This window comes from Mesorhizobium sp. M1A.F.Ca.IN.020.03.2.1 (assembly GCF_004023205.1).
Lineage (GTDB): Bacteria > Pseudomonadota > Alphaproteobacteria > Rhizobiales > Rhizobiaceae > Mesorhizobium.
Genome location: NZ_RZSV01000001.1, coordinates 57,672 through 111,940, shown reverse-complemented (window position 1 = coordinate 111,940; position 54,269 = coordinate 57,672). Strand labels below are relative to the sequence as shown.

Annotated in this window: 54 protein-coding genes and 3 pseudogenes (1 of these 57 only partly in view); 21 read left to right on the top strand and 36 right to left on the bottom strand. The window is 62.6% G+C overall.

Annotated elements, in window-relative coordinates; all coding sequences use genetic code 11:
- The 18 genes and pseudogenes from EOA79_RS00515 to EOA79_RS00430 all read right to left on the bottom strand — a co-directional run.
- Positions 1-261 (bottom strand): annotated as a pseudogene (locus EOA79_RS00515) (class I SAM-dependent methyltransferase); the annotation flags it as partial.
- Positions 262-311: 50 nt separating this feature from the next.
- Positions 312-1,304 carry a GNAT family N-acetyltransferase gene (locus EOA79_RS00510; RefSeq protein ID WP_095827602.1) on the bottom strand — a complete coding sequence of 331 codons (993 nt, stop codon included), beginning with the start codon at positions 1,302-1,304 and terminating at the stop codon, positions 312-314.
- Positions 1,301-2,365: a glycosyltransferase gene (locus EOA79_RS00505; RefSeq protein WP_128292678.1), complete on the bottom strand. Its 1,065-nt coding sequence runs from the start codon at positions 2,363-2,365 to the stop codon at positions 1,301-1,303. Before EOA79_RS00505 ends, EOA79_RS00510 begins: the two co-directional genes overlap by 4 nt.
- Before the next feature lie 22 nt (positions 2,366-2,387).
- Entirely contained in the window at positions 2,388-3,320 is a 933-nt protein-coding gene (locus EOA79_RS00500; protein ID WP_127245890.1) for a beta-xylosidase, read from the bottom strand.
- Positions 3,313-4,074, bottom strand: coding sequence for a TIGR04290 family methyltransferase (locus EOA79_RS00495; protein WP_095827600.1), 762 nt, complete (start codon positions 4,072-4,074; stop codon positions 3,313-3,315). The genes EOA79_RS00500 and EOA79_RS00495 overlap by 8 nt, the downstream gene beginning before the upstream one ends.
- 2 nt (positions 4,075-4,076) lie before the next feature.
- Complete coding sequence (locus EOA79_RS00490) at positions 4,077-4,880, bottom strand: sugar phosphate nucleotidyltransferase (protein WP_095827599.1); 804 nt, start codon at positions 4,878-4,880, stop codon at positions 4,077-4,079.
- Positions 4,880-5,980: a glycosyltransferase gene (locus EOA79_RS00485; protein WP_127335131.1), complete on the bottom strand. Its 1,101-nt coding sequence runs from the start codon at positions 5,978-5,980 to the stop codon at positions 4,880-4,882. Before EOA79_RS00485 ends, EOA79_RS00490 begins: the two co-directional genes overlap by 1 nt.
- A 13-nt stretch (positions 5,981-5,993) precedes the next feature.
- On the bottom strand, positions 5,994-6,587 hold the full coding sequence (locus tag EOA79_RS00480; RefSeq protein ID WP_067320596.1) for a histidine phosphatase family protein: 594 nt from the start codon (positions 6,585-6,587) through the stop codon (positions 5,994-5,996).
- Positions 6,584-7,687 (bottom strand): inositol-3-phosphate synthase, encoded by a 1,104-nt coding sequence (locus EOA79_RS00475; protein WP_095826275.1) that lies wholly within the window; start codon positions 7,685-7,687, stop codon positions 6,584-6,586. Before EOA79_RS00475 ends, EOA79_RS00480 begins: the two co-directional genes overlap by 4 nt.
- Before the next feature lie 189 nt (positions 7,688-7,876).
- Entirely contained in the window at positions 7,877-8,035 is a 159-nt protein-coding gene (locus EOA79_RS00470) for a DUF3309 domain-containing protein (protein WP_066991972.1), read from the bottom strand.
- Between the two features lie 452 nt (positions 8,036-8,487).
- Positions 8,488-9,444, bottom strand: a pseudogene (locus EOA79_RS00465) (UDP-glucuronic acid decarboxylase family protein); the annotation flags it as partial.
- A gap of 23 nt (positions 9,445-9,467) precedes the next feature.
- Complete coding sequence (locus EOA79_RS00460) at positions 9,468-10,577, bottom strand: glycosyltransferase (protein ID WP_095826276.1); 1,110 nt, start codon at positions 10,575-10,577, stop codon at positions 9,468-9,470.
- Positions 10,574-11,668 carry a glycosyltransferase gene (locus tag EOA79_RS00455; RefSeq protein ID WP_095826277.1) on the bottom strand — a complete coding sequence of 365 codons (1,095 nt, stop codon included), beginning with the start codon at positions 11,666-11,668 and terminating at the stop codon, positions 10,574-10,576. Before EOA79_RS00455 ends, EOA79_RS00460 begins: the two co-directional genes overlap by 4 nt.
- Positions 11,665-12,795, bottom strand: a complete 1,131-nt coding sequence (locus tag EOA79_RS00450) for a glycosyltransferase (protein WP_127323618.1) — start codon at positions 12,793-12,795, stop codon at positions 11,665-11,667. The genes EOA79_RS00455 and EOA79_RS00450 overlap by 4 nt, the downstream gene beginning before the upstream one ends.
- 2 nt (positions 12,796-12,797) lie before the next feature.
- Positions 12,798-13,898 carry a glycosyltransferase family 4 protein gene (locus EOA79_RS00445; protein ID WP_095826279.1) on the bottom strand — a complete coding sequence of 367 codons (1,101 nt, stop codon included), beginning with the start codon at positions 13,896-13,898 and terminating at the stop codon, positions 12,798-12,800.
- Positions 13,883-15,175 carry a TIGR04295 family B12-binding domain-containing radical SAM protein gene (locus EOA79_RS00440; RefSeq protein ID WP_095802770.1) on the bottom strand — a complete coding sequence of 431 codons (1,293 nt, stop codon included), beginning with the start codon at positions 15,173-15,175 and terminating at the stop codon, positions 13,883-13,885. The genes EOA79_RS00445 and EOA79_RS00440 overlap by 16 nt, the downstream gene beginning before the upstream one ends.
- The gene (locus EOA79_RS00435) at positions 15,172-16,245 is read right to left on the bottom strand and encodes an NAD-dependent epimerase/dehydratase family protein (protein ID WP_095826280.1); all 1,074 of its coding nucleotides are present in this window, start codon (positions 16,243-16,245) and stop codon (positions 15,172-15,174) included. The genes EOA79_RS00440 and EOA79_RS00435 overlap by 4 nt, the downstream gene beginning before the upstream one ends.
- Entirely contained in the window at positions 16,242-17,348 is a 1,107-nt protein-coding gene (locus tag EOA79_RS00430) for an SDR family NAD(P)-dependent oxidoreductase (protein WP_095826281.1), read from the bottom strand. The genes EOA79_RS00435 and EOA79_RS00430 overlap by 4 nt, the downstream gene beginning before the upstream one ends.
- Positions 17,349-17,560: 212 nt before the next feature.
- On the opposite strand from EOA79_RS00430, the gene EOA79_RS00425 reads away from it, so the two are divergent.
- Positions 17,561-17,833: a hypothetical protein gene (locus tag EOA79_RS00425; RefSeq protein ID WP_095779479.1), complete on the top strand. Its 273-nt coding sequence runs from the start codon at positions 17,561-17,563 to the stop codon at positions 17,831-17,833.
- A gap of 80 nt (positions 17,834-17,913) precedes the next feature.
- Here the strand turns inward: EOA79_RS00425 and EOA79_RS00420 are convergent, their stop codons facing one another.
- The 3 genes from EOA79_RS00420 to EOA79_RS00410 form a co-directional block, all read right to left on the bottom strand.
- Complete coding sequence (locus tag EOA79_RS00420) at positions 17,914-18,156, bottom strand: hypothetical protein (RefSeq protein WP_128292676.1); 243 nt, start codon at positions 18,154-18,156, stop codon at positions 17,914-17,916.
- 63 nt (positions 18,157-18,219) lie between these two features.
- Entirely contained in the window at positions 18,220-19,398 is a 1,179-nt protein-coding gene (locus tag EOA79_RS00415; RefSeq protein WP_127335129.1) for a zinc-dependent alcohol dehydrogenase, read from the bottom strand.
- A gap of 80 nt (positions 19,399-19,478) precedes the next feature.
- Positions 19,479-20,264, bottom strand: coding sequence for an SDR family NAD(P)-dependent oxidoreductase (locus EOA79_RS00410; protein ID WP_095826294.1), 786 nt, complete (start codon positions 20,262-20,264; stop codon positions 19,479-19,481).
- A 160-nt stretch (positions 20,265-20,424) separates the two neighbouring features.
- Between EOA79_RS00410 and EOA79_RS00405 the strand changes: the two genes are divergently transcribed.
- Positions 20,425-20,664 carry a hypothetical protein gene (locus EOA79_RS00405; RefSeq protein ID WP_095779478.1) on the top strand — a complete coding sequence of 80 codons (240 nt, stop codon included), beginning with the start codon at positions 20,425-20,427 and terminating at the stop codon, positions 20,662-20,664.
- A gap of 69 nt (positions 20,665-20,733) precedes the next feature.
- Here the strand turns inward: EOA79_RS00405 and EOA79_RS00400 are convergent, their stop codons facing one another.
- Positions 20,734-20,943: a hypothetical protein gene (locus EOA79_RS00400; RefSeq protein WP_066992002.1), complete on the bottom strand. Its 210-nt coding sequence runs from the start codon at positions 20,941-20,943 to the stop codon at positions 20,734-20,736.
- Positions 20,944-21,228: 285 nt separating this feature from the next.
- Here EOA79_RS00400 and EOA79_RS00395 point away from each other — a divergent pair, with 285 nt between their 5' ends.
- Positions 21,229-22,095, top strand: coding sequence for a Ku protein (locus EOA79_RS00395; protein WP_095826295.1), 867 nt, complete (start codon positions 21,229-21,231; stop codon positions 22,093-22,095).
- Positions 22,096-22,483: 388 nt separating this feature from the next.
- Here EOA79_RS00395 and EOA79_RS00390 read toward each other — a convergent pair whose 3' ends face one another.
- On the bottom strand, positions 22,484-22,759 hold the full coding sequence (locus EOA79_RS00390) for a hypothetical protein (RefSeq protein ID WP_245489826.1): 276 nt from the start codon (positions 22,757-22,759) through the stop codon (positions 22,484-22,486).
- Between the two features lie 524 nt (positions 22,760-23,283).
- Between EOA79_RS00390 and EOA79_RS00385 the strand changes: the two genes are divergently transcribed.
- From EOA79_RS00385 to EOA79_RS00375, 3 genes are all read left to right on the top strand, one after another.
- Complete coding sequence (locus tag EOA79_RS00385; RefSeq protein WP_095826283.1) at positions 23,284-23,487, top strand: hypothetical protein; 204 nt, start codon at positions 23,284-23,286, stop codon at positions 23,485-23,487.
- Positions 23,488-23,807: 320 nt separating this feature from the next.
- Positions 23,808-24,233: a hypothetical protein gene (locus EOA79_RS00380; RefSeq protein ID WP_067320635.1), complete on the top strand. Its 426-nt coding sequence runs from the start codon at positions 23,808-23,810 to the stop codon at positions 24,231-24,233.
- A gap of 549 nt (positions 24,234-24,782) precedes the next feature.
- Positions 24,783-25,097, top strand: coding sequence for a hypothetical protein (locus tag EOA79_RS00375; protein ID WP_095826296.1), 315 nt, complete (start codon positions 24,783-24,785; stop codon positions 25,095-25,097).
- Positions 25,098-25,168: 71 nt separating this feature from the next.
- On the opposite strand, the gene EOA79_RS00370 is transcribed toward EOA79_RS00375, so the two are convergent.
- Positions 25,169-27,160: a protein-L-isoaspartate(D-aspartate) O-methyltransferase gene (locus tag EOA79_RS00370; protein WP_095826297.1), complete on the bottom strand. Its 1,992-nt coding sequence runs from the start codon at positions 27,158-27,160 to the stop codon at positions 25,169-25,171.
- A gap of 223 nt (positions 27,161-27,383) precedes the next feature.
- Positions 27,384-27,560, bottom strand: a pseudogene (locus tag EOA79_RS00365) (thiamine pyrophosphate-binding protein); the annotation flags it as partial.
- A gap of 182 nt (positions 27,561-27,742) precedes the next feature.
- Here EOA79_RS00365 and EOA79_RS00360 point away from each other — a divergent pair.
- A complete protein-coding gene (locus tag EOA79_RS00360) occupies positions 27,743-28,006 on the top strand; it encodes a hypothetical protein (protein WP_095826298.1) in 264 nt (87 codons plus the stop codon).
- A gap of 66 nt (positions 28,007-28,072) precedes the next feature.
- On the opposite strand, the gene EOA79_RS00355 is transcribed toward EOA79_RS00360, so the two are convergent.
- Both EOA79_RS00355 and EOA79_RS00350 read right to left on the bottom strand, forming a co-directional pair.
- Positions 28,073-28,285, bottom strand: a complete 213-nt coding sequence (locus EOA79_RS00355) for a hypothetical protein (RefSeq protein WP_082953722.1) — start codon at positions 28,283-28,285, stop codon at positions 28,073-28,075.
- An 8-nt stretch (positions 28,286-28,293) separates the two neighbouring features.
- Positions 28,294-28,854: a hypothetical protein gene (locus EOA79_RS00350; RefSeq protein ID WP_127335127.1), complete on the bottom strand. Its 561-nt coding sequence runs from the start codon at positions 28,852-28,854 to the stop codon at positions 28,294-28,296.
- A 576-nt stretch (positions 28,855-29,430) separates the two neighbouring features.
- Here EOA79_RS00350 and EOA79_RS32550 point away from each other — a divergent pair.
- From EOA79_RS32550 to EOA79_RS00335, 5 genes are all read left to right on the top strand, one after another.
- On the top strand, positions 29,431-29,592 hold the full coding sequence (locus EOA79_RS32550; protein WP_082953723.1) for a hypothetical protein: 162 nt from the start codon (positions 29,431-29,433) through the stop codon (positions 29,590-29,592).
- A 181-nt stretch (positions 29,593-29,773) separates the two neighbouring features.
- A complete protein-coding gene (locus EOA79_RS00345) occupies positions 29,774-30,580 on the top strand; it encodes a nucleotidyltransferase (protein WP_067320790.1) in 807 nt (268 codons plus the stop codon).
- Positions 30,573-31,319: a metallophosphoesterase gene (locus EOA79_RS00340; protein WP_067320643.1), complete on the top strand. Its 747-nt coding sequence runs from the start codon at positions 30,573-30,575 to the stop codon at positions 31,317-31,319. The genes EOA79_RS00345 and EOA79_RS00340 overlap by 8 nt, the downstream gene beginning before the upstream one ends.
- Before the next feature lie 76 nt (positions 31,320-31,395).
- The gene (locus tag EOA79_RS32545; RefSeq protein ID WP_082953724.1) at positions 31,396-31,572 is read left to right on the top strand and encodes a hypothetical protein; all 177 of its coding nucleotides are present in this window, start codon (positions 31,396-31,398) and stop codon (positions 31,570-31,572) included.
- A gap of 5 nt (positions 31,573-31,577) precedes the next feature.
- Positions 31,578-32,402, top strand: coding sequence for a Ku protein (locus EOA79_RS00335; protein ID WP_127335126.1), 825 nt, complete (start codon positions 31,578-31,580; stop codon positions 32,400-32,402).
- Positions 32,403-32,418: 16 nt separating this feature from the next.
- Here EOA79_RS00335 and EOA79_RS00330 read toward each other — a convergent pair whose 3' ends face one another.
- Together EOA79_RS00330 and EOA79_RS00325 are read right to left on the bottom strand one after the other, a co-directional pair.
- Complete coding sequence (locus EOA79_RS00330) at positions 32,419-32,700, bottom strand: hypothetical protein (protein WP_066992031.1); 282 nt, start codon at positions 32,698-32,700, stop codon at positions 32,419-32,421.
- A gap of 131 nt (positions 32,701-32,831) precedes the next feature.
- Complete coding sequence (locus EOA79_RS00325; RefSeq protein WP_095826285.1) at positions 32,832-33,863, bottom strand: ATP-dependent DNA ligase; 1,032 nt, start codon at positions 33,861-33,863, stop codon at positions 32,832-32,834.
- A 159-nt stretch (positions 33,864-34,022) separates the two neighbouring features.
- Between EOA79_RS00325 and EOA79_RS00320 the strand changes: the two genes are divergently transcribed.
- Positions 34,023-34,631, top strand: a complete 609-nt coding sequence (locus tag EOA79_RS00320) for a cysteine hydrolase family protein (protein ID WP_066992037.1) — start codon at positions 34,023-34,025, stop codon at positions 34,629-34,631.
- Positions 34,632-35,552: 921 nt separating this feature from the next.
- On the top strand, positions 35,553-36,263 hold the full coding sequence (locus EOA79_RS00315; protein ID WP_245418714.1) for a response regulator transcription factor: 711 nt from the start codon (positions 35,553-35,555) through the stop codon (positions 36,261-36,263).
- A 147-nt stretch (positions 36,264-36,410) separates the two neighbouring features.
- Here EOA79_RS00315 and EOA79_RS00310 read toward each other — a convergent pair whose 3' ends face one another.
- Positions 36,411-37,493 carry a hypothetical protein gene (locus tag EOA79_RS00310; protein WP_127334734.1) on the bottom strand — a complete coding sequence of 361 codons (1,083 nt, stop codon included), beginning with the start codon at positions 37,491-37,493 and terminating at the stop codon, positions 36,411-36,413.
- A 549-nt stretch (positions 37,494-38,042) separates the two neighbouring features.
- Between EOA79_RS00310 and EOA79_RS00305 the strand changes: the two genes are divergently transcribed.
- Positions 38,043-38,630 (top strand): sugar transferase, encoded by a 588-nt coding sequence (locus EOA79_RS00305; RefSeq protein ID WP_208720894.1) that lies wholly within the window; start codon positions 38,043-38,045, stop codon positions 38,628-38,630.
- A gap of 83 nt (positions 38,631-38,713) precedes the next feature.
- Here the strand turns inward: EOA79_RS00305 and EOA79_RS00300 are convergent, their stop codons facing one another.
- Positions 38,714-38,962 (bottom strand): hypothetical protein, encoded by a 249-nt coding sequence (locus EOA79_RS00300; protein WP_066992046.1) that lies wholly within the window; start codon positions 38,960-38,962, stop codon positions 38,714-38,716.
- A 411-nt stretch (positions 38,963-39,373) separates the two neighbouring features.
- On the opposite strand from EOA79_RS00300, the gene EOA79_RS00295 reads away from it, so the two are divergent.
- From EOA79_RS00295 to EOA79_RS00270, 6 genes are all read left to right on the top strand, one after another.
- A complete protein-coding gene (locus EOA79_RS00295; protein ID WP_095826287.1) occupies positions 39,374-40,678 on the top strand; it encodes an O-antigen ligase family protein in 1,305 nt (434 codons plus the stop codon).
- 43 nt (positions 40,679-40,721) lie between these two features.
- Positions 40,722-41,561, top strand: a complete 840-nt coding sequence (locus EOA79_RS00290) for a hypothetical protein (protein ID WP_128292673.1) — start codon at positions 40,722-40,724, stop codon at positions 41,559-41,561.
- 2 nt (positions 41,562-41,563) lie between these two features.
- Positions 41,564-42,568, top strand: a complete 1,005-nt coding sequence (locus EOA79_RS00285) for a hypothetical protein (protein WP_095826289.1) — start codon at positions 41,564-41,566, stop codon at positions 42,566-42,568.
- 158 nt (positions 42,569-42,726) lie between these two features.
- Positions 42,727-43,875, top strand: coding sequence for a PqqD family protein (locus EOA79_RS00280; protein ID WP_095826290.1), 1,149 nt, complete (start codon positions 42,727-42,729; stop codon positions 43,873-43,875).
- Positions 43,866-44,867: a nucleotidyltransferase family protein gene (locus EOA79_RS00275; protein ID WP_245322520.1), complete on the top strand. Its 1,002-nt coding sequence runs from the start codon at positions 43,866-43,868 to the stop codon at positions 44,865-44,867. Before EOA79_RS00280 ends, EOA79_RS00275 begins: the two co-directional genes overlap by 10 nt.
- A 79-nt stretch (positions 44,868-44,946) precedes the next feature.
- Positions 44,947-45,189, top strand: a complete 243-nt coding sequence (locus EOA79_RS00270) for a hypothetical protein (protein ID WP_082953725.1) — start codon at positions 44,947-44,949, stop codon at positions 45,187-45,189.
- A gap of 191 nt (positions 45,190-45,380) precedes the next feature.
- Here the strand turns inward: EOA79_RS00270 and EOA79_RS33340 are convergent, their stop codons facing one another.
- From EOA79_RS33340 to EOA79_RS00240, 5 genes are all read right to left on the bottom strand, one after another.
- Complete coding sequence (locus EOA79_RS33340) at positions 45,381-49,793, bottom strand: hypothetical protein (protein WP_245489825.1); 4,413 nt, start codon at positions 49,791-49,793, stop codon at positions 45,381-45,383.
- A 151-nt stretch (positions 49,794-49,944) separates the two neighbouring features.
- Positions 49,945-51,450, bottom strand: coding sequence for a lipopolysaccharide biosynthesis protein (locus EOA79_RS00255; RefSeq protein ID WP_245322402.1), 1,506 nt, complete (start codon positions 51,448-51,450; stop codon positions 49,945-49,947).
- 72 nt (positions 51,451-51,522) lie between these two features.
- The gene (locus tag EOA79_RS00250) at positions 51,523-52,476 is read right to left on the bottom strand and encodes a sulfotransferase (protein ID WP_082954065.1); all 954 of its coding nucleotides are present in this window, start codon (positions 52,474-52,476) and stop codon (positions 51,523-51,525) included.
- Between the two features lie 59 nt (positions 52,477-52,535).
- Complete coding sequence (locus EOA79_RS00245; RefSeq protein ID WP_095825011.1) at positions 52,536-53,855, bottom strand: HlyD family type I secretion periplasmic adaptor subunit; 1,320 nt, start codon at positions 53,853-53,855, stop codon at positions 52,536-52,538.
- A 27-nt stretch (positions 53,856-53,882) separates the two neighbouring features.
- A protein-coding gene (locus EOA79_RS00240; protein ID WP_095825039.1) for a type I secretion system permease/ATPase crosses the window boundary here: on the bottom strand, positions 53,883-54,269 show its 3' portion. 1,437 nt of this gene lie beyond the right edge of the window; only the last 387 of its 1,824 coding nucleotides appear in the window; its start codon lies off the right edge, out of view; its stop codon occupies positions 53,883-53,885.

The following is a 54,269-nucleotide window of genomic DNA, read 5'->3' as shown; positions in this document are numbered from 1 at the left end:
GCCCTCGGCCAGCCGGCGGATCGTCATCTCACCGGTTTCGCCGCGCAGACGGTCATGACAAACCGAAGCTGCCGTTGACCTCAGACTATCGAAGGCATCTGCCTTGCCTGAAAGAAGCACAGCGATGTCCTCGAGCCAGCCCCTTTGCTCGACAGCGCTTGTACGCATGTCCAATGCGACGTCCGCCAATTCTGGCGCGCGCATATCCGTCTCGACTGCCAATCTGGCGACCGCGACTTCGGCGGACAGGTCGGTCGCCATGCAATCCTCGAGGATATGCCTCGCGGTCGACCTCACTCGCTCTGCTGTGGTCATGGCGAGGCGCTCCGGGTCCAGACCCGTTGTATGGTCCATCGGTCCTTTGCTCCCCAGCTGTATTTGTAGCTCTCCCGGCCGCGTAGAAAATCGAACTCTCGCGCGCCGTCCTGAACGGCTTCGGCGATAGCCTTGCCGATCAGAATGGCGCCGGGGCTCTCCGATGCGTAAGCGGGGTCGAAGCCGCCGAGATAGGCATAGGCGCGGTCGTGGTGATGAAAACCGTAATAGGCGCCGACGACGGCGCCGTCGATTTCCATCAGCCAGCACCGCGCCAAATGGCTCGCGGCGAGACGGGGCAAGGCATTGCGATGAAACTCGATCGCGCTTTGCGTCAGCACGCCGCCGCCCTGTCCGGCCCAGCGGGCGTCGTGCAGGCGGATCAGCTGACCAAGAAATATCTCCGGCGCGGCCTCCGCCCGGTTGATCGTCACCCGGCCTCTCCGTTGCGCGGCTCGCAGCGCGCGACGCAGCTGGCGTCTTCGCCGCGCGGGAACGCACCCTGCAAGCGTCTCGTCGCCAGCCAAGGCAAGCACGGGGCAGGCGGCATGGCCGGTAGATCGGCTCTCTTCGATATCGGGCAGCAAAAGCTCCAGGGATGCGGCTTCACTCGAAAGGTCCGGCAGGATCCATTGCGACCATTCGAGCGAAAGCACAGTCTCGGCAATCAAGGTACCGACGGCTTCTTCGAACTTGGGTGCGCAAAGAATATCGAGATAGTCGCTCAGCGATATTCCGATCGGAAGCAGGCGCAAACCGGAAGCGTGCCGTTCGAGGTAGAGTGGTGCCAGGCCGACGAGATCGTTTCCGTTCCACACGGCGATCGCCGAGAGATCGCCCGGCGCGAATGTCCGCCACCATGGCAGGAGCCAGGCGGGTGACTGGAAAGGCGTAGCAGAGCTGCATTGCGACCAGAGCGGCCACCAATGCTGCTCTAGACCGTCGAGCGCTTCTTGGTCGCGGATGACATCGGCACGCAGGCCGCTCACCCGGCGGCTCCCAACCGTGCTCGGGAATCGCCGAGCTTTGCCAATGCCCGATAGGCATCCATATAGGCCGAAACCATGCGATCGAGCGAAAACCGATCTCGCGCCTCGGCCCGGCATATTTCGTTGTCGAGGTCGGCCGAAGCGTCGATGGCTATCGCCATCTCGTCGATATCATTGACCAGGAACCCGGTCTTGCCGTGCTCAACGACATTGGGCAGGGCGCCATTCGGGAAGGCCACAACCGGCGTGCCGCAGGCGAGGGCTTCCATGGCAACGAGCGAGCTCGTCTCCGCGGCGAGGCTCGGAATGACCAGGCAGCGGGCGGCGTTGAGAAGCCGCCGCTTGGCGAAAAACCCGAGCGGTCCCAGGAAACGCCGCCGCCTGTCGAGGCGAGGCTCCACCTCGTCGGCGAAATACTGAACATGTGTCCGGTAGGGATATATCTGCCCTCCTATTGCAAGCGGCACTCCAGCGCGCTTCGCGGCGTCGATCGCCAGGTGGATGCCTTTTTCCGGGCATATTCGGCTTAACACGAGCGCGAAATTGCGATGCGACCGGGGGGCGGCAAGCGCATTGACGTCAACCCCGTTTGGGATGGGCGCGATCAGTCTCGATCCGGCCGGCGCGGTTGCTTGCTGCGCCTCCGAGACCGCGTGCAGCCACAGGTCTTCACGGGCCGGGCTCAGCACTCCGGCCGGATACCAGGCAAGCGGCAGGTGCAGTGTCACGAGCGTGGGGCCGTCATCGGGAAGATAGGCATCGAAATCGATGCCATGCAGATGGACGACATCGATCGGCCAGCGCGCACGCGCGGCTGCGATCGCCGCGCGGTGCGCGTCCTGGGCGCGGCTCTTTGCCGTCTCGTCGAGCGCGCCTGTTTCGGCAGGCGTCTCGACCAAGGTCCCGGCCGCGCTGGAGCCCCGGCAGGCGACGACGATGGATTGATGGCCTTGCCTGACCAGTGCGTGATCCAGCATCGACAGCACCTGCTCGGCGCCGCCGACCGCATCGAGGCCGACAGGCGCAAGCGGATAGGCGCCGTTGAGCACTGTAAGCGTCATGGCTGATCGAGCCGAAGTGACCTCATGCGGCCGAGACCCGCCGCATGGGAATCGCGGCGTCGCGCACGCCAGGTGCGTAGCGGCGCACCATCTTCGCGCAGAATTCGGCGAACTCTTCGGGCGCCTGTGGCGGGCTGGTGTGATGGGGCTGCAGGCCTCGGTGCTCGGGCGTGAAGCAGAAAGTGATGGTGACGTTGAAGTCTGCCAGGGCTTCCATCTGGCGATCGAACCAATCGAGGGCATTCGGTCTGAAACTGTCGGCCCAAGAGAGGCCGGTGCGCAGACTGGTGACGCCCAGCCGCTTCATCCAGGCGACGGCGTCGTCCAGCCGGTGGTCCTCGAAATGGAACCACTGGACGAGGCCCATTTCCGGAGTGTGCCGCACGAACTCTTCGAGCGCGGGCTTGGGCGAGCCATCCTCGCGCAGAAGACCCATGTAGAAATGACGGTAATAGGAAGAGCCTTCCACCTCGCGATGCCGTGTGGTCGCTCCCCAAGCATGAGGCAAATCATAAAGGCTATACCATTGGACGCGGGGCGCGTTGCCAAGCAGAAGCTCCGCCGTCCGCCGCAGGCCCCAGACCTGGACCTCCTCGGCGCCGAAGCTCGACACGCCGACTTCGCTGATCCAAATCGGCAGATCGGTGACTTCGGCGATCTCGCCGAGCTTTTGCGGCCATTCGTGGATCTGCCAAAGGTTCCAGTCCAGCGGGAAGCCGTGCACGGCGACGGCATCGACATGGTCGAGGACACCATATCCCTTGATCAGCGACATGAAGCCGGCATCGATCGGCGAAATGCCGCCAAGCACTCTGGTGATCGCCGGGTTTTCAAGCCCGATCGCGTCCGCCGCCAGGATACTCATGCCGGCGAAGCGGCTCCAGTCCGGATCGAGCTCTGGGTCCCAATGCGACTTGTTGTTGGGCTCATTCCAGATCATGGCGGCTTCAATCATCATTTCGTCCTTTCGACGGGTAGACCGCACCTTCACCCGCCGGCTCATCGGACGCGCGGCAGAAGTAGACCTCGTCTTCCGGGTGAAGCAGGATCTGGAAGCCGGCGCTGCGCAGCATCGCCTCGATGCAGCCGCGGTTCGGGATCCACCAGTTGGTCGGATCGTCGGCGTAGCGGTGCTCGATGAAGTGCAGCTTCGGGAATTCGGTTCGATCGAACAGGTCGAGCGTCCAAAAATCATAGTTCTGTTCGAGCGCGAGGATTTCGCTGCTCCCGCGTTGCATCGACTGGAAGACCATCAAGTCGCGCGCAACATGCTCGCGGATCAGGTCGAGCGCCAGCAACGGGTGGCGTAGATGGTAAAGCACGCCCATGAAGAGCACGATGTCGAAGGTCTCGCCGAGCGCGCCGACGTCGTAGACCGACAATTGCCGGAATTCGATGTCGCACTCGGCGATTTCGGCGGCGAAACGCGCTTGCGTCAGATAGTCCACGTCGAAATCAATGCCGAGCACGCGATCGGCGCCTCGCTTCTTCATTTCAATGGAATAGAACCCGGCGTTGCAGCCGATATCGAGCACCGACTTGCCCGAGAGATCGGCCGGGATCGCATCCGCGAATTTCTGCCATTTCACCAGAGGATAGTTGCCGAGGAAATGGTCGGGAGCGGTCTCCACGCCCGCCAGTTCCATGTTGTGGAACCACGGTCCAAGCGCATCGATGCGGCGGCGAATTTCCGCGTCGGAATGCAGCACGGTCAGCCTCCTTCGCCTGGCAAGGATGGCACCTGCGAGCGGCTCGGCGGCACGAATATCGCTGTGTCTTCGTCTTCCGAGGCGTCGTTGTTTTCAAGCAGCCGGAGCGCCGTGCGGTAGCCGTTGAAGGTGCCGACATCGACATAGGCCGAGCCTGCCTTGACGCCCCAGGCTTCACCGCCGACGGCAAGGTAAGCATTGACCAGCGTTCCGAAATACTCGTCGCAGCCGTCCCGCTCGCGCCAAAGCGCCGCGAGCCGCTGAAAGGTGAAGCCCGGCATCTTGAACGCGCCCCAGACCCAGTCCGTGGCTGCGTCCTGCTGCTTGACCTGGATCTGCTCGACGCGGCCGTCCTGATCGACAACCACGGCGTCGAAAAGCTCGGGACGGTCTACAGGAAACAGCAGGAATGACAGCCGGTCGTCCGGCAGATGGCAGAAGCCGTCCTCGGGGAACCAGATCGTGTCCGGCAGACCGATCAGGACGGTCTCTTGCGGCGCGACGAGAGGGGCGGCGCGGAAGATCGCGTCGCAAAGACCGACGGGAGAGGGCTGGGCCACGAAAATCGCGGCCGCGCTGTCATAGCCGGCCGCATAGTATTCGAGGATATCGGACTTACCCGAACCGATGATGAAGCAGATCCTGTCGACGCCGTTGCGCACCATTCGGCGCACCAGATACTCGCTGACCGCGCACGGACGCTCGGTTTGCCCGTCCATCCGGCTGCCAACCGGGAGCAGTTCCTTGGAAAAACCCAGCGGTTGAATGCGGCTGCCGCGCCCCGCCGCAGGCACGATACCCAACATCAGACGGTTTCCTTCATCGGTTCGCTTGCTGGCGCGGTGGCGGCTTCGACCAGAATCCGGTCCAGTTCCGCGGCGCGGCGTGCGGATGTGTGTTCGTCGAGGACGCGTTCGCGGGCTCGGCGGCGCAACGCCTCGAGCTCGCGGTCCGACAAACCGAGCGCGGCGACCACATCGTCGGTGGAATGTGCAAGCAGGATTTCGCAGCCGGGCTCGAAGAAGTCGTCCAGACCCGGCCAGTCGTCGGAAACGATGGCGGCGCCGCAGGCAGCCGCTTCGAACAGCCGGCCGGAGGGGCACCAGCCCTTGCGCGCCATGGCCTCGCGGGTGACATTCAGGGTGAGACGTGACGAGCAGAAGAAGGCCGGATGATCGGCAGGCGGCAAATGCCTGACGAAGAAGATGTTGTCGCTCCACGGAAACTCCTGCGGATATTGAGCGCCGCCAATGACGAAACGGCGATCCGGCAGCCGGACGGCGGGCGCGACGAGCAGCTTCTCGACGCCGGCCTGGCGATCCGAGGCATAAGTGCCGAGGTAGGACAGATCGCCCGCAAACTCGAGCCTGGACTTTGCCGGCCGATGACGCTCCGGATCGACATGGCCGTAGAGCGGCACGACACGGCGCGCCCCCAGCATGGACTTGAGCGCACCGAGTGCCTCGCCGCCGGTGTAGCTCAGCACCAAATCGAAATCGCGAAGGCCTTCCGGACCGAAATAGGGAGGCTGCTCGCCCTGCTCGATGCGCGCGAGCGTCACCGCGGTATCAAGATCGTAGAACACCTTGAGCCCACGGCAACTCTCCTGCGCGAGGCGTGAGGCTTCAACAGCATCCGGGCAGTAGGAGGTGACGATGACCGCGTCAGCCTGCCGGACCGCGATTGCCGCAGCCTGGGCAATATCATCCCATCCCGGATAGAGCACCACGTGGCCGCCATCGAGATGGGTGAGATCCCTTGCGCCGGCATAGTAGGGCGTGTCGCGCTCAAAGAAGCTGATCGACCAGCCGAGTGGCGCCAGCGCGCGTATCAGCCCGCGCCAAAGCGTGGCATGTCCGTTTCCCCAGGAAGAGGTGACCGTGAGGCCGAAGATCACCATGCGCATCGGGCAGCTCCAGTCAGGCGATTTCGTTCAGGCGAATGAGCTTAGAGCCCCAGTCGCCATGGACGACGGTGGTGATCGAGGCAGGTTCGATGTCGAAGCGAAAACAGTCGCCGAGCTGAAGGCCAAGCACCTTGCACACCGCAGCCTTGATGACGTCCGCGTGACTGATCAGTGCAACGCATCGGTTTGGGGCCTGTTCGCGCAGCACGTCCATGAGGTCGACGATCCGCTGCTGGGTGTCCTGCATGGTCTCGCCGCTCGGTGTTCGGGCGCTCTGTCGCTGGTCGTTCCACATCCGCCAGGCGGCGTCATCGGCCAGCTCTTCGAATGTCTTGCCGGACCATGCGCCGAAATCGATCTCGTCCAATTCCTGGCAGATTCCGATCTGCTCGATATTGCAGGCGACAGCGATCGGTTTCGCGGTTTCCAAGGTGCGCTTGCGCGGGCTGCTGAAAATGGCCGCGAGCGGTTCCCTCGCCAGACGGCGGGCCAGACGCAGCGTCTGTGCCTGGCCGGTTTGGCCAAGATCGATATCCTGGCGGCCTGCCAGATAGCGGCCGACATTGTCATACGCAGCATGCCGCACGAGGAAAATAGTCGTTGTCATTCCGCGGCGTCGAGCATCGGCTCGCCCCTACCGGCTATGAAGGCGAGGGTGCGCAGGCGGGCTTCGGCATCGGTGAACTGCTCCGGCGGAGACTTCATGAAATAACTGCAAGGCCCGGTGAGCGCCCCAGCGATACCGCGATCGAGCGCCAGCTTGGCGCAGCGCACCGCGTCGATGACCACTCCGGCGGAGTTGGGGGAATCCCAGACTTCCAGCTTGAGTTCGGCATTCAGCGGGACGCCGCCGAAGGTCGTGCCTTCGACCCGGATATAGGCCCATTTGCGGTCGGTGAGCCAAGGCACATGATCGCTGGGTCCGACATGGATGTTGCCGGGCTCGAGCGGTACATCGATCTGGCTGGTGACCGACTGCGTCTTGGAGATCTTTTTCGATTCCAGCCGCTCACGCTCCAGCATGTTGAGGAAGTCCGTGTTGCCGCCGAAGTTGAGCTGGTAGGTGCGGTCGATGCGCACCCCGCGCTCCCGAAACAGATTGGCGAGCAGCCGGTGAACGATGGTAGCGCCGACCTGGCTCTTGATGTCGTCTCCGATCAGGGGCAGGCCGCGCTCTTCGAAGCGGCGGCGCCATTCCGGCCGCGAAGCGATGAAGACCGGTATGCAGTTGACGAAAGCGCACCCGGCCCCCAACGCGCATTCGGCATAATAGCGGGTTGCCGCATCCGAGCCGACCGGCAGATAGGACACCAGCACCTCGGCCCCGCTTTCCCGAAGGCCTGCGGTCACGTCGGCGACCGGCTCATTCGCTTCCTCGATTTCATCGCGCAGATATTTGCCGATGCCGTCGAGTGTAGGTCCGCGTTGCACGCGCACGCCGATCGGCGCCACATCGGCAAAACGGAAGGTGTTGTTCGGGGCGTTGTAGATTGCTTCGGCCACATCGCGCCCGACCTTGCTCTTGGCGACGTCGAAGGCGCAGACGACCTCGATGTCTTCGACATGGTAGCCGCCGAGATCGGCATGCATTAGCCCGGGGATCGGCTCGTTGCTTTTTGCCTGACGATAATAGGTGAGGCCTTGCACTAGGGAGGATGCGCAATTGCCGACACCGACGATGCCGATGCGAACCTTTTTCGATGTCACGAAACCGCCGCCTCTATTGTTGGAGGTAAGTTCCTCGCGCCGAACTGTGACCGGTCAGGAATGTTCCTTGAGAGGTGGAAAATTCGCCGATGCGGTCGACGTTCAATACCCCCGTTGCCGCGTTGTCTCCGAGGCCAGCGCAGGACGCGACGTTCGGAGTGCGGCTAATGGAATCTCGCCCGCTCGGCCTCAAATCCGGCCCATGAGCGCCATGATCACCAGGATGACAAGTATGACGCCGAGCACGCCCGAAGGCCCATAGCCCCAGCCCGACGAATACGGCCAGGCCGGGATCGCGCCGATCAGCAACAAGATCAGGATAATAATGAGGATTGTGCCGAGACTCATATCGGGTCCCCTTCATTGGCGAGGTGGACGTTCGGACCTCAGACTGCGGGGCTCATATGCTATTTGTTCGTCATTCGTCTGAGGCGCTGGGGGCTCAGTCCAGCCTGCGCAGCATGTCAGCTTCCCGCTCGAGGATGGTTGCGACTTCTTCGCGTTGAAGATGCGTCATCATCAGGCTGACGCAACATTCGAGGTAGGTGATGGAGGCTCGTCGCAGGAAGGCGGCGGTTTCCGCGGCCGCCATCTGCTCGATGTCCTTGGCTGATCGCTTCGACTGCACGACTGCGTTCTCCGTGCCGGTTATCGGGCCCAACCAGAATCTCGGTCGGATGTTCCGCTTCGGTGAAAAGAACGCGGGACGCATCGGGATCCTGCGGGCCGCCGGTTTCAACTCCGTCTGCCCCGGACCTGTTGGTCGCGGTGGCGGGCGACACGGTCGCGCTGCCGTCGAGTTCGGCGAAGTAGACGACCGTTTGCAGCAGGCCCTGCCGGAGAGGCACCTTGGGGGCCCATCCGAGAAGCTCCTTCGCACGGGCTATATCGGGGCGTCGCCGGCGGGGATCGTCTTCCGGCAAAGGCAGGAATTTGACGGGCGACCTGGTGCCGGTCAGTTCCCTCACCAGGCCGGCCAGTTCGAGGACGGTGAATTCCCCGGGGTTGCCAAGATTGATCGGCTGGCGCGGATTGGGCTCGATGTCCATGAGCCGCAACAGGCCTTCGACCAGGTCGGTGACGTAGCAGAAGGATCGCGTCTGCCGGCCATCGCCGAATATCGTCATCGGCCGCTTTTCAAGTGCCTGCATGACCAGATTCGAGACGATGCGACCGTCGGCGGGGTCCATCCTTGGGCCATAAGTGTTGAAGATACGGGCGACACGCACGTCGGCCCGATCGGCCCGAAGGTAGTCGAAGCAAAGCGTCTCCGCAGTGCGCTTGCCTTCGTCGTAGCAGGCGCGCGGGCCGGTGCAGTTCACATGGCCGAGATAGTCCTCACGCTGCGGATGCTGCTCGGGATCACCATACACTTCGCTGGTCGATGCCTGCAGGAAGCGTGCACCGTCGCGAACGGCAAGCTCGAGGAGATTGAGCGACCCGACCACGCACGTGCGTGTGGTATGAACGGGATCGGCCTGGTAGCGGGGCGGTGACGCCGCGCATGCCAGGTTGAAGACACGGTCGACCGGTTCACCCAGTTCCAGCGGGCTGCAGATATCCTGCTCGATCAACCGGAAGCGCGATTGGCCGATAAGCGGCGTAATGTTCTCCATTCGGCCGGTGAGAAAGTTGTCGATGCAGATCACGCGATAGCCGATGCCAAACAGGGCCTCGCATAGGTGCGAACCGAGGAAACCGGCACCGCCGGCGACAAGCGCCGTCCGTGTCTGTTGGGCCTTTCTTGAACGCCGCATCTGTGTGTTCTCCTGTCTGCCTGTCATGCTGCACTTTCGACATCCAGATCGAGCACCGGACGTGTCTGCCTTGCCCGCGCCAGCATCGACGTGAACTCTCGTGCCCGAGCAACTCCGGTGTGTCTTTCCAGGACCAGCGAATGGGCCTGCCTGGCCATGCTGAGCCTGGCGCGGTCGGGCTGTCCCAGAAGAATTCCCGTCACATCATCTGCGCTGCCGGCCGTCTGTATCGCCGTAGCCGGAAAGAAACTGTCGAGGCCGGGCCAGCGATCGCTGATGATCGGCGTCCCGCACGCCGCTGCTTCGAAAAGCCGGACGCTGGGCGACCATCCGGCTTCGACCATCGAAGTGCGTGTCACATTCAACGTGTAGCGCTGCCGGCTATAAAATCCGGCATGCTCGGCCGGCGGCAGGTGCTCGATCCGCTCGACATTATCGGGCCAGTCGATATCGTGCGGGTATTGCGAGCCCGCAACCACGAAGCGTCGATCCGGCAGTCGACGCGCAGGCTCGAGCAGAAGCGTTTCCAGGGTCTGTTGCCGATCCGGACTGTAGGTGCCGAGATAGCCTAGATCCCATTTGATCACATTTCGGTTTCGATGGTGCCGCTCGGGGTCGACGGAGCAATAGAGCGGTTCGGCCCGACGCGCGCCGAATTCGAGCTCCAGGCGATGGAGGGTCGGTCCGCCCGTGAAGGAGAAATAAAGGTTGAAATAGGGAATCTGCCGACGCGCGAGATAGTCGCAGTCATCCTCGGCAATCCTGGCCAGCGTCACCGGCGTGTCGATGTCGTAGAAGCAGAATAGCCCGGTGCACAGCGACGCGAGGTCGTCGATGACCGCCCTGCCTTCAGGCACGAACGAGCCGATGACCACAACATCGGCCTGCTGAAGGTCTCGTTCATGGCTGCGACGAAGCTCCTGGACGGTGTCGTAATAGCGCAAGTCGCAATAATCGGGGTCGCGCAGGTCGCGGTGGTGCGCGTACCAGGGCACGTCGCGTTCGAAGAAGGTGACGCGATGGCCGAGCTCGTCGAGGCCCCGCAGCAGCCCCCGAAACGTCGTCGCATGGCCATTGCCCCAGGAAGAGGACAGAGAAAGACCCAGGAACACGATATCGAGTGCCTTCGTCATTCTGCGGCCTCCACGGTCTCGCGCTCGAAATGCGCCTTTAAGATTGCGTCAACCCGTTCAGCCCTCAGTGTGTAGGTGTGCTCGGCCAGAACACGCCGAAGCGCTGCCGCCCCGATCGCCTTTGCGCGCCCTGGTGTGAGCGTGCACATGATCTCGACAACGTCGGCGCCGTCTCGCGCCACCAGGATTTCCTCGCCAGGCGTAAGGAACAGCTCGACACCGGCCCAGGCGTCGGTGATGAGGCATGCACCGGCGCCGGCCGCCTCGAACACCCGCGTTGCCGGCGAAAAGCCGTTGCTGGCCATGCTGTCGCGGCTGATGTTCAGCACCGCCTTCGGCGTGACATTGAAGGCGTTATGGTCTCGAGTGCCGACATGGCCGAGCCAGGAGACATTCGCCGGCATCGGCTTGTCGCCCCAGCCTGATCCGCCGAGCAGGAACTTCTGGTCCTCCAGCGCACCGGCCGGCTCGAGGAAGAAGCCTTCCACGCGGGCCTCGCGATCCGGCAGGCGATTGCCGAGAAAGGCCAGATCGCAGGCGAAGCGGGAATCTCGGGCGACGGGGAAATGCGTCTCGGGATCGAGCGCGTTGTAGATCGGCACACATTCGGCGGCGCCAAGCGCCCTATAGTCCCACACGACGGGATCTCCGCCGCCATAGGTCAGCACGAGGGCGATCCTTTTGAGCTCCTCGTGGAGAGGATGGCCGGCATCGTTCCGCAATTCGCTGAGCGTCGCCGGGGCGTCGACGTCCCAGAACACCGTCAGCGCGTCATTGCGGGCGTGGTCGAGCACGGCGCGCAACAGCGCTTCGTCTTCGAAGCCCACACCGCTTGCCTTGACCACGATGTCGGCCTGCGCGGCGCAGCAAGCGACTTGCATCAGCGCATCCGGCGTCGCCTCGTAGACGACGACGTCGCACCAGTCGGGAACCTCGATGTCGCGGTGCTTCTGCCGGTCAAAGGCGTCCGGCTCGTAGAAGACGATGTCGTAACCGCGCCGGGAAAGTGCCTTCAGCAGGCCGCGATAATAGGTGGCGGCGCCGTTCCAATAGGACGACAGCAGGCTGGATCCGTAAAAGGCGATCTTCATGCGGCGGCCTCCCTTGTTGGCACCCCGTCAACCGCATGGCGATTGCCGCATGCGGCGAGTATGTCGAACAATTCGTCGGCGCGGCGCCGGCATGTGTGCCGTGCCAGGATGGTTTCCAGCCCGGCTGCCGCCAGAGCCTTCGCAAGCGCGGCGTCGTGCAGCACGTCGCGCAGGTGCTGGCGCATCTCGGAGCCGTCGCGGGCAAACAGAAAGTCCTTGCCGGGACGGAACAGCTCTTCCACGTCCGACCATGGCGCAGAGACGAGGGGAATGCCGCAGGCCAATGCCTCGAACATGCGGATCGTGGGAATGCCCGGCAGATGGTCCCGATAGGGTCGGCGCGGGATGTGCACCGTCACGCGATGCTGCGCGAACGCTTTCGGGACGTCGGCATTTGCGATCCAACCCTCGTGGCGCAAGCCGGCGTCGGCGAGCGCGGCCCGCGCCTGCGCTGGGTAGCGCACCCCGTGAACGGTTCCCGACAGGCCAAGCTCGCGTGCCGGCGCGACGAGGAACTCGTGGATTTCGGCGCTGCGTTCGTCGTCGCCCCAGTTGCCGACCCAGACCAGATCCGATACGGCGTCGACTTCGGGAGAGGGTTTGAACAACCGTTCGTCCGCTGCTTCATGCCAGGTGAAAGCCCGTCGGCCCCAGCCGGCGCGAAGGTAGCTCTCCCGCAACGCCTCGCCGAAGACCAAGACGCCGTCATAGTGCTCCAGGTTCAGTGCCGAGATCGACTGCGTCGCCGACACGGCGCGGTGATGCGTGTCGTGAAACAGCAGCGTGAACTTGCCGCCGTTGAGCTTGGCCCGCCCGATCCGCGCCACAAGATCTGGATCGGTCCATTCATGGACGATCACCACATCCGCCTTCGCAATCCAGGCCTCGTGATCGAAGGACGCATCGTAGGTCACCGGCATCAGCTCGGGAAAATCCTTCCGGAAGCGCTCGACGGCGAAGGAGCCTTGCTCGGCCAGAAGGTTCGAACGACTCCAACCGTCCGCGGGTTCGAGCGCGAGGGCGTGGTGTCCGTTCGCAACAAGCTCGCGCATGATGCCGCGCTGGAAATGCGCATTGCCATGGTTCCAATCGGAAACGACGGAATGGGTGTAGAATACGAAATGCATGGTCAGCGCCCTGCGACGGCCATCGCCGCACGATCGTAGATTTCACTCATCGCGACCGCCTGCGCCTGCGGCGAAAATTTGCGCGCGCGACGGACGGCGCGCCGGCCAAGCTGGCGCCGCAAATTTTCGTCGCGGGAGAGGTGGGCGATGCATCCGGCAAGCGCATGCGGATCGCGCGTGTCGAAGAACATAGCCGCGCCGTCCCAGAGTTCGCGATAGGTCGCGATGTCGGCGAGGACCAGCGGCGCGCCCGAGAGCGCGGCTTCCAGAGCGGCAAGCCCGAAGGGCTCGTAGATCGATGGCGAAACGAAAATGCCAGCGCGCTCCATCCGCTGACGCACTTGGGCATAGCCGATCGAGCCGAGCGCGACGCAATGATCGAGACGCGCCATCTGCCCGTCCGGCCCGCCGAGCGGGCCGGCGGCATGGACTGGCCATTCGGTTATGGCAGCCGCGGCATCCAGCACCGCCGCGTTCTTTCCTTGATCCCACCAGCGGGCGGCGGCCAGGACGAAAGGCTCGCGGCGCGAGGCGACCGGGCCGGGAAGAGCACTGTTGTGGACGACACTTAGCCGCGCGACCGGCCCGTAGCAGGCCTCAAGCATGTCGGCGTGGCTTCGGCTGGGTGCCACCACAATATCGGCGCGATTGAAACCGGCCCGGTTGCGGTCTTTCTGCCAGGCCCAGGCATCGGTCGGCACCTGACCGCGCACGGCATGCAGCCACGTCACGACGCAGGAATGCGAGACCACGAGGATGGGGCAGGGCAGATCGACCTCGGCCGCCTGGGCCGGAGCGTTAAGATGAACGAGGTCCGCGGCATAGGCCGTCGCAAGCTCCCGAAGCTCGCCGGGCAGGCCGTCGAGATCGCTCTCGTTGCGCGTCATCCAGTCCGGAGGGGTCTCGAGCCATGCGAGCGTCGCGAAGGATTGCGCCTCTTGTGCCTGCTCCCGAGAAGGCCGAGGCCCTAGCCCGGCCAGCACGACGCTGTCCCCTCGGTTGGTGAGCTCGCGCGCCAGGTCGAGCGAATATCGCCAGACGCCACCGACGGAGTCGGTGGTCATCAGGATGCGCCGCGGGCGATGGATCAATGATTGCAGCATGAGGACTCCAATTCGGCCAGCGCGCGCGGGCGCTGGTCCTGGATGTCGCTGAACGTCCGGAACGAAGCCAGATAGTGCTCATGCGCGCGCTCCCAGGCGAAATCGTCGGGTTCGCCCCACAGCTCGCGGTAACTTGGCGAGCTCGGATAGGGATAGAGCGGCACCGGCTCGTTGGCCCAGACGCCGTTGTCGATGAGGTGCTTGCGCCAATACTCCACCAGGGCCGGATCGTCCTCGACCACGCCGATCAGATTGGCTTGGACGAAAGGAACATGGCGGCGGGCATCGACCAGCAGCGCGGCCAATTCCTCGGTGCCCAGCCGACAGCGCTTGGCCAGCATCTCGCGGCCTTCGACGGTCAGGCTTTCCAGGCCAGCTTCGATCGAGACGCAGCCGGCCTCGCCCAACAATTCCAGCAACTCCGGTTTCCAGAGGTCGATGCGCGTCTGAACGCCGAATTGGATATCGCGGTCGACAAGGGCCTCGAGCAGCGCCTTCTGGGGCAGGAAAATCTCGTCGATGAAGTAGATGTAGCCGACGCCCTGGGCCATCAGACCGTCGATCTCGGCGACGACCGCGTCGTGGTTCCTGCGGCGGTAGGCGTCGCGAAAATCGATCTTGGCGCAGAAGCTGCAATTATAGGGGCAACCCCGCGAAGCTTCCACCTCTGCACCGGCGCCCTTCTGGTCCGCGTCGAACCGATGATGGTGGTGCGAATGGGCCGCAATCCAATCGGACGGCCAATGAAGTGCCGGGTGGTCGACGAAGCGGCTGACGCTCACGCCACCGTTGCAGGCCAGCACGCCGCTCTCGAGCCGCGCCGTGTGAGGGACGGCGCTCCATTCGCCGCGCCCGGCAAGCTCCGCCACCACCTCCTCGCATTCGCCGCGCACGACGACATCGACGCCAAGCTTGCGCAGGGTAGGGGCCGGCGTCGCCGAGCCATGCGGCCCGACGGCGGCGGTGCGCCCGCCGCGCCCGGCGAGATGCTTCAGGAATTCTGCCGGCACCCGCAGCTCCGGCGGCGCGCAGCGCCAGAACAGATAGGTCGGCGCGGTGGTCACGACGGTCATGTCCGGCGCGAACGCCGCCACGCGCTCGGCAAGTTCCGCGTTGTCGAGATGCTGCAACTGCCCGTCCAGCATCAGCACGCTGTGGCCGTCGGTCTCCAAGAGCGCTTTGCAGTAGCCAAGCTCCAGGGGCAGATGCGGCTGGCGGCAGCCGAAATAGATGCTGTGTTCATACGTCCAACGTGGATTGACCAGTGCGACTTTCATGCGACGTACCTCGCCACTTCAGCGTGCGGCTGAAGACGGTGCCGCAACAGCCAGCCGGCAAGGTCGCTGATGCCTTCGCGCCACGGGACATGCGCCCGCCAGCCAAGCGCGGCCTCTATCTTGCGGGTATCGGCGATGAAGAAGGGCTGGTCGCCGGTGCGTTCGAGATCCTGCCGCACCACGATGTCGCGGCCGGTCATGATGGCGATCTCCGACAGGAGCGAGCGCAGGCTGACGGCATTCCGCGGTCCGCCGCCAAGATTGAACGCCTGTCCCTTGAGGTCTTCGATCCTGGCCAGCACTCCGCGATAGGCGGCAACCGCGTCGGACACATGCAGGATGTCGCGCACCTGCTTGCCGTCGCCATAGACGGTGATGGGCCGGCCGCTGAGCGCGCTGAGGAGGAAATGGGCGACCCAGCCCTGGTCCTCGGTGCCGAACTGGCGCGGTCCATAGATGCAGCTCATGCGCAGCACCGCCGTCGGCAGGCCATAGGACTTGGCATAATCAAGGACATACTGGTCCGCAGCGCCCTTGGAGCAGCCATAGGGCGTGCAGAAATGGAGCCCGATCGTCTCGTCGACGCCATTGGCGCGGATGGCTTCGTCGCAAGGCTCGTAACGGTCGTCCGTTTCCTGCACCGCGAGCTGGGGCAAGCTGCCGTAGACCTTGTTAGTGCTGGCGAAGATTACCGGGGCGCTCACCTGGCGCGCCGCCTCAAGCACGTTGAAGGTGCCTTTGAGATTGATGTCGAGGTCCTCCGCGGGATCGATCAGGCTCGTGGTCACGGCGGTCTGGGCGGCCAGATGGAAGATCGCTCTTGCTGGCGTCAGCACGGAGGCCAGTCTGGCTTGGTCGCGCACGTCTACGGTTTCAACTCTAAGATCGCTGCCGTGCTTTTGCGCCAGCCATTCGAGGTTCTGCTCGACGCCGGCTCGGCTGAGATTGTCGATGACCAGAACGGGCTCGCCATCCGACAACAGGCTGTCGGCGAGGTTTGAGCCTATGAAGCCGCTGCCGCCGATGACGGCCACCGGCGCTTTGCCAAGGCCGCGATGCCGCTCACTCATGACACCAGCCCCCGCTCTTCAAGTTCGCGCTTCATGTCAGCGCCGCGGTCGATGACGACGGTGTTGCGAACCCAGGCCGCGAATTCACCGAGGGAGTTCTCAAGCCGATGGCTCGGCTCGAAGCCAAGCAGCTCGCGCGCCTTGGCAATGTCGGCAAAGCAGTTGCGGATGTCGCCGGAGCGCGCCTTGCCGAGGATTTCGGGCGGCCGCTTCGGAACGCCCATCGCTTCTGCAAGCAATCGAGCGACCTCGCTGATGGTGTAGGACCGTCCGCTGCCGATATTGATCGCGTGGCCGGCTGCCTGGCGTTGCTCCAGCGCCAGCCGGAAAGCCCGGGCGACATCGCGCACATGGACGAAGTCGCGCTTTTGCTCGCCGTCCTCGAAGATCATCGGCCGCTTGCCGTTGGCGAGCCGCGAAGCGAAGTTGGCAAGCACGCCGGTGTAGGGATTTGCGAGCGCTTGACCGGCGCCGAAGACGTTGAACAGGCGCAATGCCACCGCATCCACGTCATAAGCCTGACCGAAGATCAGCACCGCGCGTTCCTGCGCATATTTGGTCAGCGCGTAGATCGAAGCGAGGTCAGGACGTTTCTCCTCGTCGGTCGGAATCGGCGACAGCGCTTCGCCGGCAGCCGACAGCGGGTCCCATTGGCCGATCCTGATGTCGCTTGGCTTGCGATGGGCATCGTGGATACGCCGCCCGTCTGGTGTCTTGTAGAGGCCTTCGCCGTAGATGCTCATCGACGATGCGACGACAATGCGTTCGACTGGTTTCTTGATCAACGCCTCGAGCAGGGTCGCGGTGCCGAGATCGTTGGTGCCGACATATCGGGCGATCTCGTACATGGATTGGCCGACGCCGACCTCGGCAGCGAGGTGGATGACGGTGTCGACATCCGCTACCGCGTCGGCGACCGCGTCTCGATCACGTACATCTCCCCGTATCAGCTCGGCGCCAGCTGGAATGCTGACGGCTTCATTGCCGTGCACTTGGTCCAAGAGTGCGTCCAGGACACGGACCTCGTAGCCATGCTCGATGAGTTCCTGGGCGACATGCCGGCCAATGAAACCGCAGCCTCCCGTAACCAGGACACGTTTCACGAGAACTCCTTGCCGAGTTAGCGTTGGGGCCGATTTAGCGTTGGGGCCGATTTAGCGTTGGGCTCCCGAACTTCGGGACAAAAGGTTTGTTCCCTGCTTCATCAAAGTTCCCTCGTGGCGAAGCTGTCGGCGGGTCGCCCGCATGCCCGGGAACATTGCCCTTTGCGCGCTGTTAGGGCCGCTCACCGACGTGCGGCGAGAAAGGGAATGCCATGTCTGAAGCGAAGACGACCACCAATCACGACGAAATTCGCAAATGGGTTGAGGAGAGGGACGGCCATCCCGCCGTGGTTCGCACCAAGGGCGAGGGCGGCATCCTGCGCATCGACTTCGGCGAGCCGGAGGAAGCGCTCGAACCGATCGAGTGGGATGAGTTCTTCCGGATCTTCGACGAGAACGACCTTGCCTTCCTCCATCAGGACAAGGCCGGGAGCGGAGGAAAGAGCCGCTTCAACAAATTTGTCGAGCGGAGCGGGAATGGTTGACGCGGGCGGCGGCAGGTAACCAGCAACGAACGCACGCAAGCGGCCCGACCGGCGGAGGCTGCCGCGCCGCCCCGGTTGCCTCAATCCAATGGCTTGTCGGTTGGGCGCGGGGTGGTTCCGGCCTCGCGCTTGCGACCGGCATTGCGATTGGCAACCTTACTGTCGAGCGGTGATGTCGACTGTTCCTCGGCGGCGCCGGCTGTTTTGGGAACTGCCGGTCTCGCGCCGGCGTCGCTATCCATAGCATCGCGGTTTGGACGCGGAAGGCCTTCAGCGTTCGGTGACCTGGTGGCCGGCCGAGATGTGTTTTTCAGTTGAGCCATTTGATACCTCCTTACCTGATCGCAACGACAGGGCGCCCGGGCGAGTTCCGGGCAAAGACGTGGTCACCCGTGAGGGCGCATCACGACCTTGATGCAGCCGTCCTGCTTGTCGCGGAACTTCCTGTAGAGGTCGGGTCCGGCCTCGAGCCCGGCGCGGTGGGTGATCACGAAGGACGGGTCGATGTCGCCGCTTTGGACCTTGTGCAGGAGAGGCTCGAGATAGCGTTGCGTGTGGGTTTGTCCCATGCGGAACGTCAGCCCCTTGTTCATCGCCGCGCCGAACGGGATGTGGTCGACAAGGCCGATATAGACGCCGGGCACCGAAATGGTGCCTCCCTTGCGACAGCAATAGATCGCCTCGCGCAGCACATGCGGCCGGTCGGTGCCAAGATAGACACTCGCCTTGAGCTTATCGAGCATGGAATCCGGGGTGGCGCTGGCATCGGCTTCGGTGCCGACACAGTCGATGCAACTGTCCGGGCCGCGACCGTTGGTCATGGCCATCAGGGCATCGTAGATATTCAAGTTGCTGAAATCGAGGGTCTCGGCCTTGCCGTGGTCGCGCGCCATAGCAAGCCGCTCCGGTACCTTGTCGATGGCGATCACGCGTCCGGCGCCAAGCATCCAGGCGCTCTGGATCGCGAACTGGCCGACCGGCCCGCAGCCCCAGATGGCGACGGTGTCGCCCTCCCGGATGCCGGCGTTCTCCGCCGCCATATAGCCGGTCGGGAAGATGTCGGAGAGGAACAGGACCTGGTCGTCGTCCATGCCGTCCGGCACCTTGATCGGGCCGACATCGGCAAAAGGCACGCGCAAATACTCGGCTTGCCCGCCCCAATAGCCACCGACCAGATGCGAATAGCCGAACAGGCCCGCGGGCGACTGGCCCATGACCTTGGCGGCCTGGTCGGCGTTGGGGTTCGACCGGTCGCAGAGTGAAAACAGGCCGTTCTGGCAAAACCAGCATTCGCCGCATGAGATATTGAAGGGAACGACGACGCGATCGCCCTTCTTGAACTTGCTGTGTCCACGGCCGACCTCCACCACTTCGCCCATGGTCTCATGGCCCAGCACGTCGCCCGATTTCATCGTCGGCATATAGCCGTCCATCAGATGCAGGTCCGAACCGCAAATGGCGCAGCAGGTAACCCTGATGATGATGTCGCGGTCGTCCTCGATCGCGGGATCGGCGACCGCGTCGCACCGGATATCGCCCTTGCCGTGCCATGTCAGCGCTTTCATCGTGCCATTCCTGTCGATCGGAGGATTGAGTGCATCGAACTTGCGCCCGGCTGGAATGTTCCCCGGGCGGCGCCTCGCATTCATCCGTTGTTCGCGGAACCCGGTTCGGCGGCCTTGCGATGCTGCTCGGCCAGCGTGCCGGCCGGCGTGACATGGGCCGCGGCAGCCTGCATCTTGTTCTTCAAACCGCTAACGACCTGCTCTTTTCCGGCCATCATGGCATCATAGCCGTCCTTGGCCACATCGGCCGGATTGTCTTTCTCCTGAGTCCCGATTTCGGTGTCCATCATGTCGGCCCGCTCGAAGAAGCGGGTCTGCGTCGCGCCGGGCATCAGCACTGTCACGGTCACACCGCTGTCCTTCAACTCATGGCGCAGCGCGATGGCGAAAGAATCGATGAAGGCTTTGGTGCCGTTGTAGACCGCTTGGAAGGTGCCGGGCATGAAGCCGGCGATGGAGCCCGTGAACAGGATCCGGCCGCGGCCACGCCGGACCATCTGCCGGCCGAGCCGATGTGCCAGATAGACCGTGCCGGTGATGTTCGTGTCGATGACGCGGCGCGCCTTGGGCCAGTCCTGATCGATGAAGCCCCGGCCCAGGCCTCGTCCCGCGTTGAGGAACAGAAGGTCAATAGCGCGGTCACCAATCCTCGCGATCAGTTGATTGGCCCCTTCCTCGGTCGCGAGGTCGGCTTCTACCGCCTCGACTGCAACGTGGTGAGATTGCAGCGCCTCGGCAGCCTGCTCTATCGCCGGCTCGTCGGCCACGATCACCAGTTCGTAGCCATCTCTCGCGCATAATTTCGCCAGTTCCTTGCCGATGCCGCTGGAAGCGCCGGTCACCACGGCGAGCTTTCCGTTTTCCATTTCGTTCTCCGACCGTGTGAGTGTGGTCCGGCCGAACATGCGCAGAGTGCGATTGTTCCGTTCGAATTCTTGGGATTCGGCAACGCGCGGCAAACGAGGCTCGGCGAGACGGAACCAATTCGGGGCACGGCTGTTCCGCCGTCAATGTGGAGCGACAGCCATGGGCATCTTTTCCGATCTGGATAAGAAACTTACCGACAACCTCTATGAGCATGGCAGCCAGCTGACCGATCCCAGCGCTGATCTGCCCCGTCGGGTCAAGGAGAGGGTCGATCTCCTCATGCCGTTCATCCAGCCGGAGGCGCGTGAGGCGGTGAGGCTGCAAATCCTCGGCATCATTCACGAGCACATATTAGATGAGACCGAGATTGGGCCTGGAGAGCCAGCGGCCAAGGAATGAGAGAAGCTGGCTGGACGCGTCATCGATTTCCGGCCGCCCTAAAGCGGCAGCGCCGAACGGAGCCAGGCGCTAGCTGATATCTATGATTTTTCGCTTCTTGGGCGTCCGGCCCGGCCTGGCCGCGGGAGGAGGCGACTTTGCCGCCGGTGCCGCGGCCAAACGCTGCTCGCGTAGTCGCGCCGTCTTTGCCTGGCGCGCCAGTCGTTCCGTCTCAAGCAGTTCGCGCGCCGCATTCGAGGTGCGCTCACGCCTGTCCTTGTCGATCTTCCGCGTCGCCACGGTCGTTCCAGATCAATTCGCCGTTGGAGCCGTATCCAACTTGCCCGAAGGCCCATTGTTCCGAATGATCCCGCGACGGACGGACGTTTCGAACGAAATGTCTGCAACTCGAATATGTCGGGCCAAGCCCTTGTCGAAAGCTCCCGTTGCTTCTCCCGCCGGGAACTTCAGCGCTGCTTCCCGGTTCAGCCGGCTGAAGCCGACGCGATGCGCCGGCCTGCGACGTCGGAACCGAAGCGGTGCGTTCGCCGTTCCGGCTGCATTCCTGTCGCCAAGGAGATCGCCATGGCGCCGCGTCCCGCCTGGAGCGGTTATCTCAAACTGTCGCTGGTCACCTGTGCCGTCGAATTGACGAACGTCGTGACCCATGCCGAGAAGGTTTCCTTCCACGTGCTCAATCGCAAGACCGGCAACAGGGTCCGGCGCATCTATGTCGATGCCGAGAGCGGCAAGCCGCTGGATAAAGACGACGAGGTCAGGGGCTACGAAGTCGGCAAGGACGAATTCATCTTCATCGAAGAGGAAGACATCGAGGCGGTGCAGATCGAGTCCTCGCACACGCTCAATCTCGACGGCTTCGTCGACAAATCGTCGATCGAGCAGATCTATCTCGACGCACCCTACTACGTGACGCCCGCCGACAAGGTCTCGGAAGAGGCCTTTGCGGTGATCCGCGACGCGCTGGCAGAAAAGAAGATGGCCGGGCTCGCTCGCATCGTGCTCTATCAGAGGGAACGCCCGGTGGTGGTCGAGTCGCGCGGCAAGGGCATGATGCTGACCACCCTGCGTTATGGCGACACCGTGCGCGAGCCCGCCGGCGTCTTCGCCGAGATCAAGTCGGGAAAGCCCGACAGCGAGATGATCGGGTTGGCCGAGCACATCATCGATAAGCAGAAGGGCAAGTTCGATCCCACCGAGTTCCGGGACCGATATCAGGAGGCACTGCTGGAACTGGTTCGCGCCAGAAAGGCCGGCAGGAAGGCGCCGAAAGCCAAGGCGGAACCCAAGCCGTCCAATGTGGTCAATTTGTTCGATGCGCTGAAAAAGAGCCTCGGCGCGGAGGCCGGGGCAAAACCCAAATCCCCGAAGTCCAGGGGAGCGCCGAAACGAAAAAAGACGAAGAATTCTGCACGGGGGCGCAAATCGGCATAGCAGTTGTCTGTGCGGTGAGCGACATCAAGCTGGCTTGCAGACCGAGGCAAACAAGGCTGGAGTCTCGGCGCCTTCGCCGAGGAGGAATTCGGGTAACGCCCAGCGCGGGCTAAAACACCGGCCGTGGCAGAAGAGCATGAGCTCGAGAATTTCGCGCGCCGGGGCGCACCGGGCACGATCCAAAAATCTATCCGTTGCGTTCCTCGCTTTCACGCAACAGCCGCACGATCGCATCGACTGGGGATGGATTGGCCGCCGGCTGGATTTTCCGTCGCCAAAGATGGCGAAGAAGCTTTTTCAACATGGGCATGCACATACTCCCTAGCTATCAGACCTTGCATCGGGCGTTCCGGGTTGGAGCGCCACTTCCTCGGCGAGCCGGCATCCATCAACCCAGCCGGGCGGCAAGCAGGAAAGCGGCGCCCGCCAGAACCACGAGCGCCGCAATCACCAGCACCGGCCCGTTCCTGCTCGGCTGAAGGCCGGGCGCGTTCTGGGGGCGCTGCATGGCGTTGGCGAAGCTCGCCTGATTGGTGAATTTCGGTTCATCTTGTGCGACGTGATGGGTGGAACTCGCCGACCCTCCCGCCTCTGCATCCGTTTCCTGCGGGGCGGCAGAAGGGTCGAATCCGGGCGTCTTGTCCCGGGTAATGCCCATCTGCATTTCGCCTCGATCCTCGGCGGGTGTTCGCTTGCTCGGTGAGGTCATCGGACAGCTCCTTTCTACCAAACATCTGTCCGGCGTCGGTGTTCCCACGGGATCATTTGAACGCGAAGTAGAAACGCTGCTGTCCAGGCACTCGTTTCCGGGAAGGGGGAACTATCGCTGCCGCCAATCGCTGAGCGCGGCCGGAACCTTTCCTGTTGGGCAGCTTTTACCTTCGTTATCTAAGATGACGAGGCACCGATGCAGGTTCTCGAGACCCACATACTTTCCAGGTCGGAAGGCGTGGTGACAGTCGAATTTCTCGGTGAGGGCGGCGAAAAGATTGCCGTCACAATGGCTGGATCCGATCCACGGCCGACGAACGGCGACACCGCTCTTATCGATCGCGCCAAAGAGATGATGGTGCAGTGCGCGGTTTTCGAGACCGTGGAAGACCGGTCCGAGCAGCAGAGCAACCGCGACTTCAGCGAGCCCGCCAAGCCGGAGAGCCCTTCACATTCGAATATCGCGACCATGATGGCGTGCGGCAGCTCAAGGGCGTGGAATTCCCGAACCTGGAGGCCGTGCACGACGAGGCGCTGCGTTCGGCGATTGATTTGCTTGACGACACGGCCGCCGAAGGTGGGCAGCAGGGCTGGGCCGTCCGGGTTCGCGACGCCAACGGAAAGATCGTGCTGTCAATCGACTTCGACGAGGCGAAACGGAAGAAGGCGGCAACGGAATGAGGACCGCGGGGGCCTGAGAAAGGACCATGCTCCCGTTCCTATCACTGATATGAGATATTCGACAATGCGCCTGCATCTTAGTCCAGCCTGGGCTCGCAACTGAAACGCCGTGCAGTCCTGCACTGCGGAACCTCATTCCAAATGAATTCCGTGTTCATCCGGAACTTTGGGGACGACTGTCAGTTCGATGATTTGCAGGCGCCGCTTTTTTGGCGCCTGCCGGAGATCGGTGGGAAACACTGATCGGCCCGCACCTCAGACGCGGGCCTGCCGACCCCGCCAGGACAAGCCGGTCAGCCAAGTATGGACGGGAGCCTATCATGAAACACCAAACGCTCGACCAACTGCACGCAGTCGCTGATATCAATCCGCTGGTGCCGCTCACGACAAGGACTGAAAAGATAGAGAGGTGGGCAGAACTGCTCGAGCGGAATCCGTTGCGCTGTCTCGCCGCGCTCACCGGCACCGAGTATCTCTATCCAGGCATGCGGGAAGAGGCGCGGGCGGCTGGATCCCCGCTGACGGTTGCGTTCGAAGACCCGCTGCTGAGGGCCTCGGGCCTGCAGTCCGATACCTATGGGGAAGCCAAACGCTTCTTTGAACTCTCCGATTGGCAGTTGCATGAAGTCGTCTGCAGCTGCCACACCGGCGCAACCATGCAGGCCAGTTGGGCTGCTGGACGCGTCCGGAGAATTGTCACAGGCAATCGCATTTTTGCCTGGCTGAGAAGCCGCTTCATACACTGACTGCGTCTCAACCTGCTCGCTATCGCGGCTGTTGCGACAGCCGCCGGCTTTGCTCGGACGTTGATCGATCCGCGGAGCGATAGGTCCATGCAGGGCGCGCGAGACCGCAATGCGGCGAAGACGGCGATGCGGTGAGAACGGCAAGTCGCCGATCGAAAGGCCCTGCTTCAGCCGTTCTGGTCGATCGCGTGGGGCGCTGGCTGCTGGCTCCCGCCGCTCGGGCGCTCGGGCTCTCGGCCGATCCAGGCCCAAACGGTTATCAACAAAATCACCACGATCGCGATCACTGCAACGATCCGGGGCATCAGAAATCCTTTCGTCCGCTGCTAGCCGCCCGGCTTTTTCGTGTTTGGAGCCGAAGCCGCGCCGACTGTCGGATCGGGCGCAACCGGACCGCGCTTGGCCTCCGAACCTCTGTTTGCCTAATTGGGCGATGGCGTGTTTGTTCCATCGGACTGATGGAGCCGATTGCCCGCGTCCCTTATCGGCCAGGTCGGGGAACGCTCTTCCGACGATCTTGTTATCCTCCAGATCAACCCGGAGAGAGTCATGGGCAAGGAAGAGAACCGCCGCGAGACCGGCGCCAGGAAGTACCCGGCCAATACCGATCCGGATCCCTCAGACCGGTTTTCGCAGGCCGCGGCCGGCAACGAAAAGCCTCACGATCGCTTTGGGCTCACCCGCAGACAGGGCGAGGTGGAAGACAAGACACATCAGTCGGAAGGGCAAAACCCTCCGGGACGGGCGACGCCTGGTCCTGCGACGCAAAAAACTTCCGGAGCCGGCCCATCGGTCGCCGAGCATTCCAAGGATGCGAAAGCACCCAGAGGCGGCCGCCGGTCTGGTGCCTACGTGAAAGAATAGTAGTCTTCGCTCGCCGCACCACGCGCGCCGAAGGTTCCGCATCAGCGCGATGTCGAATGCATTCGTCATGCCTACACGCCGAAGGGGTAGGTGTCCGGGACCCCGCGCGTCGCATGCTCCGGCCCGAGCGGCGTCACGGCGGTAGTTTCATGGAACCAGACGAAGGCATCGAATTGCCGCGCAAGCGAGGCGTCGGCATAGTGGCTGTGCAGTTCCGTTTCCGGCCGATAGATCACTCCGATGAACCGTTCTAGCCGACGTTCGGTCAGCCGTTCATGAAGGGCTGGATCGGCTCCAAGGTCGAGCAGGAAACGAGCGGTGCCGGCGTCGTGGCAAAGCCGCTCGTAGCTGTCCTCGCGCGAAGGCCGCACGGACATGATTTCCATTTCGCCGTCCCAATGCCTGGCGGCAGCGACCGTCCCGGCATGCGTGCCGAAGCCGATGAGGGCTACGTCGTCGCCGAACCGCTGGCGACAGAGCTGACCGATGTTCACTTCGTCCCTGACGATTCCCATCTCCGTGAAGCGGGCGTCGCCGATATGGGAGTTGTGCGCCCAGACCACGGCCTTGGCATCGGGGGAACGCGCTTCGATAACATGTTGCAGTGTGTCGAACATGTGCGTGTCACGCAGGTTCCAGGATTGCGCGCCGCCATAGTACATCACGCGATAGTAGTGCTCGGCGGAGGCGATGAGCCGGGCGTTCTGCGCGGCATCGAACAATTCGTCGCCGTCCTGGCCGGCGTGATCGAGCTGACGCGACAGCATGTCCCGGCATTGCCGCAGCACCGCCTCCTCGCATTCCCGGTAGCCTCGGGTTAGCGCCGCCCGGCCATAGGTGGCGGGTTCGTGCTGCCACGGCGTCAGGCAGCCGTAGCGTTCGCGGGCAATGCTTGCCGCCTCCGGATCGATGCGGTCGAGATATTCCAAAACCGCCGCGATCGAGCCTTTCATATTGTAGATATCGAGGCCGTAGAACCCTGCCTGGCTTGCCGGTGTTTCGATCTGCTCGTTGTGCGCACGCAGCCACTCCACGAATGCCGCGAATTCGGCGTTGCGCCACATCCAGGTGGGAAACCGCTGGAAAGGCATGTCGGCGCGCGGCGAAGGTGGGCGGTGGCGCACATAGCGGTCGATCGCCGCGGCGTCGGGCCAGTCGGCTTCAGCGGCGACGATCGTGAAGCCATGTTTCTCGATCAGTCTTCTGGTGATCCAAGCCCGCGCCCGATAGAACTCGGATGTGCCGTGGCTCGCTTCGCCGAGCAGCACGATCCGCCGGTCGGCAAAGCGATCGAAGGCCTCCACAAAGGCGGGATCATCGAACTCCGGAAGCGGTTCGGCCGCTGCGGCAATCATCTGCGGAAGACTGCGCGCTGGCAAGAGCGGGGAGGTACGGCTGGTTCGGATGCGGTTGTCCTCCTGCCAGCCTTCTTCGCCGATCAAAGGGACAAAGCGCACCGCACCGAAATCTTCCTCGCTGTAGGTGGAAGCGCCCGTGCGGGTGACTTTGAGGAGACGCTGCTCGTCAGGGTCATCTCCGACCGGAATGACCAGCTTGCCGCCGACATCCAACTGCTGCTGCAGCGCGAGCGGCGCGCCGGGCCCGCTCGCCGCGACGACAATGGCATCGAACGGTGCCGCTTCGGGCCAGCCCTTGGTGCCGTCGCCGGTGCGCACATCGATGTTGCGGTAGCCAAGCGTCTCGAAGCGCCGTCTCGCGGTTTCCGCCAGGCCGGCGTGCCGTTCCATCGTGTAGACATGATCGACGATGCGGCTCATCACGGCGGCGGCGTAGCCAGATCCCGTGCCGACCTCGAGGACGTGATCGCCGGGCCCGATCTCAGCCATTTCCAGCATGAACGCGACGATATAGGGCTGCGATATCGTTTGGCCCTCGGCAATCGGCAGCGGTCCATCCTCGTAGGCAAATTCTTCGAAGCCAGGGTCCACGAAAGTCTCGCGTGGGACCTCGCGCATCGCTGCCAGGATCTCACGATCATGAATGCCGCGGCGGCGGAGATGAACATCGACCATTCGGCGACGTTCGCGGCACAGGTCGAGCATGTACATCCTCAACAGGAAGTTGGAATCGCAAGCGGCTGCGGCAACGTCATCCCTCGGCTTCCATCATCGTCCTGGCCGGCTCCCGCGCGACGTTCTCCTCGATCCGCTCGCGCCCCGGAGTCTCCGGCAGCGCCTTGCGGAAATTCTTGGCATAATCGGGCGGCATCTTCGGCATCAAGGCTTCGTCAAGAACGCGCTCGACCTCGTCGGCCCGCTCGATGCTGGCGCAAGCCATCAATGCGGCAGATTCTTCATGGCGCACCTGGACAAAGGAGATTTTGTCCCGGTTTTTCCGCAAAGCCTCCATGATGCCGTTGATGCCATCGCCGGGCAGGCCGAACATGACCTCGACATCCCAAGCAACCCGAGTGTCGACGAAAATTTCGGCTGCATTTGGCATGGCCAGGCTCCAATGAATGCATTCCGAACCAGTAGGGCGGCAGTTGGTTCCCTTGGCCACGCAGCCAGGCCACCGCCTCGCAAGGAGCGAATTCGCGGGAACGAGCGAGCCGGACGCGGATTGAATCCTCATTCGCTGACGAGCAAAGCGCCAGGATTGGCGATTAGCCGGAAGGGTTGATCATGAGCGAGCCACTGAAAACCACAAATCACGAGGTGATCCGGGCTTGGATTGAAGCCCGCCAAGGCAGACCTGCAGTCGCGCGGACTGCAGGCAAGGGGGCGGTGCTGCGCGTCGACTTCGGCGAGCACGAAGAGGATCTGCAGCCCGTCGAATGGGAAGAGTTCTTCGCCATATTGGATGAGAACGAACTTGCCTTCGTGCACCAAGACCTAACGGCGGAAGGTTTGCCCAGCCGTTTCAACAAATTCATCGAGCGCGGATGAGAGAAGCGCCATGCGATCAGGCGGAAAGCAATTCGCTCGCCTGATGCTCGCTGCTTACGCCTGCCGCTATTGATTGCCCGGCATTTTGTTGCTGCCTTGCGGATCCTTTTTTATGCCGGCGGCGGGAGACGTGTCCTGGGGTGCGTTTCCGCCCTGGTTCTGCTCAGGTGTCCGCTTCAACGGTGCCGTCGGCCAGCTACTCTGGACATAGGCGAAGGCCCAGTAACATGCCAACAGCACAACCACTGTCAGGATCAGCGGCAACAGCACTCGTCTCACGCTGACTCCTATTTGCTCTGCTGACGGTAATCGCCGGCCCGCGGATCGAATCCGGTCCAACCGCCAGCTTCGTAGTCGTTCCGCCGTTCGCCGATGTCCACCGACCTGGAATCATGGAGGATCGCTTGTGCTTGCGGAGCGGGGTCATCTTCGACGCGAGCGGTAACCAGAGTGCCGCCCCGGCGAATGCCTTCGGCATAGATATGGGCGTCGCCCTCCGACACGCCGCCGTCGGTCAGACTGCCGATGATGCCGCCGGCCGCTCCACCAACAACTGCGCCCGCGGCCGCGCCCGCGGCTGTCGCCGCCAGCCAGCCAGCCGCCACGACCGGACCGAGGCCAGGTATTGCTATGGCGCCGAGGCCCGTCGCCAAGCCGCCGGCGCCGCCCACGACCGCCCCGATCCCGGCTCCACTGGCTGCATCTTCGGCGGCCGCGGAAGAATGCCGGCCGTCGGCATTGTTGGCGATGATGCTGAGATCGCTCGGCGGTACGCCCATGGACTCCAGCTCGCCCACGGCATCGGCGGCATCGTCATAATCGTCGAACAGTGCGGTGATCGTCTGCATTTTGATGTCTCCTATCGATTACGATCGGCCGGCAAAGGTTTGCGCGTTATCGGCTGCGACCGCCGGAAAAAACGAGGAGGTCGCAGCGACGGCTAATGGCGCGAGAAGTGTCCGCATGTTCATGGCTTCCAGCTCCTGTGCTCGATGGGCCGGAGCCGAACGAGCGACTCAGGGCTTTGTTCCAGTCCGAGCCTGTCGATTTTCAGATGGCGTCTGCCGGAACTGTGATCCGAAGGCCGCGTTCCACGACAAGCCCACCTCAGAGGTTCTTGCTCGCCGCAGTCGCTTGGACGGGACGGCCTTTCCTGCTGCGGTTTGGTCAAGACGCCGCTCTCGGCAAAGAGACAGCGCGCATACGGCGGCCCAAACGAACTGGCGGCTACCGCCTTCGGCCGTTTGGCTCAGGGTGCCGCAACGGCCGGACATTGGTCGCCAAGGCGATCCCGCCGGGCGCGTAAGCGGCTGACCACGCAGGCCGCCTACTCCCTTGGACAGGAACATTTGCAGCCCTTATCGGTTAGCTCAAGACCAGCGATAGGTTGCTGGAGAAACCACCTTCGACAGGAAGGAAACGCCATGTTCGGCTCCGATTTATGGCTATTCGTTGTTGCCGGCGGTCCGCTGATCCTTCTCATTGCGATCATCTACGTGCTTTTCACCCGCCGTCACAGAGGTCCAGTCGAACGGCGCGAGAGCGACCGCGCGACCGAGCGCTTGTACCGCGAGCAAAAGGACTAGCGCACCAGCCAGGCTGTCGCGCCCAAGTCGTTGTTTTCACGCGATTTCGGCAATGCTCCGCGCGCGGCGCGGCTTGCCTGCTCTCCGGACGGTGTTGCCGGGCCCATTTCGCAAGCTCCGACAGCGGAACAAGCGGGCCCCGCGGCTGTTATCGAAAGGTCCGAAATCGGAGCAGCAGTTGATGACCAACGACGAGTTGCCGGGTCTGCCAGCATCGCTCCCCGTGATCGACGCGAAAGCCGAGCCAACGCTGAGAAGCGCCGCGGCGGAGGCGTTCTACACCCATGCGATCCGCGAGCTCGCCGCTACCGACATTCCTTTCCTGGTCGCCGGGACCTACGCGGTGAGCGCCTATACGGGCGTGGTTCGGCAAACCAAGGATCTGGATATCTTCTGCAAGGCCGGAGATTGCGCGCGCATACTCGAGCACTTCAAGAACATCGGCTATGCGGTCGAGATCCGGGACGACCGCTGGCTCGGGAAGGTCTTCGAGGGCAAGCATTTCTTCGATGTTATCTTCGCCTCGGCCAACGGCACGATGCAGGTCAAGGATCAGTGGCTGGAGCATGCCCGCCAAGTCGAGCTGCTGGGCAGCCGGGTCCGCATCATCGGCCCAACGGAGCTCATCTGGTCGAAATGCTTTATCCAGGACAGAGGACGCCACGACGGCGCCGACATCGCCCACACCATCCTCAAGGCGCACGATCAGATCGACTGGCAAAGGCTGCTCGCCTATCTCGATGTCCATTGGGAGGTGCTGCTGATGCAGGTCCTCAACTTCCGGTGGATCTATCCCAGCGAGCGGGACCGCATTCCAGACTGGCTGCTCGACGAACTGCTGGGCCGGCTTGCGCGGCAACGGCAGCTGCCGTCGCCCAAAATGAAGATCTGCCGCGGCCGCCTGCTGTCGCAGGTCGACTATGAGATCGACGTCAAGGAATGGGGGTTTGCCGGCGTCGGCGGCGTTGGAGAGATGCGCGATGCCTGAACCAGCCACATCAGCCAAATCAAACGGCAACGGTGTCATCAAGGTCGCCGCCATGGGCGACCTGCATGTTCAGGAAGATGCCCAGACCTCGTACCGCGACCTGTTCGGCGAGATATCGCGCGAGGCCGACGTCCTGGTCCTTACAGGCGATCTCACCAATCTCGGAAAACCGCGTGAGGCGGAACTTCTGGCCGAGGATCTGCGCGCATGCTCGATTCCCGTGGTCGCGGTTCTCGGCAATCATGACTACGAATCCGGTTGCGTCGAGCAGATCGCTGCAACGCTCCGCCAGGCGGGGGTCCATCTCCTCGATGGCCAGGCGATCGAACTGAACGATGTCGGCTTCGTCGGCGTGAAGGGTTTTGTCGGCGGCTTCGGTCGAAGGATGCTGGGCTCCTTCGGTGAGCCGGCCATCAAGGCGATGGTGGCCGAAAGCGTCAACGAGGCAATGCGGCTCGAGAATGCTATGCGGCAGGTGCGCGCCAAGCGCACGCTCGTGGTGCTCCACTATGCGCCGGTCCCGGAGACCGTGGCGGGAGAGCCTCCGGAAATCTTTCCGTTCCTCGGCTCCTCGCGGCTGGCCGAAACCATCGATCGCTTCAAGGTAAGCGCCGTGGTGCATGGCCATGCCCATCGCGGCTCGTATGAAGGCCGGACCCCTGGTGGGGCCAGCGTCTACAACGTCGCCATGCATATCGCGAAGCCGACCGGCCGTCCTTACGCGCTGCTCGAAATCTGAGGCGCAGCGCTGCCTGCCGCTTCGGAACCATGCCGGCAGCGATGAGTTGTGCAGGAGACCAACGGAACCAACTTCGATGCCTGACCCCAGACAACCGGATCCCGATCGCGACACGCCGATGCCGGCGCCCAGCTGGAAACCGGAGCCGGTCAGGAAGCCGGAGCGGCACGGGCTGCCGGACGAGGTGCCGCGCCCAAATCCCGATGAAACCGACGATCCGCCGGCGCCTGCCGGGCGCATCCGGACGGAGTAAGCTCGATGGCTGCGCCTCGCGCGATCTGGAAAGGCTTCATGAAGGTCGGATCGGTTTCATGCGGCGTCAAGATCGTCGGCGCCACCAGCGAAGCGTCGAAAATCCATTTCAGGATATTGAACCGGAGGGACGGCCTGCCGGTGAAAAGCGCCTATGTGGATGAGGAGACCGGCGAACCGGTGGACGCCGAGGACCAAGTCAAGGGCTTCGAGACCGACAAGGAGGATTTCATCCAGATAGAGCCCGAGGAGATCAAGGCGCTGAAACTAACCTCCGAGCACACGCTGGAAATCGGCGAGTTCGTGCCGGTCGCAGACATCGACACGCGCTATCTCGAAAAGCCCTATTACCTCATTCCGGCGGAGGATGCTTCCGCAGAGGCGTTCAACGTCCTTCGGGAGGCCATGAAGAACAAACGGGTGGCGGCGCGATCCTGTGTCGTCCTCTACCAGCGCGGACGCGAGGTTCTCATCCAGCCCTTCGGCAAGGGAATGCTTCTCACCGAGCTGCGGGACCGCAATGAGATGGTTTCGGAGGCGACGGTGTTCGAAGGGCTGAAGAAGCAGGACTACGAGGCGGACCTGCTCGAGATCGCCGGCCTGCTGATCGACAAGAAGGCGACGAAGTTCGATCCTTCGAAATTCGAGGATACATACGAGAACGCGCTGATCGCCATGATCGAGGCCAAGCGCAAAGGCAAGAAGCTGCCCAAGGCGGCGCCGAAACCGCGTGAGAACGTCATCAATCTGGCCGACGTTCTGCGCAAAAGCCTTGCCAAGGAGGGCATCGCCGCGAAAGGCGCGAAGCAAGGCAAACCCAAGTCAGCTTGACGCCAAGAAAGGCCGCTCAGACCTCGTCGAACCGGCTTCCTTCCTTGGAGGGATCGCGCGCGAGGACCCGCTCCTCCTCGTCGTCCGGGAGTGCCTCGTCACTTTCCTGATAGGGATTGTCGTCGTCTTCTTCGGGGAGCGTTCCCTCCGCTTCTTCATCGTCCTGCGGGTCGCCGTTGACGGCGACGCTGTCGGGCAGGATCCGGCCGCCCTCAAGCGCGTCCCAGTCCTGCTGCTCGACTGCCGGAGCCTCGGTTTCGTCCTGATTTGCGGTGCGTTGCTTTTTACGCGGGTCCATCTCGTTCTCCAATGCTGCAAGCCTATCCGGCTCGCGGTTCGCTCAGTTGGAAAACCGCTCAGGCGAATGGTGGTTCCGCCCGTTGCAGCAAGTGGCGGCCGTTGTGGCGTCGCCTCTCCCTGGTAGGTGTCCTACGCGATCTGTTCGAACGTGCATTGGCGCGGCGCCTTGTCGGGCCGCCAGCGCACCATCCTTGTTCCATGCCGGAATCGGTCGCCGGTGACATGGTCGAAGCGGACCTCCACGACCAATTCGGGCCGCACCGGCTCCCATTCTCCGCTGCGCTCGGTGCTCCAGCGGCTCGGGCCGCCGGGTGCCTTGCCGGTGAAGCCGAGCCCGCCGCGCAACGCTTCAAGCCTCTTGGTCAGCGCCGCTCGCTCGTCACTGGCGATGGTCGAGGTGAAGCCGACATGGTCGAGCTGGCCACGGTCGTTGTAGAGGCCAAGCAGCAGCGAGCCGATTTGGCGCTTGCCGCTCAGGTAGCGAAAGCCACCGACCACGCAGTCTGCTGTGCGCAGCCGCTTGACCTTGATCATGGTTCGCTCGCCCGGGCGATAGGGTTCGGCCAGTGCCTTGGCGACCACGCCATCGGTGGCACCTCGGCCGGCGCCGCGCAACCATCGTCTGGCGGTCGCGAGGCTCGTTGTGGCCGGCGAGAGCTTCAGCCCGGCGTTCTCTGCCCTGGCAACGAAGTCCTCGATCGCCCGGCGCCGATCGGGCAAGGGCAAATCGAGCAACATCTCGCCTCCCGGGGCAGCCAGTGCATCGAACAGGATCAACCGCGCCGGTGTTTCCGCGCTCAGCTTGCGGATACGGCTCTCGGCCGGATGAAGGCGCATCTGCAGCGCGTCGAAGGAGACGCGCCCGTCGATCTCGATCACGATCTCGCCGTCCACGACGAATTGCCTTGCGGCGAGGTCGCGCAGCATCGTCGTCAGTTCGGGAAAGTAGCGGCCGAGCGGCTTGCCGGATTTGGCGCGAAGCTCGACGGCGTCGCGGCCCTTGAAGGCCAGGCAGCGAAACCCATCCCATTTGGGTTCGTACTGCCAGGGACCTTCAGGCAACGCGTCCGCGGTCCGCGCCTCCATCGGCGGCGTATCCAAAGACAGCGGAAACTCGGGGCTCGATGTCGCTGGTTGGGGCGTAATCCTGGAGGTCTCCATCTCGGTAGAACGTTCGACCACACCTGTAGTTTCCGGTCGACGGGAACGAGTTGCACCGCGAGGCGTTGCCTCACCAAAGTTCAGAAACGAAATGTCGAGCTTTGACCGCGTCGGGCACTTCTTCACCAGAGCGAACATGAACTTCCGACAGGAAATCCGATGTCGGCTTCCGGCTTGAGCTATGGTCCTCTGGGCGAGCGCTGCGCGCATCTATGCGTCGACATGCAGAAATTGTTCGCGGAACCTTCGGAATGGGCCACGCCGTGGATCACCCGCGTCCTTCCGAGGATCGTCAGCCTCGTCGAATGGAAAGCCGAGCAGACCCTTTTCACGCGCTTCGTGCCGGCTGAAAAGCCTGGCCTGGGTGCCGGCACCTGGAGGCGCTACTATGAGCGCTGGGCGTCGATGACGATCGAAAATGTCGGGCGAGAAATGGTCGGGTTGCTGCCGCCGCTGTCATCCTTCTGTCCGCCGGCGCAGGTGATCGACAAGCATGTTTATTCGCCCTGGCCGGAGGGCAGACTGCAGACGGCACTTGCCGCGCGCAGCATCGACACCCTGGTGGTCACGGGAGGCGAAACCGATGTTTGCGTGCTCGCAACCGTCCTGGGGGCGATCGACATCGGATATCGCGTGGTGCTGGTCACGGATGCGCTTTGCAGTTCATCGGACGCGACGCACGATGCCCTGATGACCGTCTACCATCAGCGCTTCGCGCAACAGGTCGAGACCGTCGAGATGGAGACGGTCCTTTCGGCCTGGACCTGAACGTTATGGGACGATCCGCACCGGCTACAGCCGAAAGCGACCGATCAACTGCTATTTGACGGGAACCGCAATGTTTCTCCGAAATTGCGCAGGCAGGGAGTGTGTAGATGCCTAAACCAGCGAAACGGGAAAAAGCTCGCAAGCCAAATCCGTCTGACCCCAACCCAAAGCAAAAGCCGCCGAGGGACACGCGCGAAAACCCGACACGGAATCCGGACGGTCCCGGCGAATTGCCGGACACCACCACGCGTGAAGAAGTCGAGACAGTCAGGCCTAACCTGAAACGCTAGTACCGGTAGGCGTACGTATTTGCGAGGCGCGACGCTTTGATGTTGTGGAGATAGGCCGCGCGAAGATTGACTTGTCGGCCCGACAAGACTGCGATTGCCGGCCAAAAAAGGAACCCCGGCTGCAGTGGTTGGGTGGGGGGCACGGCAGCCGAGGTCAATGTTTTTCTAAGAACTGTGGCGCCGTTTGCTTCAAACCGCAAATCTCGCTCTAAGGTCGAGATATGCTCGCGCGCAGCTTTGAGGAGCAGAATTCCTGTGATTGCAACTTAAGGTTGTCATCCTTTCGGTCATATTAGCCACCTAAGATATAATTACCAAATTGTTAACCAGGATTAATGCGCCTTTTCCACAGCATCGTAGTATGCATTTGAGGCTGGATTACCTCAATGGAGCGGGGATCCCATACGTCCGTGGGTTGGGCCGGCGTATGCACTACTCCTTGAATCTATTCCTCACTTCGCAGCAAGTCGCCCGACACACGGTAAACAGCGTATCAGTTCATGCCGCTGAACAAGCCCTGCGTGGGAGTCAAGATAAAAAGGGGAGCGAGCGAAGTCGGCGGCGGAGAGGAGTAAATAAGGCGATGGGACATCTTCAAATTTCCGAGTCTTGGAAGGATGCGACGGGGTCGTTGCAGAACGGGCATCTGACGGACGTGAACGGGCTCGGCACGTCTGATCTCGAAGAAGGACACCCGACCGAAGGTCTGGTGGTAATTGTGGACAAGCGGGCACTCGAGCGCGAATGTCTTGCTCGAGGCCTTATCGAACATAATCCGGCTTTGCGCGTCAGCGCCGTAGGATCTCTTGATGAGATTCAGCACGTCGCCGGCGGGGCGGAGGCTTCCGCGATCCTCGTTATTCTCGGCGCCAGAAAGGTGACCGACCAGAGCGTTCGGGCGGAACTTGTGCACCTCATCTCCGAGGTCGGCGCCGTACCCGTAATCGTCGTGGTGGATTCCGACGAGCCGGGGGAGATCCTTGCGGCTCTCGAATGCGGCGCCCGCGGCTACATTCCCACGAGCGTCAAGGTGAAGGTCGCTGCCGAGGCCATCGGTCTCGCCCGCGCCGGAGGGATCTTCGTGCCCGCCAGCTGCGTGCTGGCGCTTCGCGAGATCATCCATTCGACGGCAAACGGCGCCCGTCCGCTCGCCGGAATGTTCACCTCGCGCGAGGCCGCGGTCGTGGAAGCGCTCAGGAAAGGCAAGGCCAACAAGATCATTGCCTACGAGCTCAACCTCTGCGAGAGCACGGTCAAGGTCCATATCCGCAACATCATGAAAAAACTGAAAGCCACGAACCGCACTGAGGTGGCCTACAAGCTTAGACAGATGATGCTTTGAAGGCTGCCCAGGCCTGGTGCCTGGCAATAGAACGACGCACGCCGATCCTCGACGTGGAGGCGGACCTATTTCAGGTCCGCCTCCCTTCGAGATTCAGAAATAGGACGGTGCCTGCAGGTCTTGAAACGGATGCGCTCAGGCCGATGCTCAGGCATGTTCCCGGTCGAGCATCTCGAATCCTGCCTTCACGAGAAATCCAACACTGTCGCGGCCCAACTCCGCACCGCGATATGCTGCTTCGGCAGCCTTCACGCCTCCCGTCAGTCTGCGGATCACCGGAGCCGCTCCGAGTATCTCGAGCGGCAGGCCCAGCTCGCCGCGGTTGGGGCGCTTCGGCGGCCATACCCTGAGGCCGAAATAGCTGGCGGCCGAGCGGTCGATCCCGCCGCTGAACTGCACCAGCAGCGCCTGGCGCGTTCTCCTGGCGATGCGGCCCAGACTGTTGATGTCCATCGGGGGTTTGGCGGAGGGCCGCATAGCGACGATGATCACCTCCCATGCATCATCGGTCAGCAGAACCGGATGCGAAAAAACACCGACTCTTGCTCCACGTTCGGCGAGCATACGTTCGAGGAATGGTGCGCAGGGCGTGTCGCAGACGACGGCGAATCTCGAGGCACGCTGATCGACACCGGCATCCTCGAGTAGGACCCGGCATAAGCGCGCGAATTCCGGCATCAGGTCTATGGCCGGGTGACCGAGATTTGGAGCAGCAACCTTGATGCCGGCCTCGTCACAGGCATCGAAGTCCAACACGCCTTGCCGAAGCTCCCAAGGCTCCGCCATGAGCGCAACGACCGCGTGAGAGGGCAAGAGCTCGATGAGCGATCTCGAAATCGGTCCGACCTGGGGACAATTGGTGATGAGGTCGACCTCCTGCCATTTGCGGCTTTCGATGCGGTTCGTCACTTCCACGCGTTCGGCGACCTTGGCGTACTCGGCAAATGCCAACGTCGCGTCCGCGGCCGCCGCCAGGCTCGGATGTCTGGAGGATACGCGGGTGAGTGCAACGACACGGTCGGCATTGGCGAGCGCCGCGGCTGTCGCAGTCACCGCCTGATAGCCCATCGCCGCGCCAGCCACGACAGTGAGGCCGGAGAGATCAAGATCGAGCAAAGCTATCTGCTTGCGGACGACGGCAAGTGCTTCCGCATGGTCGACCTCCAGAAACTGACGAGCGCCCGGCCTTGCGGGGAAGTCACCGGACGAAGGCTTCGGAATGGGCGTCACGTTGCGTGCTCCACTGACAGGCTGGCAGGCATTCTTTCGACGCGGAAGATCTGTCTCGTCGAATCTCGTCGCATGCGCGCGCATGCTTTTCAGGCATTGCCAGACGGCTGCCGGCTCGCCCATCCGGCACCAGTGGCTCCAGACATTCTCTCGGCATCCTTGCCATCAGAGCTAGGGCCTGAATTCAGTCGGCGGTCTGGATCGCCCCTAGCCGGACCAGTCGCATTTCGTCGATCACGAATACAGTCGAACTTGCCCGAACTGCTACTGCAGAAAATGGGTGCCAGTGTTACGCCGTTTGATCAGAAGGCTTATCGACACCGCGCCGGCAATACGCGTTCAGGCTAAGAGGCTAACCGGCGCCAGATCGGGCGCTACCTCCTTTGCGGTTCTTGCCGGGAATGGTCCGCCGAGTGAAGTTGAGCGCTAAAATCAGCCGTTTCCTTGGCGAAGCTCATGACAATCAGCGCATTCGACACGAACCCCCGCAGACCCGGAATAGGCGTCGGCCAAAACCATCGTCCGCTTGGGGGGCGGCGCAAGAGGATCATGGACGTCACCATCGCATCGATCGCGCTTGTGCTGGCCGCTCCGATCATGCTTGTGGTTGCCCTCTTAATATTGGCGACCGACGGCGGACCGGCGATATTCTCTCACACTCGGGTCGGCTTCAACGGCAGGCGTTTCGCCTGCTACAAATTCAGGACCATGGTTGCCAACTCCCAGCAGGTTCTGGCCGACTATCTTGCGAGCAATCCCGAAGCCGCCAAGGAGTGGGAGCAGAATTTGAAATTCAAGAACGATCCGCGCGTCACCTTCCTGGGGCACATTCTCAGAAAGTCGAGCCTTGATGAGTTGCCTCAGCTCATCAACGTGCTGCGCGGCGACATGAGTTGCGTCGGCCCTCGGCCGGTCGTCCCCGACGAGCTGCAACGTTACGGCGCCTGCGCGATCGATTATCTTCGAACCCGGCCCGGGCTGACCGGCGCGTGGCAAGTGACGGGCAGAGACGCAATAGACTATCCGAGCCGTGTCTCCCTCGACAGCCGCTACGTGCGAAACTGGTCCATATGGGCCGACGTCGTCATTCTCGTTCGGACGGTCTTCGCCGTGATGAGATTCGATCATGCGTCCTGACTGGCGAGGCAGGCAGCGAGCATTGGCGGCATCGCCGCTTTAAAAAAGTCCGGCGCCAGCGACGAAATGGCAGCCGCAGTCCGTCAATGCTCATCGGTCACGGCGCGACGCCACACGATGCCGAGGAAGACGCCGAGCAGGTAGGCGCCCTGCAGCGTGACAACGAAAAGCAGGATCGAAAGCAGACGGTCCCAGGCAAACAGGCTGCCGATGCCGCCTGCAATGGCGCTGAACACCACAATCACCGCGGTCATGACGATGAGCGCCGGCGCGCGAACACGAAATCCGAGCAAAATGCCGATCACGCCGACGGCGACAAGACCCCAAAGCACGGCGATCTCCTACGGTGTGAAAGACTCGGTGTGCCGCGCCCAAGTCTCCCACATATGCAAATCCGCACCAACACCGAATCCCCGCCGCGGCTAGACCGGATCTCGACCAGGCAGACTGGAATCGCAGCACCACCAGCCCTTGCACAAAAGGCGTAGGACACCTTGTCCCAATGACGCGTTTTCGCTCATTTCCTTGTCATCCAGCTGCGCCTACGCTGCTTATGAAATAGGTACGCGGAGTATTCACCCGCGGTGCGGCAGCGCGCCTTGAATCACCGTCCTGGAGTGAACGTTGTGTCTCTATTTCTTGGCGTTGCCGTTCAGGACACAGGGGCACCGGACGCAGCCTGGCGAGGCAAGAGCGCGTCGGCCCGCGGTTGTTGCATAGCATTTTCAGCGTGACGACCATCGATGCTGCAGGCTTCCATCCTTTTGCTGATCGTGTCGATATGGTTCCCTGGCGCCACGCGGATTGCCGGAACCGATGGCTCGATTTCCTTTTTGCTCGCTTTGTTCTGCGGCCTGGTAAGCCTCGTTCCCTACGCCGAAGCGACAAAACGTCTGCATCGCACCGACACGGCCCTGGCAACTGCCGTGCTGACAACATCTGCCCTCATCATGGTTCTATCGCTGCTGTCGGCGCTACACGCGGACAATCCGGTCAGGACCATGCGCGCTGTCTTCGCCCAGGTGTTTGGTTTCGCCACTATCCCGACCATTGCATTGATCGCCGCGAGGCCTAGGAGTTTTGAGGCAATCGACAGGATTGGGATGACCATGGCCATCATGGTTGCTGTTACATCCTGCCTTGTCGTTATTGGCCTCGGCGATGCTCGATTCGCCGATCGGGCGGAGGGCTATTTCAAGCATGCAAACCAGCTCGGAATTGCCTTGTCGGCCGGTCTGCCGCTTGTCGCCGCGAAGCTGGTCGCTTCTCGAAGGCACCGAATCCTCCTTTCGGTTTGCCTCCTCGCGGGGTTGCTGGGTTTGGTCAAATCGGGATCCAAGACGAATTTCGTTCTTGGGGTCGTCGGTCTCGGCACGTTCTACGGGCTATACTGCATCTATCTGGTGATAAGGAAGCAGCGTCCGGTAACAGTGATCGCGGCGACCGTTACGGCTCCGATATTGTTCCAGGCTAGCTTCATGATGTTGCAGTTCCTGAACCCACGGGCCTACAAGCTGCTGTCGCTTCAGCTCTCCGGCGGGGAGGCACATTCGATCGTTTCGCGGCAGCGACTGTGGTCGATATCAATCGATCTGGGCCTGTCGCATCCGTTCATGGGCGTGGGCGCAGGGCAATGGGTGGGCGACATCGCTCCGCACAGCCACAACCTGTTCATCGATTATTTTAGAACGCTGGGAGTGCCCGGCCTCGCCTTGGTGGTGATCATGGTTCTGCTGGTGGTGGGTTATCTGATCAGCGCCGTTCTGCACACATTGGTCGACAGGGGCAGGAGCGAACAAGCGACCGAAGTGAATGTCATGGTGCTCGGAACATCGGTCGCCGTATGGAACTACTTGGTCGCCAACCAGATGAGCGATTCCTTCGGGCCGTCAACCGCCGCCTTCTTCTGGCTGCCGCTCGCTTTGCTCATAGTCTACCGCGGCATGCAGCGATCGCTGCAGACCGGCCTTGCCAAGACCCCGAGGTTGTATGTCGGGACCGGGTCTCAGCTGCTTGAAGTTGAGTATGCCCCTCGCACATCGCCTTGACTTCATTGGCGTTCCAAGAGTTCATCGTACCACCCGAAATCCAATGACCTCGCACACTGTTGGTGACCTGGCGGCAAGCCTCCCGCCAAGCGTCGAAGCACGCGCGCTGCGGACAGACATTCGATTTGTCGAATTCTTTGGTCTGCCCGGGGTCGGAAAGACAACTACCTCCGGCCTGCTGGCGGACAGCCTGCGACGGTGCGGCCCGCTGGAAGGCGACGTGCGAGTGGCGTGGGAAGGAAGAACATTCATCGAGAGGCAGATACACAGAATGGGCGTTGTCGCCCCTCGGCTGCTAGATCGTGAGTTTCGCTCGTTGCTTGCTCGAATTGCCCGCTTCGTCATCGAAAGCAGGCAAGTGTCGCGCCTTGATGCCATCAGGCTTGTCTGGAATCTTATCAGCCTGGTCGCATTTATCCAGCATGAGAGGGCAAGAAGAAATTCAATAATCATAATGGATCAGGGGTTGCTGCAGGGATTCTGGTCCATATTGCTGAAGAGCAGATGCAAAAAAACATCCGAGAATTGGCTGGATATGCTTTCTGCCGTCGGATTGCATGACATGGTTTTTGTCCACCTGCGCAGCGAGACCGGCATCGCCAGAGACCGGCTCCTGACCAGGGGCGATCGCTCCTCGCGGCTGCAACGGACATCCCCGGACAGCGATCCCGACCTTTGGTCGGCGGCGGATCGGGCCTGCCGCGAAATGGCGGCCGCCCTTGAGCGGGGAATGGGAACGGAAGATCGCATGGGCGTGCTGGCGGCCATCGACATCGAAAGGCTCGCATCGCCCGAAGACGTGGCCTCGAGAGCTCTCGAGGCGGTCCGTTCGGCCTGTCTCGAGCGGCATCGGCAATCCCTTTCTTCAGGTCAACGAGCATGAGGATGGACCGCCGTTCATTCATGGGCCTTGCTGGGCTGTCTCCCGTGTTCGCGCTGTTGCCGGGCTCGTGCCAGGCGGAGGGCGGGCAGATGCCGGAGGGCAAGCAGCTCGTTCTGACGGGCGAGCACGGCTACGAACAACAAATGTTTCGGGATCTCGAAGCCGGAACGACAATCGACGCCCGGAATGCTTCCTTCACAGTCGCCAACAGCAGAAATCCTGAGCCCAGCGCGATGATGGGCTGCGACGAAGGAAACCTGCCGGTCAATCGCTACCCGGTGGTCATCCGCAACTGTCCGGACGTTCATTTCATCGGAGGGCGCTTCGACGGCCAGGTGCCGCTGACCTCCGATTGGCGCGACACCTACTGCAACAGCGCGGCTCTGCTTGTCAGGGACGGAACCGCCAATGCGACAATAGAAGGTGTGCGCGCGCGGCGCTGCTGGGATGGCGTGCGTTTCGCAGCGCGGGCCGACGGCTTTCACCTGAAAGGCTGCTGGCTCAGCGAAATCAGGGATGATGCGGTGGAGAACGACTACCTGCTCAGCGGCATTGTCGAAGATTGCCTGTTCGACGGCTGTTTTTCGGGGATCAGCGTGGATCCTGCCTCAAACGAGCGGGATGGGACAGGGGAGACAGTGCAGATCGATCGAACCCTCATTCGCATGCACCCGTTTCTCTCCAAGGGCGAAATCACACATCAGGCGCCGATCAAGGCCGTCGATCAGTCACCCAGGCTGAGGATAACGGGATCGGTTTTCGCATTGGCTTCGGTGAACATGCGTGGACTCCGTCGCCTGGAAAGAACCTGGGGGCTGGCTATCGAAAGCCGGGACAACGTGTTGCTGTGGCTGCCCGACCAACCAATTCCTTCGGAATTGCCGCTGCCGCCATCCGGTTTCAAGGTGCTGACGGGCGCTGACGCGCGCGAATACTGGAACAAGGCGCATCTGCAATGGGTCGCGGCGCATCAGAACGTGGCCCGGTTCTCCGACGAAGCGCTGTGAGAAGTCGCACTCGGGGGCAAAACATTCGGTTGCTTAGCTGTGTTGGGCGAAGTGAACTCCTGCCGAAACGCTTGTCGCTTCGCCCATTGAACGTACCTGTTTCGCAACGACAGGTTGGACCGCCGTCGCGTTCCGGCAGAGGGGGAGAGGACTACTCGATGAATCACGAGGCGGGTAACGGAACGGCGCCGCCAGGCTCCACCGCTCATATCCCGGCCACGTTTGTGACCCAGGGACGGCTGGCACGCGTCAGGGGGCAGAATATCCTGTTCAGTCCTTCCCAGCGGGCCATCTTCGCCGTCAACGATACTGCCGCCGAGATCTGGCGCTCCCTGGAAGAGGGAACATCGCCGCGCGCCATTTCGGCCGAGATGGCGCGCGCCGGCGTCGATGGGATCGAGGCAAACAGGCATGTCGAGGCCGCGCTGAGGGATTGGCAGCGGCTGAGCTTGATACGGCCCGACGCACCGCCGTCTGTGTCGGCTCGAGAGGCTGTGAGCCAGGTCGTCGCGATCGCGGGCCTTTCCGTACGCATCGAGTATCCTGCAGCCTGCGCCTTTCCCGCGGTCGTCGTGTTCCGGCATCTCGAGGTCCGACGAGAGACTGCCGACATTCTGTTCCAACTGGTCGAGCATGAAGGACGGGTCCACCTGTTCCGGGATGGCGACTGGGTTCTTTCCTGCGCGCCCGACGAGCTGCCCGTCATGGTGAAAGGGCAAATGCTGATCGAGGTCCTCGATCGCAGCGCCTACGAACTTGCTCTGCACGCGGCTGCGCTTCTCAAAAATGAGCGCATCGTGCTTCTTTGCGGCAACCCGGGCGCAGGCAAGACTACGTTGACCCTGGCGCTGGTCAATGCAGGGTTCGGTTTCGTATCTGACGATGTGACCCTGTTGGACTCCCGGGGACATGGCATTGGTCTGCCGTTTGCGCCTGCCGTCAAGGCAGGAGCATGGCCGCTTTTGGCCGAACGCTACCCCGATCTCGACGCTGTTCCGGTTTGTCGCCGGCCAGACCGCAGGCGAGTTCGGTTTGCGGTGCCCAGCGAGGTCGTGCCGTCCTCTCCCATACCAATCGGCTATGCAATCCAGCTTCGTCGAGGTCGCGACGCGAAAGCTTGCCTCGAGCCGATCGACCCGGCCAGCGCATTGCGTGTGCTGCTCAACGGGGCGTTCGCACCCGGCCGAGAGTTGAGTGGCAGTGCCTTCGACACTCTGACCGAAGTCATCGGATCGGCGGGCACCTATTGCCTGAATTATTCGAAGCTCGATGATGCAGTAGAGCTGATCACGAAGGCATGCCGGTGAGACACAGAGGCAACGCGCTCGAGGCTCTGATCGCCGGACTTCGCGGCAGTCCGGCCGACCGGGCCGATTGGCACGCCGTAATCGCCCTGGCCAATCGCACTTTGCTCACGCCGGATTTGTTCTCCTCCCTCGCGCGCGCCGGCCAGATCCACCGGCTACCGCAGGACGTGTACGAGTATCTCCGGTTCGTTCACGACTGCAATCGGGAGCGGAACTTGCGCTTGCGTGCGCAACTGCGCGAAGCCGTTGCGGCGCTCAATCGCCGCGGCATCGTTCCGCTCCTGCTCAAGGGCGCTGTTCCCTTGTTCCTTGCGCCGGCCGGCCAGGCTCCCAGCAGGATGACAAGCGACCTCGATCTGGCCGTGGAGCCGGCCAAAGCGGCGGCCGCCCAAATCTGCCTTGAAGAGCTCGGCTATGTCGAGGTGGCAGGTGAGCGAGGCATGGCGCGTGAGCAGGATGCCGGAATGCTGGAACTCCGGGCGCGCCGGGCGATCGACTTTGAACCTCCCAAGCTCGTCCAGCACGACGATTTGTGGGTGAATATTCCTACTGCCCAGTCCCGGGCTCTGCACTGGATCGTGCACGACCTGTTTAAGGAGGGCGACTATTGGCGCGGAAGGATTGATCTCAGGCACCTTCACGACCTGGCGCAATTGGCGGAGACCGAGAACGTGGACTGGAGCGCGCTGCAGGCATCCATGTCGGACCGAAGCGCCCGCAATGCCCTGGATACCCAGCTCCTGGCCTTGCATCACTTCTTCGGAACCAGGATCCCGGCAAGATGCGCGCGGCGCCCGATCGTCCGTTTCCAGCACTGGAGGCGCGTCTTCACGGCAACCCACCCGATCATCGGCGCTCCGTTGCGCCTGGCCGGGAATTTGATTTGGGGAACGCGGCGGTTTCTAAGCGCCAGGGGTTCGGCGAGGGGGGGCTCGTCCGATTTCGCGCGGCGCATCGCTCGTACGCTTTTGCTTCCAAGCGCGAAAATCTAAGCCTTTTGGTGAACTAGTATCCTGGCATCGGGAAACATAAGCTGTTGTGATACTTTGGAACCCGCATGGGAGAATCGTCATGCCAACCGAAAGCACGAAACGCTCGGAAAGGACGCAGGAAGTCCTCGTTTCAGAGGCTCAGGCGCGCCGGGACTTTCTCAAGAAGGCAGGGCGTTTTGCGGCGGTGACTCCACCGGCCATAACGGTTCTGCTCGGCACCAGCCTGAACTCGAGAGCGATCGCCAAATCGGGAGGAACACGCCCGGGCAACGGCTGGGGCGACAACAATCATATTCACATTGGTCCTCCCGGCCAGTCGTAAGGTTGACCGTCAGGGTCGCTGAAGCAGCGTTGAGAACCAAAAGCGCGTCGCGGGGAAATGGATCCCGGCGGCGCGCTTTCGCGTCTTTGCTTCAATTTTGATACCCCGATCGCTGGCGGCACGCCGCGGTCGGGGTATTTTGTTTGTTGGCGGCGACCGGGTTGGCGCAAGCGTAAATCGTTCCTGTCAGATCAGGCGAGCAGCCAATCGTTCAAATGGAATTCATAGATCTTGCCGTCGTTCTCGGTCGGATTCGAGTCGTTGTCCACGCCGCGATCGACGACATAGAGGCTCATTTGGTGGCTCGGATCGTCGCTGCTCGGCGCCAGGGCAAGTCCCGCCGGCTTTTTCGCGTTGGCGGCGGAGATGTCGAGTGTGCCCAGCAGATCCCCGGTTGGCGTCACCATTGCCACGGAGGTGCGTGACACGATGACATAAAGCAGGTCGTGGACCGGATCATACGCGATGCCCCCGTCAGAAGGGGTTCCGAGCGCCTCTTCAGAAAAACTCGTCACGACATCATCGCCCCCCGTGCTTGGGACGCCGTCGAATCTGCCGTTCTGGCCCGGAGCGATGGTGTAAATCCTATGGGTTGTGCCATCCTCGAGATAGAGCACGCCGCGGTTTGTGTCGTAGGCAATACTCTCCGCATCCGTACTGCCGAACGCGGCGGTCCTGAACGAGGTCACGATATCGTCGGAGGTGTTGTAAAGCCCATCGTTGCCCGGGTTCAACTCGTAGACGCTCTTCGTGCCGGTATCGTCCGAGAAGAAGAGATGGTGGTTCGCCGGATTATAGGTGACCCCGGCCGGCTCATCCGAGAAATTGATGGTGGTGAGCGTGCCCGTCAGGGTGCCGTTCAGATTCATCTGGAAGAGATTCTTGCCCGTGAAAATCGACATCTCCTCCACCTCACTATCGGCCACCAGCAGCTTGCCGAGGTGGGAGATATAGACGATATCGGTTGGGTCGGGGCTCGGCGGTGACCACTGCGAAGTCAGAATGGTGTGCGCCAAGGTCACGGATGTCGGCAACTGGGTGGCGGTGACGCCGACGGTGAAGGTGTGCGTGGCGATGCTGCCGTCGGACGAGGTTGCTGTCACGTGGAGATCGATCGTCGGTTCGGACTGAGCGTTGAGCGTGCCGCTGCTCGATCGCGTGATGACGCCGGTGCTGGAATTGATGGCAAAGCGCGAGTCGTCGATCGTGTAGGTGACCGTCGAGCCGGCATCGGGATCCTTGGCCGAGGCGGTGATGCCGACGGCAGTGCCGGCGGCGGCATTCTGGCCGATCTGGTTGGCCGCGGTATTGGCATCGGGCGGCGTGTTGAACGCGATCGGTTCGGGGCTGTTGAGGACGGCGAGGGTGAAGCTCTTGTTGGCGGTGCTGCCGTCGGAGGAGGTCGCCGTCACCGTCAGGTTGATGGACGACTGGGTCTCGAAGTCGAGCGTGCCTGTGCCCGAACGCGTGATGACACCGGTGCTGGAATTGATGGCAAAGCGCGTGTCGTTGATGCTGTAGGTGACCGTCGAGCCAGCATCGGGATCCGAGGCCGAAGCGGTGATCCCTGTCGGTGTCCCCGCCGCGGCGAGCTCGGCGATCTGGTTGGCGCCGGAGTTGGAGTCGGGCGGAGTGTTGAAGGCCACGGGCTGTTGGCCGGCCGTGACGCTGACAGTGAAGGTGCTCGTGGCGCTGCTGCCATCGGACGACGTCGCTGTCACCTGGAGATTGATCGTCGGTTCGGACTGGGCGTTGAGCGTGCCGGTGCCCGAGCGCGTGACGACCCCGGTGCTGGAATTGATGGCAAAGCGCGAGTCGTCGATCGTGTAGGTGACTGTCGAGCCGGCATCGGGATCCGAGGCCGAAGCGGTGATGCCGACGGCAGTGCCGGCGGCAGCGTTCTGGCCGATCTGGTTGGCCCCGGAGTTGGCATCCGGCGGCGTGTTGAACGCGATCGGCTCCGGGCTGTCGAGGACACCGAGGGTGAAGCTCTTGGTGGCGGTGCTGCCGTCGGAAGAGGTTGCCGTCACTGTCAGATTGATGGACGACTGGGTTTCGAAGTCGAGCGTGCCTGTGCCCGAGCGCGTGACGACGCCGGTATTGGAATTAATGGCGAAGCGTGCATCGTTGAGGCTGTAGGTGACGGTCGCGCCGGCATCGGGATCGGTGGCCGAAGCGGTGATCCCGGTCGGTGCTCCCGCCGCGGCGAGCTCGGCGATCTGGTTGGCAGTGGGATCGGCATCGGCAGGAGTGTTGAAGGCCACCGGACTTCCGGATCCCGGCAAGACATATTCGATGTGCAGCAGCGGCGCGCTGGCGGGATTGTATTCGTAGGAATCGGCGGTGCGCGTGCCGGTGCCGGTGATCAGGAACGCCATGTCGTTGAGCGCTGCCCAGCCCGAGCGGCTGACGATCTCCTGGACGATAGCCGTGAGGTCTGGCGTGCGCTCGGCCTGGACGTGCTCGCCCACCGTGGTCCACGGGGCCGGCGTCCAAGCCGTCGACGCGTCGGTCGTTGCCCGTGACGATACATTGAAGCTGGTGCTGGTGAAGGGGCTTGCGTCGTCGGTGTCCTGGCCCTTGATCAGCAGCGAGGCCGCGCCGGTCTTCACCTCGTTGGCCTGGAACTGGATGTAGGCGCTGGTGATGATCGCGCCTTGCGGGATGTCGATACCGGTGAAGCGGAGACCGACCGTCTGGCGGGTAGAGCCGTCAAAGCCCAGTTCCAGATCACTGACGTTGCTCGAAATCGAGCCGGAACCTTTCTCCTCGACATCGTCGCCTGCGGCCGCCACCCTGGCCTCGAAAGTCCCAGGCGTGCTGCCGCCGGTGACGTCAACATTGAAGGCGTGGGTGTTGGTGCTGCCGTCCGACGAGGTCGCGGTGACCGTGAGCGCAACCGTCGGCTCGGACTGGGCGTTGAGCGTGCCGGTGCTCGAGCGTGTTATGACACCGGTGCTGGGATTGATGGCAAAGCGCGGGTCGTTGAGACTGTAGGTGACCGTCGAGCCGGCATCGGGATCCGTGGCCGAAGCGGTGATGCCGACGGCAGTACCGGCGGCAGCGTTCTGGCCGATCTGGTTGGCCGCGGTGTTGGCATCGGGCGGCGTGTTGAACGCAACCGGTTCCGGGCTGTCGAGGACGGCGAGGGTGAAGACCTTGTTGGCCGTGCTGCCGTCGGAAGAGGTTGCCGCCACCGTCAGGTCGATCGACGACTGGGTTTCAAAGTCGAGCGTGCCTGTGCCCGAGCGCGTGATGACGCCGGTATTGGCATCAATGGCGAAGCGCGTGTCGTTGAGGCTATAGGTGACCGTCGAGCCGGCATCGGGATCGGTGGCCGAAGCGGTGATGCCCGTGGGTGCTCCCGCCGCGGCGAGCTCGGCGATCTGGTTGGCACCGGGGTTGGAGTCGGGCGGAGTGTTGAAGGCCACAGGCTGTTGGCCGGCCGTGACGGCGACGGTGAAGGGGTGCGTGACGACGCTCCCGTCCGACGAGGTGGCGGTGACGGTGAGGTTGACAGACGGCTCGGACTGGGCGTTGAGCGTGCCGGTACCTGATCGCGTGATGACGCCGGTGCTGGAACTGATGGCAAACCGCGTGTCGTCGATCGTGTAGGCGACCGTCGAGCCGGCATCGGGATCCGTGGCCGAAGCGGTGATGCCGACGGCGGTGCCGGCGGCAGCGTTCTGGCCGATCTGGTTGGCCGCGGTGTTGGCATCCGGCGGCGTGTTGAACGCGATCGGCTCCGGGCTGTCGAGGACATCGAGGGTGAAGCTCGTGGTGGCGGTGCTGCCGTCGGAAGAGATTGCCGTCACCGTCGGATTGATGGACGACTGGGTTTCGAAGTCGAGCGTGCCTGTGCCCGAGCGCGTGATGACGCCGGTATTGGCATTGATGTCGAAACGCGAGTCGTTGAGGCTGTAGGTGACGGTCGCGCCGGCGTCGGGATCCGTGGCCGAAGCGGTGATCCCGGTCGGCGCTCCCGCCGCGGCGAGCTCGGCGATCTGGTTGGCAGTGGGATCGGCATCGGCAGGCGTGTTGAAGGCCACCGGACTTCCGGATCCGGGCAAGACATATTCGATGTGCAGCAGCGGCGCGCTGGTCGGATTGTACTCGTAGGAATCGGCTGTGCGCGTGCCGGTGCCTGTGATCAGGAACGCCATATCGTTGACCGCCGCCCAGCCCGAGCGGCTGACGATCTCCTGGACGATAGCCGTGAGGTCGGGCGTGCGCTCGGCCAGGGCCTGCTCGCCCACCGTGGTCCACGGGGCCGGCGTCCAAGTCGCCGACGCGTCGGTCGTTGCCCGTGACGATACATTGAAGCTGGTGCTGGTGAAGGCGCTTGCGTCGTCGGTGTCCTGGCCCTTGATCAGCAGCGAGGTCGCGCCGGTCTTCACCTCATTGGCCTGGAACTGGATGTAGGCGCTGGTGATGATCGCGCCTTGCGGGATATCGACGCCGGTGAAGCGGAGGCCGACCGTCTGGCGGGTCGTGCTGGCAAAGCCCAGTTCCAGATCGTCGACATTGGTCGAAATCGAGCCGGAACCTTTCTCCTCGACATCATCGCCCGCGGCCGCCAGCCGCGCTTCGAATAGTTCAGCCATAGTCGGTCTCCTCTCGTAAATTTCCTCCGCAACGACGGAATCTCCCGGTGCCCGATCGGGCGTCAGGCTGAGCCCATGATCGAGCAAGGCGATGGCGTCGTTGCGCGTGAAGAAGGTGATCCTGGGAACTGACCTCGAGTTCCGCCGCTGATCAGTCTGTTGCCTGCCTCAGTCTTGGCCATGCGGGCACGACTGCCGCGAGCAGGCGCAACAGTGACAGGCCTTCCCGCCCAAGGAACAGCGACGGCAGGAGCCAGCACAACAGCAAGCCCCCCACAGAGGCCAGCAATGCCGTATCGATGAGCAGCGGAAGAGGCGATAGATGGAGGGCGCGAAGCCAGTCCACGAACGCCCAGATACCGGTTCCGACAACGCCGGCGAGCGCGACGCCAGGCAGGTGCGCAAGGAAGAAATTCGCCCACGTCATCCCGGTCACGCGGAGACTCAGCTGCGCCATGAGAAAGAAATTGGCCCCGAATGCCAGGCCGACACCGAACGCCACCCCTTCCACGCCCCAGAATTGCCCTATGAAGGCTCCGATGCAGACACCGACGGTGAAAACAGCCTGGCGCCAGGCCCGGGCGTAAACCGTTCCGGTTGCCCGCGAGACGGAATCGCTAAGCTTGTAGCTCGTGCGGAACAGCATGCTGAACGCCAGGATCTGGAGGGGGCCGACCACGCCCTCCCAGCCCCGTCCGAGAATGACCCGAACCAATTCGGGTGCGACGATCGCCACCACCACGCTGGCCGGCAGGACAAGCAGGCTGCAACCGGCGACCGCGCTGCGATAAGCGCGCGCAAGCCTGACGGGCTCTTCCTGGACCAGCGCCATGGTGGGGAACAGCACGCGATCGAGAACCTGGCCGACGATCACCGCCGGAGTGGTCATGAGTTGGGACGACAAACCGTAGACACCGAGCGCATCGGCGCCGAGATAGCGGCCCACGACAAGCCTGTCCACCTGAGTGGCAAGGTAGTTGCAGACCCGCGCAATGGTGAAGCCGCCGCCAAAATAGAGCAGTTCGAAAATCGCGCTCCGCTCGAGCAACGGCCGCATCGGGTGCCGCTGGCCGACGAGCAGCACGATCGTGCGGACCAACTGCTGGACCAGGATCGCTGCGACAAGTGCCCAGATACCGAAGCCGAGCCAAGCCAGCACTGGACCGACGACCACGTAGCCGATGGCGAAAGCGACCGCGTCGACAAGCGCGAGCCAACGGAACCGCAAGGCACGCTGGGCCGAGGCCAGCGCCACCATGGAGGCTCCTTGGAAAAGAAAGATGAAGCAGACCGCACGCACGATCGGAGTGAGCTCGGGCAGGCGAAGAAGACCGGCAATAGCGGGTGCCAACGCCCATACCAGAGCGGTTACGGTAAGCCCAAGGAAGAGCGACAGGGTATATCCGACCCGGAGATGCCGCTCCTCCAGTACAGGTCGCTGCACGATCGCAGGCGTGATGCCGAGGCCCTGGAAGATGGCCGAAAACTTGATGACGATCAGTGCCGCGGAGTAGAGACCGAACTCGTTGGGCGAGAGCAACCGGGCCAGGAGGACGAGGGCGACAAGCTCGGCAACCGCCAAGGCGCCCATGGACAGGCCCGTCCAGAACATGCCTACGACACTGCGTTTTGCCAGCCCGCGCCGGATGTCGCTCACGCCAATCTCCACATGCCGCCTTGCTTACTCGACCGACCAAAGAAGGGCGGCCATGCATCTCCCCGGAACCGCTCAGCGGGGGGAGGGGATATTCGGATGGCCATGCTGAAACGCCAACGGCGCCCGCGTGGGCCGCGAGCCATGCCCGACGAGAAGGGACGGGGGGATCTCGTAGCGGTAGAATCCCATCTCATCCCGCACCTCGGGGATGATCGCCGCCAGTTCGTTCGCATCCAGGCGCAGCCACTTCTGCTGGCGGCCGGGATCGATCATCTCCTTCGCCACGCGAAGGATGTCGTCAGAGCAATGCAGCCCGCAATGTTCATAGATACGGCGCAAGACCAACTCGGGATCCTGTATCAGATCCTCATAGCGAAACGACAGCACGCGGCCTTCGCCCAGCCTGGCGAGATCCTCTCGGGCCATTCGATTGCCGCGCGCCCACTGGCGCGCGATCACTGTCAATTTTTGATGCTCCTGCAAATCCCGATCTATTCCCTTGTAGCGCGGTCCGTAGATCGACGTGTATTTTCTGTGTAATATCCTCTTGGCGACTATCTGCTTTACGACGTCTCCCACGTAGTAATGGACTTGTGTGGCCGGCGTTTCTTTCAATAGTCGCAGAAGACCTTTGAAACTTTTTGCGCGCTGCCACTTAAGTTCCATGGAGCTTATATAGGAAAACGGATTCCTTGTAATATATAGAAATATAGCTTCTGGGAATATCTGGTGGATAAATGGCACGCGCAAGACGTTGGCGGGCGTATTTTCCATGATTTGCCGGTTGCCGTTCCGCAGCTGATAGTCGAGGAACCGGTTGCGAATGTAGCGCACGACCTTCTCGCTGGCATCGGCTTTGACAAATTCGTCATGCCGGCGCGCCGGATCGGCATAGAGCCACAATGTTTTTGGCTCGTACCAGGTGACGACATCCGGGTGCAGCCCGATCAATTTCTGCGTGATGGTGGTGCCCGACCGGTAGTTGCCAATCAGAAAAATCGGAGGTTTCAACTCTGCTGTCGTCATGACAAGCCCCTATCGCTAAAGGTCAACCAGGATGCACGGATGCGCACGACAACGCGCTGCTACTGGTCTCTGAACGCACGCATCATCTGGTCCGTCAAAGGCTTCATCAGGTATGAGAGCACCTTGCGGTCGCCAGTCCGTATGAACGCTTCCACCGGCATGCCGGGCGCCAGCGAGAGCGCTCCAAGCTTCTTCAGCTCGTGGGGGTCGGGGGTGATGCGCACCGTGTAGTAGATTTCGTTGGTATGCTGATCGCGCGTCACGTCTGCCGCGATCATGGAGACCATACCTTCCGTTTCGGGCGTGGTGTGGACGTTGAAAGCCGTGAAGCGAAGAAGCGCGCGCTGACCGATCGAGAGCTGATCGATGTCCTGGGGTGCGGCCTTTACCTCGACCGCGAGAGCATCGGTGTCGGGCACGATCAGCATGATCGGATCCCCCGCGCCAATCACGCCGCCAACGGTATGGACTGCGGATTGATGGACCGTGCCGCTGGCGGGGGCGCGAATATCAATGCGCGACAGCTGGTCCTCGGCGGCGACCTTGCGCTCCTCGAACTCGGCGATCTTGGCCTCGACATCGCGCAGATCGCTCCCGGTCTCGCTGGAAAACTCCTTGTCCAGCTGCAGGATCTGCAGCTCGATTTCGGCGATCGCTCCCTTTGCCTGCGCAATGCTCGACACAAGTTGCGCCCGCTCACCCTCGATGCGCGTTGCCTCACGTTCATATTCGGTCAGCTTCGATTTGAGGGTGAGTTTCATTTCGACAAGACTGCGTATGTCGACGAGCTCGTCGTTGATCAGCTTGATCTCCTTCGTCTTTGCCGATTCCTGCGCCGAATAGCCTTCGATCTGCTTCCCGAACTGCTCGATGCGTTCGCGCAGGCGCGCCTTGTTGCCAGACACCTCGGTTCGACGAAGCTCGAACAGCCGCTGTTCGCTCGCCACCGTGGCAGCTATCTCAGGGTCGTTCATTCTCGCGACAAGCATCGGAGCAAGCGTGATGCGCTCGCTGCCGTCACGCTCGGCCTCGAGCCGGGATTTTCGCGCATAGAGCTCATCCAGGTTCTTCGTCACGTAGGCCAGGCTGGCACGCGGAACGGTGTCGCTGAGCTGGACCAGAACGTCTCCGGCCCTGACGCGGTCGCCGTCGCGCACAAAAATCTTGCCGACCACACCGCCGGTCGGGTGTTGAACCTTCTTTTCGCTGCTGTCGACGACCACCGTGCCGTGCGAAATCACCGCTCCCGAAATATCCACCGTCCCGGCCCAGACTCCCATTCCGCCGACGAGCAATGCGACGATGGTCGTGCCACCCAGGAGATTGCGACGGATCGACCGTCGGTTCAAAAGCGACACGTTCGAAAGGGCAGCTGTCATTTCCCCATTTCCATTCCGGGTCAGCCATCAACGCGGTGTCGGGGTGAGCTTGAAAACCGGCTGCAGGCCTGCGGTCACGGTCTGTGGCGCGGGCAAGAGTGTCGACAGAACGCTTTCCCTGGTGCCGAACATCTGCGTCTGGCCTTCTTTCATCACGAGCAGGAAATCCACTGTGCTGAGAATGTTCGGCCGATGCGCCACAATCGCTAAGATGCCGCCGCGGGCCTTGATTGCGAGGATGGCAGCGGCAAGTGCCATTTCACCTTCGGCATCGAGATTGGAGTTGGGTTCGTCGAGGACCACCAGGAACGGATCGCCATACAGCGCGCGCGCCAGCGCAATGCGCTGACGCTGGCCGGCTGAAAGCGCGGTTCCGCCCTCTCCGATCTGCGTCTCGTAGCCATTGGGGAGACC

Coding starts and splice junctions, on each gene's coding strand:
- EOA79_RS00245 (WP_095825011.1), bottom strand. CDS start 53,855: ATGACAGCTGCCCTTTCGAACGTGTCGCTTTTGAACCGACGGTCGATC.
- EOA79_RS00335 (WP_127335126.1), top strand. CDS start 31,578: ATGGCTGCGCCTCGCGCGATCTGGAAAGGCTTCATGAAGGTCGGATCG.
- EOA79_RS00500 (WP_127245890.1), bottom strand. CDS start 3,320: ATGATTGAAGCCGCCATGATCTGGAATGAGCCCAACAACAAGTCGCAT.
- EOA79_RS00320 (WP_066992037.1), top strand. CDS start 34,023: ATGTCGGCTTCCGGCTTGAGCTATGGTCCTCTGGGCGAGCGCTGCGCG.
- EOA79_RS00445 (WP_095826279.1), bottom strand. CDS start 13,898: ATGCTGCAATCATTGATCCATCGCCCGCGGCGCATCCTGATGACCACC.
- EOA79_RS00455 (WP_095826277.1), bottom strand. CDS start 11,668: ATGAAGATCGCCTTTTACGGATCCAGCCTGCTGTCGTCCTATTGGAAC.
- EOA79_RS00375 (WP_095826296.1), top strand. CDS start 24,783: ATGGGCAAGGAAGAGAACCGCCGCGAGACCGGCGCCAGGAAGTACCCG.
- EOA79_RS00280 (WP_095826290.1), top strand. CDS start 42,727: ATGAATCACGAGGCGGGTAACGGAACGGCGCCGCCAGGCTCCACCGCT.
- EOA79_RS00330 (WP_066992031.1), bottom strand. CDS start 32,700: ATGGACCCGCGTAAAAAGCAACGCACCGCAAATCAGGACGAAACCGAG.
- EOA79_RS00290 (WP_128292673.1), top strand. CDS start 40,722: ATGACCTCGCACACTGTTGGTGACCTGGCGGCAAGCCTCCCGCCAAGC.
- EOA79_RS00390 (WP_245489826.1), bottom strand. CDS start 22,759: ATGCAGATGGGCATTACCCGGGACAAGACGCCCGGATTCGACCCTTCT.
- EOA79_RS00285 (WP_095826289.1), top strand. CDS start 41,564: ATGGACCGCCGTTCATTCATGGGCCTTGCTGGGCTGTCTCCCGTGTTC.
- EOA79_RS00420 (WP_128292676.1), bottom strand. CDS start 18,156: ATGGCTCAACTGAAAAACACATCTCGGCCGGCCACCAGGTCACCGAAC.
- EOA79_RS32550 (WP_082953723.1), top strand. CDS start 29,431: ATGTTCGGCTCCGATTTATGGCTATTCGTTGTTGCCGGCGGTCCGCTG.
- EOA79_RS00295 (WP_095826287.1), top strand. CDS start 39,374: ATGCTGCAGGCTTCCATCCTTTTGCTGATCGTGTCGATATGGTTCCCT.
- EOA79_RS00450 (WP_127323618.1), bottom strand. CDS start 12,795: ATGCATTTCGTATTCTACACCCATTCCGTCGTTTCCGATTGGAACCAT.
- EOA79_RS00470 (WP_066991972.1), bottom strand. CDS start 8,035: ATGAGTCTCGGCACAATCCTCATTATTATCCTGATCTTGTTGCTGATC.
- EOA79_RS00380 (WP_067320635.1), top strand. CDS start 23,808: ATGAAACACCAAACGCTCGACCAACTGCACGCAGTCGCTGATATCAAT.
- EOA79_RS00360 (WP_095826298.1), top strand. CDS start 27,743: ATGAGCGAGCCACTGAAAACCACAAATCACGAGGTGATCCGGGCTTGG.
- EOA79_RS00250 (WP_082954065.1), bottom strand. CDS start 52,476: ATGACGACAGCAGAGTTGAAACCTCCGATTTTTCTGATTGGCAACTAC.
- EOA79_RS00425 (WP_095779479.1), top strand. CDS start 17,561: ATGTCTGAAGCGAAGACGACCACCAATCACGACGAAATTCGCAAATGG.
- EOA79_RS00415 (WP_127335129.1), bottom strand. CDS start 19,398: ATGAAAGCGCTGACATGGCACGGCAAGGGCGATATCCGGTGCGACGCG.
- EOA79_RS32545 (WP_082953724.1), top strand. CDS start 31,396: ATGCCTGACCCCAGACAACCGGATCCCGATCGCGACACGCCGATGCCG.
- EOA79_RS00405 (WP_095779478.1), top strand. CDS start 20,425: ATGGGCATCTTTTCCGATCTGGATAAGAAACTTACCGACAACCTCTAT.
- EOA79_RS00305 (WP_208720894.1), top strand. CDS start 38,043: ATGGACGTCACCATCGCATCGATCGCGCTTGTGCTGGCCGCTCCGATC.
- EOA79_RS33340 (WP_245489825.1), bottom strand. CDS start 49,793: ATGGCTGAACTATTCGAAGCGCGGCTGGCGGCCGCGGGCGATGATGTC.
- EOA79_RS00435 (WP_095826280.1), bottom strand. CDS start 16,245: ATGAGTGAGCGGCATCGCGGCCTTGGCAAAGCGCCGGTGGCCGTCATC.
- EOA79_RS00275 (WP_245322520.1), top strand. CDS start 43,866: ATGCCGGTGAGACACAGAGGCAACGCGCTCGAGGCTCTGATCGCCGGA.
- EOA79_RS00480 (WP_067320596.1), bottom strand. CDS start 6,587: ATGACAACGACTATTTTCCTCGTGCGGCATGCTGCGTATGACAATGTC.
- EOA79_RS00340 (WP_067320643.1), top strand. CDS start 30,573: ATGCCTGAACCAGCCACATCAGCCAAATCAAACGGCAACGGTGTCATC.
- EOA79_RS00440 (WP_095802770.1), bottom strand. CDS start 15,175: ATGAAAGTCGCACTGGTCAATCCACGTTGGACGTATGAACACAGCATC.
- EOA79_RS00460 (WP_095826276.1), bottom strand. CDS start 10,577: ATGACGAAGGCACTCGATATCGTGTTCCTGGGTCTTTCTCTGTCCTCT.
- EOA79_RS00410 (WP_095826294.1), bottom strand. CDS start 20,264: ATGGAAAACGGAAAGCTCGCCGTGGTGACCGGCGCTTCCAGCGGCATC.
- EOA79_RS00485 (WP_127335131.1), bottom strand. CDS start 5,980: ATGCGCATGGTGATCTTCGGCCTCACGGTCACCTCTTCCTGGGGAAAC.
- EOA79_RS00505 (WP_128292678.1), bottom strand. CDS start 2,365: ATGACGCTTACAGTGCTCAACGGCGCCTATCCGCTTGCGCCTGTCGGC.
- EOA79_RS00395 (WP_095826295.1), top strand. CDS start 21,229: ATGGCGCCGCGTCCCGCCTGGAGCGGTTATCTCAAACTGTCGCTGGTC.
- EOA79_RS00490 (WP_095827599.1), bottom strand. CDS start 4,880: ATGTTGGGTATCGTGCCTGCGGCGGGGCGCGGCAGCCGCATTCAACCG.
- EOA79_RS00370 (WP_095826297.1), bottom strand. CDS start 27,160: ATGCTCGACCTGTGCCGCGAACGTCGCCGAATGGTCGATGTTCATCTC.
- EOA79_RS00350 (WP_127335127.1), bottom strand. CDS start 28,854: ATGCAGACGATCACCGCACTGTTCGACGATTATGACGATGCCGCCGAT.
- EOA79_RS00325 (WP_095826285.1), bottom strand. CDS start 33,863: ATGGAGACCTCCAGGATTACGCCCCAACCAGCGACATCGAGCCCCGAG.
- EOA79_RS00345 (WP_067320790.1), top strand. CDS start 29,774: ATGACCAACGACGAGTTGCCGGGTCTGCCAGCATCGCTCCCCGTGATC.
- EOA79_RS00270 (WP_082953725.1), top strand. CDS start 44,947: ATGCCAACCGAAAGCACGAAACGCTCGGAAAGGACGCAGGAAGTCCTC.